The 54,223-nt window shown below is 67.7% G+C and carries 55 protein-coding genes, 1 tRNA gene and 1 pseudogene (1 of these 57 cut by a window edge); 27 read left to right on the forward strand and 30 right to left on the reverse strand.

The window, feature by feature from the left end:
* Nucleotides 1-165, forward strand: a pseudogene (locus tag FPZ61_RS09305) (transposase); the annotation flags it as partial.
* 377 nt (nucleotides 166-542) lie between these two features.
* On the opposite strand, the gene ychF reads toward FPZ61_RS09305, so the two are convergent.
* Nucleotides 543-1,634 (reverse strand): redox-regulated ATPase YchF, encoded by a 1,092-nt coding sequence (gene ychF, locus FPZ61_RS09310; RefSeq protein ID WP_185465866.1) that lies wholly within the window; start codon nucleotides 1,632-1,634, stop codon nucleotides 543-545.
* Between the two features lie 103 nt (nucleotides 1,635-1,737).
* Between ychF and FPZ61_RS09315 the strand changes: the two genes are divergently transcribed.
* The gene (locus FPZ61_RS09315; RefSeq protein WP_255441505.1) at nucleotides 1,738-2,934 is read left to right on the forward strand and encodes an efflux RND transporter periplasmic adaptor subunit; all 1,197 of its coding nucleotides are present in this window, start codon (nucleotides 1,738-1,740) and stop codon (nucleotides 2,932-2,934) included.
* Nucleotides 2,935-2,964: 30 nt separating this feature from the next.
* Here the strand turns inward: FPZ61_RS09315 and wecB are convergent, their stop codons facing one another.
* A complete protein-coding gene (wecB, locus tag FPZ61_RS09320) occupies nucleotides 2,965-4,077 on the reverse strand; it encodes a non-hydrolyzing UDP-N-acetylglucosamine 2-epimerase (protein ID WP_185465868.1) in 1,113 nt (370 codons plus the stop codon).
* Nucleotides 4,078-4,181: 104 nt separating this feature from the next.
* Here wecB and FPZ61_RS09325 point away from each other — a divergent pair, with 104 nt between their 5' ends.
* Nucleotides 4,182-5,384: a type IV pilus twitching motility protein PilT gene (locus FPZ61_RS09325; protein ID WP_370593405.1), complete on the forward strand. Its 1,203-nt coding sequence runs from the start codon at nucleotides 4,182-4,184 to the stop codon at nucleotides 5,382-5,384.
* 15 nt (nucleotides 5,385-5,399) lie between these two features.
* On the opposite strand, the gene FPZ61_RS09330 is transcribed toward FPZ61_RS09325, so the two are convergent.
* Both FPZ61_RS09330 and tsaD read right to left on the reverse strand, forming a co-directional pair.
* Nucleotides 5,400-5,582: a high light inducible protein gene (locus FPZ61_RS09330; RefSeq protein ID WP_185465870.1), complete on the reverse strand. Its 183-nt coding sequence runs from the start codon at nucleotides 5,580-5,582 to the stop codon at nucleotides 5,400-5,402.
* 50 nt (nucleotides 5,583-5,632) lie between these two features.
* Nucleotides 5,633-6,679: a tRNA (adenosine(37)-N6)-threonylcarbamoyltransferase complex transferase subunit TsaD gene (gene tsaD, locus FPZ61_RS09335; protein WP_185465872.1), complete on the reverse strand. Its 1,047-nt coding sequence runs from the start codon at nucleotides 6,677-6,679 to the stop codon at nucleotides 5,633-5,635.
* 77 nt (nucleotides 6,680-6,756) lie between these two features.
* Between tsaD and FPZ61_RS09340 the strand changes: the two genes are divergently transcribed.
* Together FPZ61_RS09340 and psaJ are read left to right on the forward strand one after the other, a co-directional pair.
* On the forward strand, nucleotides 6,757-7,236 hold the full coding sequence (locus FPZ61_RS09340) for a Photosystem I reaction center subunit III (RefSeq protein ID WP_185465874.1): 480 nt from the start codon (nucleotides 6,757-6,759) through the stop codon (nucleotides 7,234-7,236).
* 60 nt (nucleotides 7,237-7,296) lie between these two features.
* A complete protein-coding gene (gene psaJ / locus FPZ61_RS09345; protein WP_185465876.1) occupies nucleotides 7,297-7,413 on the forward strand; it encodes a photosystem I reaction center subunit IX in 117 nt (38 codons plus the stop codon).
* Between the two features lie 116 nt (nucleotides 7,414-7,529).
* On the opposite strand, the gene gmk is transcribed toward psaJ, so the two are convergent.
* Nucleotides 7,530-8,096, reverse strand: coding sequence for a guanylate kinase (gmk, locus tag FPZ61_RS09350; RefSeq protein WP_185465878.1), 567 nt, complete (start codon nucleotides 8,094-8,096; stop codon nucleotides 7,530-7,532).
* A gap of 66 nt (nucleotides 8,097-8,162) precedes the next feature.
* Here gmk and FPZ61_RS09355 point away from each other — a divergent pair, with 66 nt between their 5' ends.
* On the forward strand, nucleotides 8,163-9,962 hold the full coding sequence (locus FPZ61_RS09355) for an NFACT family protein (RefSeq protein WP_255441506.1): 1,800 nt from the start codon (nucleotides 8,163-8,165) through the stop codon (nucleotides 9,960-9,962).
* Nucleotides 9,959-10,774, forward strand: a complete 816-nt coding sequence (gene tatC / locus FPZ61_RS09360) for a twin-arginine translocase subunit TatC (RefSeq protein ID WP_185465880.1) — start codon at nucleotides 9,959-9,961, stop codon at nucleotides 10,772-10,774. Before FPZ61_RS09355 ends, tatC begins: the two co-directional genes overlap by 4 nt.
* Before the next feature lie 42 nt (nucleotides 10,775-10,816).
* Here the strand turns inward: tatC and FPZ61_RS09365 are convergent, their stop codons facing one another.
* Nucleotides 10,817-11,167 (reverse strand): DUF3067 family protein, encoded by a 351-nt coding sequence (locus FPZ61_RS09365; RefSeq protein ID WP_185474813.1) that lies wholly within the window; start codon nucleotides 11,165-11,167, stop codon nucleotides 10,817-10,819.
* Between the two features lie 168 nt (nucleotides 11,168-11,335).
* Between FPZ61_RS09365 and petC the strand changes: the two genes are divergently transcribed.
* From petC to FPZ61_RS09390, 5 genes are all read left to right on the forward strand, one after another.
* Complete coding sequence (gene petC, locus FPZ61_RS09370) at nucleotides 11,336-11,872, forward strand: cytochrome b6-f complex iron-sulfur subunit (protein WP_185465884.1); 537 nt, start codon at nucleotides 11,336-11,338, stop codon at nucleotides 11,870-11,872.
* A gap of 46 nt (nucleotides 11,873-11,918) precedes the next feature.
* On the forward strand, nucleotides 11,919-12,851 hold the full coding sequence (petA, locus tag FPZ61_RS09375) for a cytochrome f (protein ID WP_185465885.1): 933 nt from the start codon (nucleotides 11,919-11,921) through the stop codon (nucleotides 12,849-12,851).
* A 69-nt stretch (nucleotides 12,852-12,920) separates the two neighbouring features.
* Nucleotides 12,921-13,781: a prolipoprotein diacylglyceryl transferase gene (gene lgt / locus FPZ61_RS09380; protein WP_185466083.1), complete on the forward strand. Its 861-nt coding sequence runs from the start codon at nucleotides 12,921-12,923 to the stop codon at nucleotides 13,779-13,781.
* 62 nt (nucleotides 13,782-13,843) lie between these two features.
* The gene (cobM, locus tag FPZ61_RS09385; protein WP_185466085.1) at nucleotides 13,844-14,623 is read left to right on the forward strand and encodes a precorrin-4 C(11)-methyltransferase; all 780 of its coding nucleotides are present in this window, start codon (nucleotides 13,844-13,846) and stop codon (nucleotides 14,621-14,623) included.
* Between the two features lie 28 nt (nucleotides 14,624-14,651).
* Nucleotides 14,652-14,723: transfer RNA gene (locus FPZ61_RS09390), tRNA-Val, on the forward strand.
* A gap of 57 nt (nucleotides 14,724-14,780) precedes the next feature.
* On the opposite strand, the gene FPZ61_RS09395 is transcribed toward FPZ61_RS09390, so the two are convergent.
* On the reverse strand, nucleotides 14,781-15,200 hold the full coding sequence (locus FPZ61_RS09395; protein ID WP_185465888.1) for a tellurite resistance TerB family protein: 420 nt from the start codon (nucleotides 15,198-15,200) through the stop codon (nucleotides 14,781-14,783).
* Nucleotides 15,201-15,268: 68 nt separating this feature from the next.
* Entirely contained in the window at nucleotides 15,269-16,897 is a 1,629-nt protein-coding gene (locus FPZ61_RS09400) for a Ppx/GppA phosphatase family protein (RefSeq protein ID WP_185465890.1), read from the reverse strand.
* Between the two features lie 110 nt (nucleotides 16,898-17,007).
* Between FPZ61_RS09400 and FPZ61_RS09405 the strand changes: the two genes are divergently transcribed.
* Both FPZ61_RS09405 and FPZ61_RS09410 read left to right on the forward strand, forming a co-directional pair.
* Nucleotides 17,008-17,889, forward strand: coding sequence for a 4-hydroxybenzoate polyprenyltransferase (locus FPZ61_RS09405; protein WP_185465892.1), 882 nt, complete (start codon nucleotides 17,008-17,010; stop codon nucleotides 17,887-17,889).
* Nucleotides 17,886-18,797: an LD-carboxypeptidase gene (locus FPZ61_RS09410; protein WP_185465894.1), complete on the forward strand. Its 912-nt coding sequence runs from the start codon at nucleotides 17,886-17,888 to the stop codon at nucleotides 18,795-18,797. The genes FPZ61_RS09405 and FPZ61_RS09410 overlap by 4 nt, the downstream gene beginning before the upstream one ends.
* A gap of 13 nt (nucleotides 18,798-18,810) precedes the next feature.
* On the opposite strand, the gene ispD is transcribed toward FPZ61_RS09410, so the two are convergent.
* Nucleotides 18,811-19,503 (reverse strand): 2-C-methyl-D-erythritol 4-phosphate cytidylyltransferase, encoded by a 693-nt coding sequence (gene ispD, locus FPZ61_RS09415; protein ID WP_185466087.1) that lies wholly within the window; start codon nucleotides 19,501-19,503, stop codon nucleotides 18,811-18,813.
* A gap of 78 nt (nucleotides 19,504-19,581) precedes the next feature.
* On the opposite strand from ispD, the gene FPZ61_RS09420 reads away from it, so the two are divergent.
* The 3 genes from FPZ61_RS09420 to fabG are packed head-to-tail and all read left to right on the forward strand — an operon-like array spanning nucleotide 19,582 to nucleotide 22,397.
* On the forward strand, nucleotides 19,582-20,430 hold the full coding sequence (locus FPZ61_RS09420; protein ID WP_185465896.1) for a glycosyltransferase family 9 protein: 849 nt from the start codon (nucleotides 19,582-19,584) through the stop codon (nucleotides 20,428-20,430).
* Nucleotides 20,431-20,459: 29 nt separating this feature from the next.
* Entirely contained in the window at nucleotides 20,460-21,590 is a 1,131-nt protein-coding gene (locus tag FPZ61_RS09425) for a TrkA family potassium uptake protein (protein WP_185465898.1), read from the forward strand.
* A 48-nt stretch (nucleotides 21,591-21,638) separates the two neighbouring features.
* On the forward strand, nucleotides 21,639-22,397 hold the full coding sequence (fabG, locus tag FPZ61_RS09430) for a 3-oxoacyl-[acyl-carrier-protein] reductase (RefSeq protein WP_185465900.1): 759 nt from the start codon (nucleotides 21,639-21,641) through the stop codon (nucleotides 22,395-22,397).
* Nucleotides 22,398-22,404: 7 nt separating this feature from the next.
* On the opposite strand, the gene FPZ61_RS09435 is transcribed toward fabG, so the two are convergent.
* Complete coding sequence (locus tag FPZ61_RS09435; RefSeq protein WP_185466115.1) at nucleotides 22,405-22,653, reverse strand: hypothetical protein; 249 nt, start codon at nucleotides 22,651-22,653, stop codon at nucleotides 22,405-22,407.
* A 176-nt stretch (nucleotides 22,654-22,829) separates the two neighbouring features.
* On the opposite strand from FPZ61_RS09435, the gene groL reads away from it, so the two are divergent.
* Complete coding sequence (gene groL, locus FPZ61_RS09440; RefSeq protein ID WP_185465902.1) at nucleotides 22,830-24,497, forward strand: chaperonin GroEL; 1,668 nt, start codon at nucleotides 22,830-22,832, stop codon at nucleotides 24,495-24,497.
* Nucleotides 24,498-24,519: 22 nt separating this feature from the next.
* Here the strand turns inward: groL and FPZ61_RS09445 are convergent, their stop codons facing one another.
* Genes FPZ61_RS09445 through FPZ61_RS09465 form a run of 6 tightly spaced genes read right to left on the reverse strand, consistent with a single transcriptional unit; the run spans nucleotide 24,520 to nucleotide 30,445 of the window.
* Nucleotides 24,520-25,227, reverse strand: coding sequence for an N-acetylmannosamine-6-phosphate 2-epimerase (locus FPZ61_RS09445; RefSeq protein ID WP_370593406.1), 708 nt, complete (start codon nucleotides 25,225-25,227; stop codon nucleotides 24,520-24,522).
* A gap of 4 nt (nucleotides 25,228-25,231) precedes the next feature.
* Nucleotides 25,232-26,479 carry a hypothetical protein gene (locus tag FPZ61_RS15545; protein WP_255441509.1) on the reverse strand — a complete coding sequence of 416 codons (1,248 nt, stop codon included), beginning with the start codon at nucleotides 26,477-26,479 and terminating at the stop codon, nucleotides 25,232-25,234.
* 8 nt (nucleotides 26,480-26,487) lie between these two features.
* Complete coding sequence (locus FPZ61_RS09450) at nucleotides 26,488-27,360, reverse strand: ABC transporter permease (RefSeq protein WP_185465906.1); 873 nt, start codon at nucleotides 27,358-27,360, stop codon at nucleotides 26,488-26,490.
* Nucleotides 27,361-27,419: 59 nt separating this feature from the next.
* Nucleotides 27,420-28,427, reverse strand: coding sequence for an ABC transporter ATP-binding protein (locus FPZ61_RS09455; protein ID WP_185465908.1), 1,008 nt, complete (start codon nucleotides 28,425-28,427; stop codon nucleotides 27,420-27,422).
* A 52-nt stretch (nucleotides 28,428-28,479) separates the two neighbouring features.
* Entirely contained in the window at nucleotides 28,480-29,478 is a 999-nt protein-coding gene (locus FPZ61_RS09460; protein WP_185465910.1) for a heme o synthase, read from the reverse strand.
* The gene (locus tag FPZ61_RS09465) at nucleotides 29,471-30,445 is read right to left on the reverse strand and encodes a heme A synthase (protein ID WP_185465912.1); all 975 of its coding nucleotides are present in this window, start codon (nucleotides 30,443-30,445) and stop codon (nucleotides 29,471-29,473) included. The genes FPZ61_RS09460 and FPZ61_RS09465 overlap by 8 nt, the downstream gene beginning before the upstream one ends.
* Before the next feature lie 200 nt (nucleotides 30,446-30,645).
* On the opposite strand from FPZ61_RS09465, the gene FPZ61_RS09470 reads away from it, so the two are divergent.
* From FPZ61_RS09470 to FPZ61_RS09485, 4 genes are all read left to right on the forward strand, one after another.
* Nucleotides 30,646-31,551 (forward strand): cytochrome c oxidase subunit II, encoded by a 906-nt coding sequence (locus FPZ61_RS09470; protein WP_185465914.1) that lies wholly within the window; start codon nucleotides 30,646-30,648, stop codon nucleotides 31,549-31,551.
* Between the two features lie 49 nt (nucleotides 31,552-31,600).
* Nucleotides 31,601-33,271: a cytochrome c oxidase subunit I gene (gene ctaD, locus FPZ61_RS09475; protein ID WP_185465916.1), complete on the forward strand. Its 1,671-nt coding sequence runs from the start codon at nucleotides 31,601-31,603 to the stop codon at nucleotides 33,269-33,271.
* A gap of 224 nt (nucleotides 33,272-33,495) precedes the next feature.
* Nucleotides 33,496-34,020 carry a cytochrome c oxidase subunit 3 gene (locus FPZ61_RS09480; RefSeq protein ID WP_255441518.1) on the forward strand — a complete coding sequence of 175 codons (525 nt, stop codon included), beginning with the start codon at nucleotides 33,496-33,498 and terminating at the stop codon, nucleotides 34,018-34,020.
* Between the two features lie 124 nt (nucleotides 34,021-34,144).
* Nucleotides 34,145-34,549: an AbrB family transcriptional regulator gene (locus FPZ61_RS09485; RefSeq protein ID WP_185465918.1), complete on the forward strand. Its 405-nt coding sequence runs from the start codon at nucleotides 34,145-34,147 to the stop codon at nucleotides 34,547-34,549.
* A gap of 58 nt (nucleotides 34,550-34,607) precedes the next feature.
* Here the strand turns inward: FPZ61_RS09485 and FPZ61_RS09490 are convergent, their stop codons facing one another.
* A complete protein-coding gene (locus tag FPZ61_RS09490) occupies nucleotides 34,608-35,204 on the reverse strand; it encodes an HdeD family acid-resistance protein (protein WP_185465920.1) in 597 nt (198 codons plus the stop codon).
* Nucleotides 35,205-35,304: 100 nt separating this feature from the next.
* The gene (locus tag FPZ61_RS09495; protein WP_185465922.1) at nucleotides 35,305-35,955 is read right to left on the reverse strand and encodes a riboflavin synthase; all 651 of its coding nucleotides are present in this window, start codon (nucleotides 35,953-35,955) and stop codon (nucleotides 35,305-35,307) included.
* 55 nt (nucleotides 35,956-36,010) lie between these two features.
* Between FPZ61_RS09495 and FPZ61_RS09500 the strand changes: the two genes are divergently transcribed.
* On the forward strand, nucleotides 36,011-36,619 hold the full coding sequence (locus FPZ61_RS09500) for a bifunctional nuclease family protein (RefSeq protein ID WP_185465924.1): 609 nt from the start codon (nucleotides 36,011-36,013) through the stop codon (nucleotides 36,617-36,619).
* 7 nt (nucleotides 36,620-36,626) lie between these two features.
* The gene (locus FPZ61_RS09505) at nucleotides 36,627-37,763 is read left to right on the forward strand and encodes an aldo/keto reductase (RefSeq protein WP_370593407.1); all 1,137 of its coding nucleotides are present in this window, start codon (nucleotides 36,627-36,629) and stop codon (nucleotides 37,761-37,763) included.
* Here the strand turns inward: FPZ61_RS09505 and FPZ61_RS09510 are convergent.
* Genes FPZ61_RS09510 through topA form a run of 5 tightly spaced genes read right to left on the reverse strand, consistent with a single transcriptional unit; the run spans nucleotide 37,760 to nucleotide 43,963 of the window.
* Nucleotides 37,760-38,827 (reverse strand): hypothetical protein, encoded by a 1,068-nt coding sequence (locus FPZ61_RS09510; protein ID WP_185465928.1) that lies wholly within the window; start codon nucleotides 38,825-38,827, stop codon nucleotides 37,760-37,762. The genes FPZ61_RS09505 and FPZ61_RS09510 overlap by 4 nt on opposite strands.
* A gap of 20 nt (nucleotides 38,828-38,847) precedes the next feature.
* On the reverse strand, nucleotides 38,848-39,990 hold the full coding sequence (locus tag FPZ61_RS09515; RefSeq protein ID WP_185465930.1) for a nicotinate-nucleotide--dimethylbenzimidazole phosphoribosyltransferase: 1,143 nt from the start codon (nucleotides 39,988-39,990) through the stop codon (nucleotides 38,848-38,850).
* Between the two features lie 6 nt (nucleotides 39,991-39,996).
* On the reverse strand, nucleotides 39,997-40,656 hold the full coding sequence (locus tag FPZ61_RS09520) for a DUF2232 domain-containing protein (RefSeq protein ID WP_185465932.1): 660 nt from the start codon (nucleotides 40,654-40,656) through the stop codon (nucleotides 39,997-39,999).
* Between the two features lie 11 nt (nucleotides 40,657-40,667).
* Entirely contained in the window at nucleotides 40,668-41,219 is a 552-nt protein-coding gene (locus FPZ61_RS09525; RefSeq protein WP_185465934.1) for a hypothetical protein, read from the reverse strand.
* The gene (topA, locus tag FPZ61_RS09530; RefSeq protein ID WP_185465936.1) at nucleotides 41,219-43,963 is read right to left on the reverse strand and encodes a type I DNA topoisomerase; all 2,745 of its coding nucleotides are present in this window, start codon (nucleotides 43,961-43,963) and stop codon (nucleotides 41,219-41,221) included. The genes FPZ61_RS09525 and topA overlap by 1 nt, the downstream gene beginning before the upstream one ends.
* Before the next feature lie 111 nt (nucleotides 43,964-44,074).
* Here topA and FPZ61_RS09535 point away from each other — a divergent pair, with 111 nt between their 5' ends.
* Together FPZ61_RS09535 and FPZ61_RS09540 are read left to right on the forward strand one after the other, a co-directional pair.
* Entirely contained in the window at nucleotides 44,075-45,640 is a 1,566-nt protein-coding gene (locus FPZ61_RS09535) for an NAD(P)H-quinone oxidoreductase subunit N (protein WP_185474814.1), read from the forward strand.
* Entirely contained in the window at nucleotides 45,637-46,362 is a 726-nt protein-coding gene (locus tag FPZ61_RS09540) for an ABC transporter ATP-binding protein (RefSeq protein ID WP_185465939.1), read from the forward strand. Before FPZ61_RS09535 ends, FPZ61_RS09540 begins: the two co-directional genes overlap by 4 nt.
* A gap of 13 nt (nucleotides 46,363-46,375) precedes the next feature.
* Here FPZ61_RS09540 and FPZ61_RS09545 read toward each other — a convergent pair whose 3' ends face one another.
* The 5 genes from FPZ61_RS09545 to FPZ61_RS09565 form a co-directional block, all read right to left on the reverse strand.
* Nucleotides 46,376-47,554, reverse strand: a complete 1,179-nt coding sequence (locus tag FPZ61_RS09545) for a M23 family metallopeptidase (protein ID WP_255441510.1) — start codon at nucleotides 47,552-47,554, stop codon at nucleotides 46,376-46,378.
* An 83-nt stretch (nucleotides 47,555-47,637) separates the two neighbouring features.
* Nucleotides 47,638-48,399 carry a biotin--[acetyl-CoA-carboxylase] ligase gene (locus tag FPZ61_RS09550; protein ID WP_185465941.1) on the reverse strand — a complete coding sequence of 254 codons (762 nt, stop codon included), beginning with the start codon at nucleotides 48,397-48,399 and terminating at the stop codon, nucleotides 47,638-47,640.
* A gap of 21 nt (nucleotides 48,400-48,420) precedes the next feature.
* Entirely contained in the window at nucleotides 48,421-49,635 is a 1,215-nt protein-coding gene (locus FPZ61_RS09555) for an aminotransferase class I/II-fold pyridoxal phosphate-dependent enzyme (protein ID WP_185465943.1), read from the reverse strand.
* Entirely contained in the window at nucleotides 49,622-49,942 is a 321-nt protein-coding gene (locus FPZ61_RS09560; RefSeq protein WP_185465945.1) for a thioredoxin domain-containing protein, read from the reverse strand. The genes FPZ61_RS09555 and FPZ61_RS09560 overlap by 14 nt, the downstream gene beginning before the upstream one ends.
* Before the next feature lie 72 nt (nucleotides 49,943-50,014).
* Nucleotides 50,015-50,791 (reverse strand): PspA/IM30 family protein, encoded by a 777-nt coding sequence (locus tag FPZ61_RS09565; RefSeq protein ID WP_185465947.1) that lies wholly within the window; start codon nucleotides 50,789-50,791, stop codon nucleotides 50,015-50,017.
* 91 nt (nucleotides 50,792-50,882) lie between these two features.
* Here FPZ61_RS09565 and FPZ61_RS09570 point away from each other — a divergent pair, with 91 nt between their 5' ends.
* Nucleotides 50,883-51,416 carry a DUF721 domain-containing protein gene (locus FPZ61_RS09570; RefSeq protein ID WP_185465949.1) on the forward strand — a complete coding sequence of 178 codons (534 nt, stop codon included), beginning with the start codon at nucleotides 50,883-50,885 and terminating at the stop codon, nucleotides 51,414-51,416.
* Here the strand turns inward: FPZ61_RS09570 and FPZ61_RS09575 are convergent.
* Together FPZ61_RS09575 and FPZ61_RS09580 are read right to left on the reverse strand one after the other, a co-directional pair.
* Nucleotides 51,410-53,197 (reverse strand): glycosyltransferase family 39 protein, encoded by a 1,788-nt coding sequence (locus FPZ61_RS09575; protein ID WP_185466093.1) that lies wholly within the window; start codon nucleotides 53,195-53,197, stop codon nucleotides 51,410-51,412. The genes FPZ61_RS09570 and FPZ61_RS09575 overlap by 7 nt on opposite strands.
* Before the next feature lie 79 nt (nucleotides 53,198-53,276).
* Nucleotides 53,277-54,223, reverse strand: the 3' portion of a protein-coding gene (locus FPZ61_RS09580) for a glycosyltransferase family 4 protein (RefSeq protein WP_185465951.1). It continues 145 nt past the right edge of the window; 947 of the gene's 1,092 nt are visible here — the last part of the coding sequence; the start codon falls outside the window, past its right edge — the gene reads right to left on this strand; it ends in the stop codon at nucleotides 53,277-53,279.

A 54,223-nucleotide genomic window follows, 5' to 3' on the forward strand; every position in this document is an offset into this window, starting at 1 on the left:
GTCAACGGAATGCTGTCGAAGGCAAAATCGGACAGGGGAAGCGGCGGTTTGGATTGGGCCTGATTCGTGAGAAGCTGGCCGTCACCCAAGGATCTGCCATTGCATTGGCTGTACTCGTGATGAACCTCGAGAAGCTGCTGGAGCTTCTTTTTGTCCTTATTGGCTTCTTGCTACAGCTGCTGATCGGCAATGAAGCCATCCGAAGGGCCGAGGAGCGTCTCCCGAGCAATCAACCAGCTGCAGCCTGAGGAACACTCAGAGGTGAGACAGGTTTCCCCACTTTGTTGGCCTGAAGGCTGGTTTTTACTTTCTCAGGAGGCCCTAATCAGGACTGGATATGGCTGGTTTTGAGCCGACTGCCTGACACATCTCAGCCGAAACGGTCATACGACAGCCAGCAATTGGGACTGGCGTGGCCGTGGCGGCATCTCAATCGGCGTGAACTATGGCTTTGGATACAACAGCTCTATCAGCGCGAGAAATTAATACCAGGAACCATGGTTTTCGTTTCCTTGTGGAAGATCTCTAGCGACGCGTCAGGCTCAGACGTTGAAGAGAAACTCCATCACGTCGCCTTCCTGAACCACATACTCCTTGCCCTCGCTGCGCAGCCAGCCGCGGTTGCGGGCTTCCGGCAGGGAGCCGGCCTCCAGCAGCTGGGCATAGGCCACGGTCTGGGCGCGGATGAAGCCCCGCTCGAAGTCGGTGTGGATCACCCCGGCGGCCTGGGGGGCGGTCATACCGGCGGTGATTGTCCAGGCGCGGGTTTCCTTCTCACCGGTGGTGAAGTAAGTGCGCAGGCCCAGCAGGCCGTAGGTGGCGTGGATCAGGCTCTGAAGCCCGCCCTCGCTCACCCCGAGGCCCTCAAGGTAATCGGCACGCTCGGCCTCGCCCAGCTCGATCAGTTCCGCCTCCACCTGGGCCGAGATACGCACGGCGCCGGCGCCTTCCTTGCGGGCCAGTTCCTCCACGGCGCGGCTGAAGGCATTGCCCTCGGCCAGGTCGTCTTCCGAAACGTTGGTGGCATAGATGATCGGCTTGGCAGTGAGCAGCCCAAGGGGCTTGACCATCAGCTCCTCCTCCGTCCCCAGCGCCACGCTTCGGGCGGCACCGCCTTGCTCGAGCTCCGCCTGGATCCTCGCCAGAACCGCATCCTCGGCCTGGGCCTCCTTGCTGGTGCGGACCTGCTTCTTCAACCGCTCGCGACGCTTCTCGATCTGGCTTAGATCCGCCAGTCCCAGCTCCAGGTTGATCACCTCGGCATCTCGCACCGGATCCACCTCACCGGACACGTGGATCACGTCGTCGTCCTCGAAGCAACGAACCACGTGCACGATCGCGTCCACCTCGCGGATGTTGGCCAGGAACTTGTTGCCCAGGCCCTCCCCCTGGCTGGCCCCCTTGACCAGGCCGGCAATGTCGACGAACTCCACCCGGGTGGGGATGATCTCCCTGGAGCTGGAGAGATCCGAGAGTTTCTGCAGACGCCCGTCGGGCACGGCCACCACGCCCACATTGGGCTCGATCGTGCAGAAGGGGAAGTTGGCAGCCTGGGCCTGGGCGTTGGCCACCAGGGCGTTGAAGAGGGTCGATTTGCCCACATTGGGCAGACCCACGATTCCGGCTTTGAGCATGGCCGGAATCTAGACGGGACCCCCTCCAGGGCCTGAAGCCACAGTTGATGGCCCCACCAGGAAGACTGGTCGCAGCGAACGGAGCACGGCCATCGCCACGCGCATGCTCGAACAACCCCCCACCCCGAAGCCGGCCCAGGCTCCGCTGAACCCCAGCGTGACCATGGGTGCTCCGGGAGATGGCGGCCTCACGTCGCGCCGCCAGCGGCGGCGCCGACTCGCCGCAGGGGCCGTGGCCCTGCTGGTGATTGTTGGTGGAGGTCTCTTCTGGCAGCGGCAGCGGCAGGCCGCCAAGCGCAGCAACCTGGCCGATTTCACCGTGGTGGCCCAGCGGGGCACGCTCCCCGGGGTGGTCAGCGCCAGCGGCGAGCTGGAAGCGGGACGCAGCGTGAACGTCAGCCCGAAGCGGGGCGGAGTTCTCGAATCACTGTTCGTGAATGAAGGTGATCGGGTCCGCCAGGGCCAGCCCATCGCCCAGATGGACAGCGGTGACCTCCGAGAGCGGGAGCTGGAGCTGGAGGCCCAGGTGCGCCTGGCCGAGGCGGAGGAGCGTCGCGCCCGCTCGGATTACGAACGCCGCGTGAAACTGTTTGAGGAAGGGGCGATCAGCGAGGACGACATCGTCTCCTTCCGCACCCGCGCGCTCACGGCCCGGGCCACCCTGGATGTGGCCCGCAAGCGCTTCAACCAGCGAACGGTGGAGAGGGGTGAGCTCACAATCCGGGCCCCCTTCGACGGTCTGATCACCCAACGTTTCGCCGATCCCGGCGCCTTCGTGACTCCCACCACCTCAGCCTCGGCCAACGCCGGCGCCTCCAGCTCCTCCGTGGTGGAACTAGCCCAGGGGCTTGAAGTGGTGGCCAAGGTGCCCGAGAACGACATCGGCCGGATCAACATCGGACAGAGCGCCAGTGTGCGTGTGGATGCCTTCCCCGACCGTCGCTTCGCCGCACGGGTGATCCAGGTGGCGCCCCGGGCGGTCAAGAACAACAACGTCACCTCCTTCGAGGTGAAACTCGCCCTCACCGATCCCGACAATCTGCTGCGCATCGGCATGACCGCCGACATCGACTTTCAGACCGGCAGCCTGCCTCCCCAGACCCTGGTGCCCACGGTGGCGGTGGTCACCGAAGACGGACGGCCTGGGGTTCTGCTGGTGGGGAAGGACAACCAGCCCCGCTTCCAGCCCGTCACCCTGGGCTCCAGCAGCGGTCGCAACACCCAGATCCTCACGGGCCTCGAGCAAGGCACCCGGGTGTTCATCGACCTCCCCCCCTGGGCCAAGGAACCGCGCTCCTGAAGGCTGGCTGGCGCCGGAGCCGGGAACGACTCAACCCAGGAAGGCCCGAGTGGCCTCCAGGATCCGGCCGCTGGCGTGGCCGTCACCGAAGGGGTTATGGGCCTGGGCCATCGCCGCATAGGCCACCGGATCATCCAGCAGCAGGCTGGCTTCAGTCACGATCGCCTCGCTGTCGGTGCCGATCAGCCGGGCCGTTCCAGCGGTGACCGCCTCGGGCCGCTCCGTGGTGCGCCGCAGCACCAGCACCGGCTTCCCCAGGGCCGGGGCTTCTTCCTGCAGGCCACCGGAATCGGAGAGCAGCAGGGTGCAGCCCCGGATCGCACCCACCAGCCGGTCGTAATCGAGCGGCTCACAGAGCACAGCACGGGGATGGTCGCCCAGCAGTTCCTGCAGCGGCTCGCGCACGGTGGGGTTGCGGTGCAAGGGCAGCAGAAGGGCCGTATCGGGATGGCGATCCAGTAGCTGGCGGAACCCCTCTCCGATGCTGGTGAGGCGCTCTCCCCAGTTCTCACGGCGGTGGACGGTGGCCAGGATCACCCGCTGACGCTCCCAGTCGAGGCCTGGAAACTGGGGCAAGGGGGCCGTGGCGGCCATCAGCAGCAGCGCATCGATCACGGTGTTTCCCGTGACCAGAATCTCCCCCACCACACCGGAAGCCTTCAGGTTCGCCTCGGAGACGCCGGTGGGGGCGAAGTGCAGCTGGGCCACCTGGGAAATCAGGCGGCGGTTGGCCTCCTCCGGGAAGGGGTCAAGCAGATTGTCCGTGCGCAACCCGGCCTCCACATGGCCCACGGGGATCTGCTCGTAAAAGGCGGCCAGAGCCGAGGCGAAGGCGGTGGTGGTGTCGCCCTGCACCAGCACCAGCGCCGGGCGGTGCTCCAGGAACTCTTCCCGCAATCCCTGCAGAGCCGCGCAGGTGACATGGGTGAGGGTCTGCTTCGGGGCCATCAGGGCCAGATCGCGATCGGGGGTGAGCCCGAAGAGATCCATCACCTGGGCCACCATCTCCCGGTGCTGACCGGTGAGCACCACCCGTGTGCGGAAGCCCGGATCGCGCTGAAACGCCAGAATCACCGGCGCCAGTTTGATCGCTTCGGGCCGGGTGCCCAGCACGATGCTCACGAGCGGTGCGGTGGCGTTCAAGGAGCCGTGGCGGTGGCGGGGATCCTAGGGAAGCGACCTGGGGGCCTCCACATGACAGGGCAGCTGTTTCGGGCAATGCTGAGCTCACTGGCCGCACCTCAGCCGTGAACCCGATCGAGAGCCCAGGTACTCCCCTGGCCATGGCCGCCACCCGATCAAACCCAGTCCCTCCACCACCCCCACCGGCTCCCCCGGCACCTGCCCCCGCCGTTGCGGCTCCCCAAAGGCCTGACTTCGGCGATCTGCCGGCCAGCCTCGAGGAGATCGTGGCCATCGCTGAAGCCAGCGGCTACTCCGATGTGCACATCAGCGTGGGGGAATCACCCCGGTACCGCCACCTGGGGGTGATGCTGCAGACGGGATGGCCGATCACCGACCAGGAGCAGTTCTGGCGCTGGCTGAGTGAAATCCTGCCGCCCACCCAGCTCGATCGCTTCCGCCACGACCTTGACATCGACGCAGCGCATGCCTTCCCCTTCGCGCGGATCCGCATCAACCTGCTGGAGAGCCTGCGGGGACCGGCCATGGTGCTGCGGCTGATCCCCCTGATGGCGCCGACCCTGGATCAGCTCTCGATGCCGGCAGTGCTGAAGGAGCTGGCCACCTACCCCAAGGGACTGGTGCTGATGACCGGTCCCACCGGCTGCGGCAAGAGCACCACCTTGGCGGCGATGATCGACTGGATCAACCGGACTGCGGCCAAACACGTCATCACGATCGAAGACCCGGTCGAATTCGTGCACACCAGCAACACCTGCCTGATCCGCCAGCGCGAGGTGGGCCGTCACACCAAACAGTTCCACACCGCCCTGCGGGCGGCGCTCCGGGAAGATCCCGATGTGATCCTGATCGGCGAAATCCGTGACCGTGACACGCTCTCCACCGCCCTCGAAGCGGCCCAGACCGGTCACCTGGTTTTCGGCACGCTTCACACCAACTCAGCCGTGCGCTCGGTGGATCGGGTGATGGGCCTGTTTCCGCCTGAAAGCAAGGAGCAGATGCGCCGGGAGCTGGCGGAATCCCTGCTGGCGGTGATCTCCCAGGGGCTGATCCGGACCCGGGATGGTGGACGCCTGGCCTACCACGATCTACTCGTGAACACCGAAGCCTGCCGCGACTACATCCAGCGGGGCGACCTCGACGAAGTGGAGCAGATCATGGCGCGCAGCGCATTCGACGGGATGCAGACGATCAACCAATCGCTGGCTGCACTGGTGGAAGCGGGACAGGTGGAGCCCGAGGAAGCTCTCACCCACAGCCTGAAGCCGAACGAACTGGCCCAGACCCTGCGCGGACGCATCAGCTGATGGATGGTCGGCTGCTCAGGAGCCGGCGACCAGTCGGATCAGCAGCAGACTGGCCAATCCCAGGGACAGGCCGAGCATGGCCAGACGTCCGTTCCAGATCTCGGCCTGGGGGGTGAAACCTCGGCGCCAGGCGTTGAGTTCCTGGGGGTCAACGTCGACGGGCTCGAGCCGGTTCTCGCTGATCTCAGCAGGGGCCATCTGTTCTCGTCCCAAGACAGAGTTGAAACACTGTAAAGGCGTTAACAGCCTCACCGCGTTTCGTAAAGGCGAGAGGCCTCCTCAAGTGGAAGACGCGCCATCACCCCCAGATCGGTGCCACTGCGGGCCCCGCTGGCCAGCCGGGCGGCGGCAGCCACGCCGATCATGGCGGCGTTGTCGGTGCAGTAAGCCAGGGGAGCGACGCGCCACTGGAGGCCCAGGGCGCCGCAGCGCTCCTCCATTAACTGCCGCAGCCTGCGGTTCGCCGCCACACCACCCACCAGCACCACGGTTTCCAGCCCCTGATCCTGGGCGCAGCGGCAGCTGCGCTCAACCAGCACCTCCCCCACCACCCGCTCGAAACTGGCGGCGATGTCGGCCACGGGCAGGTCACGAGGGTCCTGCTCCAGGCGCTGGACCAGGCGCAGCACCGCGGTCTTGAGGCCACTGAAGCTGAAGTCGTAGGGATGAAAGCCGCCCTGAGACCGGGAGACCCTGCCCTTGGGCAAGGAGAAGCGTCCGGGATCACCGGAAGCCGCCGCGGCCTGAATCGCGGGGCCGCCGGGATAGCCGAGCCCCAGCAGCCTCGCCACCTTGTCGAAGGCTTCACCGGCGGCGTCGTCGTGGCTGCGGCCGAGCCGCTGGTAGACCCCGACCTCCTCCACCCGCACCAGCTCGGTATGACCACCGCTCACCAGCAGCACCAGGCAGGGACCGGCCGGCAGAGGCTCCCCGAGCTGCACCGAGCAGAGGTGTCCCTCCAGGTGATGCACCCCCAGGAACGGCAGATCGTGCAGCCGGGCGAGGGTACGGCCGGTGATCGAACCCACCAGCAGAGCCCCCACCAGCCCCGGCGCGACCGTGGCGGCGATGCCATCGAGTTCGGCGTAACTCAGGGACGACTCCGCCATCACCCGCTCCACCAGCTGAGGCAGAGCCTCCACGTGGCGCCGGGAGGCGATTTCCGGCACCACTCCCCCCCAGCGGGCATGCTCCTCGACCTGGGAGGCCACGGCGCTGGCCAGCACCGTGCAATCGCGCACAATCGCAGCCGCTGACTCGTCACAACTTGTTTCGAGGGCCAGAACGCTGGGCATCGGCTCCCGGGAAGTCCCCTACTGTCCGCCAGTGACATCCTGCCTTCCGGCAGGCCTTTTCCCCGGAACCGGACACGATGCGCCGTCTTTTCGCCGTTCTGATTTCCGCCTTGCTGCTGTTCGGGTTCGCCTCCGTGGCCAACGCCGACGTGGCCGGGCTCACCCCCTGCGCTGAGAGCCCACGCTTCCAGCAACGGGCCAGCGCCGCGGCAACGCCGCAGGCCCAGGCCCGCTTCGAGATGTACAGCCAGGCCGTTTGCGGCCCCGATGGTCTCCCCCACCTGATCGTGGACGGACGCTGGAGCCATGCGGGCGATTTCATGATCCCCGGCATCGCTTTCCTCTACATCGCCGGCTGCATCGGCTGGGCTGGTCGTTCCTATCTGCAGGCCATCCGTGGCAGCAAGGACGCCACCATGCGTGAGATCCAGATCGATCTGCCCCTCGCCCTCAAGAGCACCCTGGCTGCCGCCACCTGGCCCTTGGCCGCCTTCGGCGAGTTCACCAGCGGCAAGCTGCTGGAGTCGGACAACAAAGTCACTGTCTCTCCGCGCTGAGCCGCTCCCTCCCCAGCCGCACCACCCCACCTTCTCAAGACCCCGACCGGGGATGCCTCCATGAAGAAATTCCTGACCACCGCCCCGGTGTTCGCCGCCATCTGGTTCACGATCACCGCAGGGATCATGATCGAATTCAACCGCTTCTTCCCCGACCTGCTCTTTCATCCGCTCTGAATCAGGAGCACAACGAGCAACGAGCACTGCCAAGCCGGTTTCTCGGCTTGGCCGGAGCGATGAGCGGCCCGAGAGGGCCGTTTTTGTTGGCGAAAAGCCACCTGGATGGGTCTGAATCAGCCGAGGTTGAGCAACGCCTCCAGGCTGGAGATCGCCTGCTCCAGATCGCCGTTCACCAGCACCGCATCGAATTCCGTTTCAGCCTCGAGCTCCTGGTGGGCGCGAGCGAGCCGCCGCTGGATGGCCTCCTCCAGCTCGGTGCCGCGTCCCCGGATGCGCCGCTCCAGCTCCTCGAAGCTGGGGGGCTTGATGAAGACCTGAAACCCTGCCGGAAAACTGCGCCGCACCTGACGGGCCCCCTCCAGCTCGATCTCCAGCAACACCGGTTGTCCCTGGGCCAGATGCTCTTCCACCGGACCCCGCGGCGTGCCGTAGAGGTTGCCGGCGAACTCGGCCCACTCCAGGAAGCCACCGGCCTGAACCTGGGTCTCGAAGCGCTCGCGATCCAGAAACCGGTAGGTCACCCCATCGATCTCACCGGGCCTGGGCGTCCGGGTGGTCGCCGACACCGACAGCCAGAGGGAGGGATGCCGCTGCAACAGCGCGTCCACCAGCGTGCCCTTGCCCACGCCGCTGGGACCGCTGATCACAGTGAGCCGTCCTGGCGTTGAAGGCGAACCCATGGGGAGCTTCGGCTGGCCAGCAGAGTAGAGGCCCCAACCGCACGCTCCGGCGTGGAGCGGCAGCCCATGGCGCCCCAGACCCAGCCAGCCGTCGCCATCCAGGCCATGGACCTCACCACCCTGCGGGCGGTGCTGGCGGAGTTGCGTCCCGAGCTGGTGCCGGCCCGCTTCGAGAAGGCCCAGCAGAGCGATCCCCACACCCTGCAACTGGGACTGCGGACCCTTCGGGGGCTGCGCTGGCTGGAGATCAGCTGGCTGGCGCAGGCTCCACGCCTGGTGGCCATCGATCCACCGCCGAAGCAGGGGGACGGCAGCACCCTGGCCCGCGTGTTGCAGCACGGCCTGGCGGGGCTGGCCCTGGTGGCGATCGAGCAGGAGGGCTTCGAGCGGGTGGTGGATCTTCATTTCGCGCCCCGGCCAGGGGAGCCCAGTGGCCGCCGCCTGGTGGTGGAGCTGATGGGCCGCCACAGCAACGTGTTCCTGCTTGACGCCCAGGGACGGGTGGTGAGCCTGGCCCGCCAGGTGCGGGAGCAGCAGTCAAGGTTGCGGCCGATCACCAGTGGCTCCACCTATGTGCGCCCTCCGGCCCTGCAGTCGGATCCTCCAAGCCTTGAGGAGCCCAACGGGCGCTGGCAGCGGCGACTGCAGCTGGTGCCGGTATCCCTGCGCCAGGCCCTGCAGCAGACCTACCAGGGGATCAGTCCGGCCCTGGCACGGCAACTTGCCGGTGAGGAGCCCGAGGCGGCGGGGGCGCTGCTGGCCCAGCCGGTGTGCTCCCTCACTCAGGAGCAATGGGATCAGCTCTGGGGTCGCTGGCAGCGCTGGCTGCAGGACCTGGAGCAGGAGCGCTTCGGCTGGGGAGTGGATGACTCCAGCAGCAGCGCTGGCAGCTCAAGCCACTTCCGCTGCTGGGGAACGGCCAGCAGCGGCCCCGTGAACGCTCCCCTGGCGGCTTACTACCACCAGCGGCTGGGACAGGGGGAGCTGCAGCGGCGCCGCCAGAGCCTGCAGCTGAAGCTGCTCGCCGCCAGGGAGCGTGAAGAACGCCAGCTCCAGCAGCAGCAGACCCTGCTCGCTCAGGTGGAGAGCGGTGATGATCTGCGCCGGCGCGCCGATGCCCTGCTCTGCCTGGCTGCCCCCAGCCGTGACCAGGTGGCCGAGGCCCAGGCCCTCTACCGGCAAGCCCGGCGGCTGCGGCGCTCGGTGGCCTCGATCACTCCCCGGCTGGAGCTGCATCAGCGGCAGCTGGAGCGGATTGACGCCAGCCTGGCCTTCCTTTCCCTGCATGGCACTGAGATCGTCCCCGGCCGAAGCCACCAGGCCGGAGCACTCAAGGAGGCCCTGAGCCAGCTGGAGGCCCTCGAACAGGAAAGCGAGGAGCTGCTCACCAGGGGAGGCCGCGATGGTCGCCCCTCCCCCCGGCGCGGTCCCCCCCCAAATTCCGCAGCAGGAACACCATCACCCCTGGAGCTGCTCACTCCCGGCGGCCTGCGGGTGCAGGTGGGCCGCAATCACCGCCAGAACGAGTGGATCAGCCTGCGCCAGGCCCGCCGCGGTGACCTCTGGTTCCATGCCCAGGAGTGCCCGGGCAGTCATGTGATGCTCAAGTCCTCGGTGGCTGCGGCGGCAGAGGAGGACCTTCAGCTGGCTGCTGATCTGGCTGCCCACTTCAGCCGTGCCCGTCACAATGGGCGGGTGCCGGTTCTGAAGGTGCCCTGCGATCAGCTGCAACGAATCGCCGGTGCCGCTGCAGGCACTGTGACCCACAGGGGAGGGGAGGTGGTCTGGGCTTCGCCGGAGCGGGCTGCCCACTGGCTCGCCGCGGCGGAATCCCTGCCTAAGGTCCCAGCGGAGCCAGGGCCATGAGCGAACCAACCCCATCCAAATCCGGCGGCGCTGCCACAGAAACCGCCCTGCCTGCGCCGGCTCCCATCCATGTCAGCCGCCCGGATGAGTTCCCCGGGGAGGTGGAGATGAGCCTGCTGGAACACCTGGAGGAGCTGAGGCGGCGTGTGCTGCGCAGCCTGCTGGCCCTGGTGGTCTCGGCGGTCCTCTGCCTGGTGCTGGTGCGGCCCCTGGTTCAGCTGTTGCAGGTGCCGGCCGCGGGCATGCGCTTCCTGCAGCTGGCCCCGGGTGAATTCCTGTTCGTCTCCATCAAGGTGGCCGGTTATGCCGGCCTCACCCTGGTGCTTCCCTACATCCTCTACGAGCTGCTCTGTTTCGTGCTGCCCGGCCTGACCCGTCGGGAGCGACGGCTGGTGGCGCCCGCGGTGGCGGCCTCAGCGGTGCTGTTCATGGCCGGTCTGGCCTTCGCCTGGTGGGCGCTCGTGCCCGCGGCCCTGCGCTTCCTGGTGAGCTACGGCGCCGATGTGGTCGAGCCGATCTGGTCGATCGAGCGCTACCTCGACTTCGTGCTGCTGTTGATGGTGGCCACCGGTCTGGCCTTTGAGCTGCCTGTGCTCCAACTGCTGCTCGGAGCTTTCGGGTTGGTGAGGTCCCGCACGATGCTGGGGGCCTGGCGCTGGGTGGTGCTGGGCTCCGCCCTCGCTGGCGCCGTGCTCACCCCGTCCACCGACCCTGTCACGATGCTGCTGCTCACCGGTGCGATCACGGCGCTGTTTCTGATCGGGGTGGCACTGGTGGCGCTGGTGGAGCAGGTGCGAGCCCAACCCGCCTGATCCCTGGCACTGGCGGCCCTGGCCCCTCCGATGCCGCCGCCATCAGAGCAGGAACTCGCTGCTGCGGCCATCAGCGGCGGGTTCCAGAGCCAGGCTCATCGCCTTGCCCAGCCTCGGACGGTCCCGAGTGGTGCTCAGCCACGCCCGCACCTGCTCCCCCACCCGGAGGTTGTTGAGCACCTCCACCAGCTCCCGCAGACGGGCTTCATAGGCATCGGCCTCGAGGGGGAAGGACTGCTGCTCGAGGTAGGCCCACATCACCTGCAGGTACAGGCGGCCCCGACGCTGGACCAGCTGCAGGTCATAGGAGGCCTGCCAGCGGGAGCGCAACAACGCGATCACTTCCTCGTACTGAAGTGGCGTGGACGCGAAGGGAGCGGCGGAATCGGTCAACAGGGATGACGGAGGGTGAGGGCGGGGTGACGGCGGGGGCAGCGCACCGATGGGAGTGACAACAGCATGTTGCGGCAACCGGGCAGACCCCTGGAATGGACCTCGGTGGCAGGAGGGGCAACGGTCATAATGAGCGGCACGTTGCTTCGGCACCAAGGAACGCCTCGTATGACCCAGATCCCTGTGAGCGATGTGCCCGGAATGGGTCGTCGGCAGTTCATGAATCTGCTCACCTTCGGCACGGTCACCGGGGTGGCACTGGGGGCTCTGTACCCGGTGGTCAACTACTTCATTCCCCCCAGGGCGGCCGGCAGCGGCGGCGGCACCGCCGCCAAGGATGAACTGGGCAACACCGTCACCGCCAGCGGCTGGCTCTCCACCCACAAGGAAGGCGACCGCAGTCTGGTGCAGGGTCTCAAGGGTGATCCCACCTACCTGCTGGTGGAGGGTCCAGAGGCGATCGGCAGCTACGGCATCAACGCCATTTGCACCCACCTGGGCTGCGTCGTGCCCTGGAACAGCGGTGCCAACAAGTTCGTCTGCCCCTGCCACGGCAGCCAGTACGACGCCACCGGCAAGGTGGTTCGCGGTCCTGCACCCCTCTCCCTGGCCCTGGCGAACGTCACGGTCGAGAACGACACCGTGTTCCTGAGCCAGTGGAGCGACACCGACTTCCGCACCGGCGACAAGCCCTGGTGGGCCTGATCCACCGCGTTCTCCCTCTCCTTCGTCGCCCGTTTGCCCACCCCCCATGCGCCGCTCCCTCTCCCTGCTGCTGAGCTCCCTGCTCGTCACCGCTGCCCTGCTGCTGGCTCCCCAGGCCAGCTGGGCCTATCCGTTCTGGGCCCAGCAGAACTACGCCAGTCCCCGTGAAGCCACGGGCAAGATCGTCTGCGCCAACTGCCACCTGGCCAAGAAGGCCACCCAGGTGGAGGTCCCTCAGGCCGTGATGCCCGACACCGTCTTCAAGGCGGTGGTCAAAATCCCCTACGACACCTCCCTGCAGCAGGTGGGTGCCGATGGCAGTCGCTCAGGGCTCAACGTCGGTGCAGTGGTGATGCTCCCTGACGGCTTCAAGATGGCCCCGCAGGAGCGAATGAGCGAAGAGCTGAAGGAGGAGACTGCGGGGGTTTACTTCACCCAGTACAGCGACGACGATCCCAACATCCTGCTGGTGGGCCCCCTTCCCGGTGACCAGCACCAGGAGATCGTCTTCCCGATCCTTTCCCCTGATCCCGGCAGCGACAGCTCGATTCACTTCGGCAAGTACTCGATCCACGTGGGCGGCAACCGTGGCCGCGGCCAGGTTTATCCCACCGGTGAGAAGAGCAACAACGGCATCTTCAATGCTTCCGTGGACGGCACCGTCGCCGCCATCACCCCCGGAGAGAACGGAGGCTCGGTGGTGGAGATCAGCACGGCCGATGGCCAGAGCGTCAGCGAAACGGTTCCTGCTGGACCCATGCTCACCGTGGCGGTGGGCGACAGCGTCACCGCCGGCTCCGCCCTCTCCGATGACCCCAACGTGGGTGGATTCGGTCAGCTGGACGCAGAAATCGTCCTTCAGAACCCCGTTCGCCTCTACGGCATGCTGGCCTTCTTCGCCGCTGTGGCCCTGGCCCAGATCATGCTGGTCCTGAAAAAGAAGCAGGTCGAGAAAGTCCAGGCTGCCGAAGGCATCTGAGCCTTGGCTGCCTTGCCGTTCGCCTGAGTGGATTCGTTGGTGTTTCTCTCCCCGGCCACGGCCCTGGCCGTGTTCACCTCACCGGGGCCCCTGATCTTTCAGCTCGGCCCCTTTTCCCTGCGCTGGTATGGCCTGCTGATTGCCCTGGCGGTGCTGATCGGTCTGCTGCTGGCCACCCGGCTCGGTCAGGCCCGGGGCATCGACCCCGTGCTGATCGCCGATCTGCTTCCCCTGCTGGTGCTGGCGGCCGTGCTGGGCGCCCGTCTCTACTACGTGCTCCTTGAATGGCGGCAATACCAGCTCAACTGGCTGGAGGCCCTGGCCATCTGGCGCGGCGGCATCGCCATCCATGGGGCCCTGATCGGGGGCACTGTGGCGGTGATCGCCTATTGCCGCTGGCGCAAGCTGGCCTTCTGGAACCTTCTCGACGTGCTTGTCCCCTCCGTGGCCCTGGGGCAGGCGATCGGACGCTGGGGGAACTTCTTCAATTCCGAAGCCTTCGGTCTGCCCACCGATCTGCCCTGGAAGCTCTACATCCCCACCCTCAACAGGCCTGCCCCTTTCCTCGATCAACAGTATTTCCACCCCACGTTTCTCTATGAATCCCTCTGGAATCTGGGGGTGGTGGCACTGCTGCTGATCCTGTTCCGAGCAGGAGCCAAGGGCAGGATCAAGCTGCCCGCCGGAGCTCTGAGCTGCGTGTATCTGGTGAGCTACAGCCTCGGCAGGCTATGGATCGAAGGGCTGCGCACCGACCCCCTCTGCCTGTTCTCCAGCCCACCCTTCTGCGAGGGGGGGCTGCGCATGGCCCAGCTGATGAGCCTGTTGCTGATCGTCCTCGGGAGCGTGGGTCTCTGGCTGATCTACGGCCAGCACCGTCCCCTGCCTGATCCAGGTGGAGCTCCCCCCCAGCCGCGGAACCCCTCTTGAGCGGATCATCCAACCTGCCACCGCCTCTGCCGGCTTCTTCAGGCAGAGAGCCCCCGGGGCCTGTGTTGATCGTGGGGGCAGGCCCCGGAGCCGTCGACCTGATGACCGTGCGCGCCACCCGCGCCGTTCAGACCGCCGATGTGCTGGTGTGGACCGATTCCCTGGTGTCCCCTCAGATCGCCGCCCTGGCGCCCTCCCACTGCGAAAGCATCCGCACCAGCACTCTCACCCTTGAAGAGGTGATGGCGCTGGTGGTGCAGCGAGCACGTGCCGGCCTGCGGGTGGTGCGCCTCCACGACGGTGATCCCTGCCTCTACGGAGCCCTGGCGGAGCAGATCTGCCGCCTGGCCGATGCTGAGCTGGCCGTGGAGGTGGTGCCGGGCCTGAGCGCCTACCAGGCCACGGCCGCAGCCCTGAAGGCCGAGCTCACCATCCCCGGACTCGTCCAGACGATCGTGCTCAGCCGGGCCGGTGGCCGCACCGGCGTGCCGGAGCGGGAATCGCTGGCGCAGCTGGCTTCCCTGCGGGCCTCGCTCTGTCTCTACCTCAGCGCCCGCCACGTGGAATCGGTCCAGCAGGAGCTGCTGGAGCACTACCCCGCCGACACGCCCGTGGCGATCGGCTACCGCGTGAGCTGGCCGGATCAGTGGCTGCAGGTGGTGCCCCTGGAGCAGATGGCGGCCGTCAGCCGGGAGCGGCAGTTGATCCGCACCACGCTCTACGTGGTCAGCCCTGCCCTGGCGGCCCCAGAGCTGGCACGATCCAGGCTCTACTCCGCCAGCCATGACCACCTGTTCCGCCCTGCCAAGGCTGTGGCCAAGGCAGGCGGATCAGGGGGGTGAACCACGGTGTTTTAGGATCAGAAGGTGCGGGCGATTAGCACAGCGGTAGCGCACTTCCTTCACACGGAAGGGGTCACTGGTTCGAATCCAGTATCGCCCATTCTCAGATTCAGACCTGTTCACTGCACCCATCTTCCCTGAGGGGGAGGGATCGCGCTCAGGCCAGCACAGGGCTGGTGATCAGCTCGGCGTGGAGGATGTCCATCACCTCAAGAATGCGGGCCGAATCGCTGGGATCGAGGTCCAGTTGAGCAGCAAGATCGGAGAGGATCTGTTGTTCCTGAGCCACCAATTCCCCATCGGAGCGCATGATTTCGGCGGCCACCGCAAAGGCGGTCCGTCGCTCGTGGGCATCCAGTTGAAGCGCTGCTCGGGCCATCAGGATGGGGGCTCCATCACGACGCAGCTCAGCCAGCAGGCTGTCGAACAACTGAATCATGGCGGCATCCCCCATCTGGTTGAAGGGGACCCGATAGTCGAGGGAGTGGCGCAGGGCTCGCGAACCGGCACGCGTGAGAACCCCATCCCAGGAGACGGCGGCAAGGGCCACGGCCACAAAGGCGGTCGGTGAATCCATGGTGCTGGAATCAGGAATGTACTGGCTCCGTCATGGCGGGGCGGGAGCAGCCGGCGCTGTGGTCCTCGCTACCGCCCATCGGATTCCACCACCAGACGCACCCCCGTGGCCTCCGCCAGGGGTTCGGCACATCCCTGCAGGCTCCAGCGCTCGAGGCTGAGGTCCAGGGGCGAGGCAGGCTCGAGGACGATGCTCAGTTCACTGGTGCTGCAGGCGATGCGCAGGCCGGCCACTGCCGGTGTGGGGCGGCGATCGAGAGCCGCAGCCAGCCGCAGGAGCATGGCCATCCCGCTGACGGTGCGTCTCTGCTCGCGGCCCGGCAGCAGCAACCAGGACTCATGGCGCTTCTTGGGAAGGCTGCGACGGTGGTAGCGGGCGATCGCCGCCACCATCAGCTGCTCCGTCTCGGAGTAGCCGAGCAGGTCGCCGTGGCGGATCAGATACCAGCTGTGCTTGTGGTAAGCGCCGATGTTGATGTGCTGACCACAGGCGTGCAGCATCGCCGCGGCCCAGAGCAGTTGCCGTCCTTCGCCCTCGTCCTGGTGCAGCACTCCGCGGCAACGGTCGTAGAGGCTGAGGGCATGCTGCGCCACCCGCTCAGCCCGCTTCTGGTCAACGCCATAGCGCTGGGCCAGCTGCAGGACCGTGCGCCGGCGGATGCTGCTCTGGTAGGCGAAGCGATCGACGATCAGGTCGTGGCGCAGCATCCAGTCGACGATCAACCCTTCGCGCAGGGCCCGCTCGCTGATCACCATCTCCCCGGCCTGGAGCATCGCCATGGCCTGCTGCAGCACCAGGGCACCCGGCACGATGATTTCGGCCCGGCGTTCATTGATCGCCGCCAGGGAGCGCCGTTGCTCCGGTGTCATCGTCGCCAGCCGGTTCACCTGCTGATCGATCTGATCCCGGCTCATCCTGAATCCCTGCAGGCGCAGGGGGGTGCGCTCCTGCCCAGAGGCCACCAGTGACGCCAGGGCCGTGGCCGTGCCGCTGGTCCCCACCATCACCGGCACCTGGCCAGGCCTCAGATGGCGCTTGACCCGCTCCACAGCCGGCTCCAGGGATCCCTGGATGAAGGCCCTCAGGAACGTGAGCCTGGCCGGCGGCAAGGGGTCTTCCCGGATGAAGTCCCGTTGCAACCGCACGGCGCCGATGCGGGTGCTGGTGAGTTCACGGGCATCCCCGCCGTCGGCAAGGATCAGCTCAGTGGAGCCGCCGCCGATGTCGAGGATCAGGTGGGGGGTCTCGCCGAAGGCCATGCCTGAGAGCACCCCGAGGTAGATCAGACGCGCCTCTTCCTGGCCGCTGACCAGATCCACCTCCAGGCCCAGTTGTTCCTGGACCGCCTGCACGAACAAACGACCATTGGGCGCCTCCCGCACCGCGCTGGTGGCAGCGGTGAGGATCTGCTCCACCCCATGGCTCTCCGCCAGTTGGCGGCAATGGCGCAGGGCGATGAACGCCCGCTCGATCGCCTCCGGGGTCAGGTCGCCTGTCTCCGGGTCCCGCTCCCCGAGGCGGGTGGTCGACTTTTCCGCCAGCACCAGCTGAAAGCTGCGCAACTCCGGATTCACTGCAGCAATCAGCAGGTGAATGGAGTTGGTGCCGATGTCGATGGCCGCCACATGCCTGATCCCGACGCCGGGGACCTGGCGGACAGGAGCCACCTCCGTGGTGGCGAGGTCGGGAGGGGCCATCGGGCGACCAGCCGTCACGGACCGCGCCACTTTGCCACCGAAGACCCCAACCGGCTGCCCCTGCCTCAGCCATGGCCTTGCCCTGAGCGGAAGGGCCGTAACCTGCGCCAATGAACATCCGCGCCTCCCTGCGGGGCTGGTTCGAGCTGCTGCGCTGGCACAAGCCCAGCGGACGTCTGATCCTGCTGATCCCGGCCGGCTGGGCCCTCTGGCTCACCCCCCTGGCACCGCCAGAGCTCTCCCTGGTGGCCCTGATCGTGGCCGGTGGCCTGGCGGTGAGCGGCGCCGGTTGCGTGGCCAACGACCTCTGGGACCGCCGCATCGATCCGCTGGTGGAGCGGACGCGGCGGCGCCCCCTGGCCAGTGGCCGGGTGGGGGTGGCCGAGGCGATGGTGCTGCTGCTGGCCTGCCTTCTGGTGGCCCTGGCTGTGGTGCTGCTGCTGCCGGCGGCCAGCCGTGGTCTCTGCCTGGCCCTGGCGACAGCCGCCCTGCCACCGGTGCTGATCTACCCCTCCGCCAAACGCTGGTTCGCCTTTCCCCAGATGGTGCTCGCCCTCTGCTGGGGGTTCGCGGTGCTGATCCCCTGGGCGGCCGCCACGGCCAGCCTGGGAGGGGGCTGGCCCCTGCCGCTGACCTGGCTGGCCACGCTGCTGTGGACCTTCGGCTTCGACACCGTCTATGCCATGGCCGACCGGACCGATGACGCTGCCCTGGGCATCCGCAGCAGCGCCCTCAGCCTGGGAGAGGCGGCGGCTGGCGTGGTGGGGCTTTGCTATGCGGCGGCCGCTCTGCTGCTGGCGGGCGCCGCCAGCGCGGCCGGGGTGCACTGGATCTTCTGGCCGCTCTGGACGCTGGCCGCCGCCGGGATGCTGCGGGAATCCCTGCGGCTGCGAGGGCAACCTCCCCGCTCCCGCTTCGGGGAGCATTTCAGCCGCCAGGTGCAGCTTGGCGCCCTTCTCCTGCTGGCCCTGGTGCTGGGACGCGGGACATGAGCGACTGGTTGCCACCACCGCTGCGACCGGGAGACCGGGTGAGGCTGGTGGCCGCCAGCTCAGCCCTGGCGGAGCGTCAGCGTCTGGAGGCGGGCATGGCCATGCTTGAGGGGTGGGGGCTTGAGGTGGATCTTCCCTTCGCCCAGGAGCGGCGTTGGGGGTACCTGGCCGGCCGCGATCAGGAACGCCTGGCCGACCTGCTGCCCTCGGCGCAGGCAGCCACCGGTGACCCGCCCGCTCTGCTGGCCTGTGTTCGTGGTGGCTGGGGTGCAGCGCGGCTGCTGGAGGGGCCCCTGCCCCTCCCGGAGGGGTGGCTGCTGGGCTTCTCGGATGTGACCTCCCTGCTGCTGGCCCAGCAGGCCAGGGGCCTGCGTGGCGCGGTCCACGGCCCGATGGTCACCACTCTGGCGGCCGAGCCGCCCTGGAGCCAGGAGCGGCTGCGTCAATTGCTGTTCGGAGAGGTGCCGGGCCCGTTGCAGGGGACACCGTGGCAGGACGGGCAAGCCGAGGGGCCCCTGTTGGTGGCCAACCTCACCGTCGCCACCCATCTGCTGGGCACGGAGCACCTCCCAGACCTGGAGGGAGCGGTGCTGATCCTGGAAGACGTGGGCGAGGCCCCGTACCGGATCGAGCGCATGCTCACCCACTGGCGCCTCTGCGGCGCCCTGCATCAGCTGGCCGGGATCGGCTTCGGCAGCTTCCAGGATTGTGAGGAGCCCGACGGGGAGGGGGTCAGCGCCGGGGAGCGCTTCAGCCTGGAGCAGGTGCTGCGGGAGCGCACCGCCGATCTGGGCATCCCCGTGGTCGCCGGGCTGCCCGTGGGCCATGAGCCCGGCAACGCAGCCCTTCCCCTGGGGGTGCCCTGCCGCCTGGATGGCGGGAGCGCAGAGCTGAGTCTGCTGCTCTGAATCAGCCGGGGAATCAGACGCTCGCGCCGCTGCGCTCGCCCAGCACCGCCTCGGCGATGGTGAGATCGAAGGGAGTGGTGAGTTTGATGTTCGAGGCCGCGGCCTCGATCACCCGCACCGGCCAGCCGAGTCGCTCGAACAGGGAGGCGTCGTCGGTCACACTCCAGCCTTCGGCTGCAGCTCTGGCATGGCCGCGGCGCAGCTGGTCCACGGGAAAACCCTGGGGCGTCTGTGCCGCCCAGAGGGCCTGACGATCGGGAGTGTCCACGATCAGGCCATCGGCGGCCACCCGTTTGATCGTGTCCGACACCGGCACCGCCGCGATCACCGCCTCACCCCGAGCGGCGGCGGCAGCGCAGCGGCTGATCAGATCCGGCTCCACGAGGCAACGGGCGCCGTCATGGATCAACACAGCCTCGGCTTCCGGCGGCAAGGCCCCCAGGCCCAGGCGTACTGAATCCTGCCGGGTCTCGCCCCCCTCGATCCAGCACACGGGCCGATCCGGCGCCGCTGCAGTCACAAGGGCCTCCACATCCACCTGGTCCCGGCTCTGGCCCACCAGGCCGATCCAGCTGATTTCCGCAGTGGCCAAGGCCGCCTCCAGGGTCCAGGCCAGCACGGGGCGCCCCGCCACGGGCAGGAGCAGCTTGTTGCGCTCCCCCCCCATCCGGCGGCCGCTGCCGGCAGCGGCGATCAGCAAATGCACAAGGGACTCCAGCGCTGCGGACAAACCAGACCAGATTCATACAATCAGGCCGCCCGCCGCCTTCCAGCCGCCGCTCCGATGCGTGTTCTTGTACTGATTCCGGGCGGCATGGCAACCCAGCTCCAGGCCCTTCCGGCCGTGGCCGCCGTCGCCAGCCATCTCAACGCCCAGGTGCAGGTGGCCTGTCCCGCCGAGGTGTCCGCGGCCTGGAAGCTGCTGCCGGCGGTGGAGAAAGTGCTCTCCTACGGCTTCAATCAGGGGGTCAGCCTGGCCGACTGGGCCAACCTGCTCGGCGGTGTTCGTGAGCCCGATTTCCAGGTCTGCCTGAATCTGGGCAGCGGCTGGCCGATCGATCTGATGCTCTCCCTCGGCCACATCCCCACCCGGATCGCGACAGGGGGCTTCTCGGCCACCACCACGGTGAACCGCCAGCCCGGCTGGCCGAACCAGACCCTGGAGGCCTGGCTGCGGCCGATCGGCGTGCCTCTCGATGCCGCCGGGTTCCGCCTCGGCCTGCCCAAAACGGCCCTCGAGAAGGCCGTGGCCGCCGCACCGGCAGGGGATGGTCCCCTGCTGCTGCTGGCTCCGACCCCCCAGCCCACCCCAACGGAACCCGACTGGCCGGCTGCGCGCTGGCAGGAACTGCCGCAGGCGATCCGGGCCCGGGTGCCGTCGCTGCGGGTTGAGCAGGCCCGCAGCGACGGCAGCCCCCTCGAGCGGGCCGCCCAGGTGGCCGCCGCCGATGTGGTGCTCAGCCATGAGCCGGTCACCACCGAGCTGGCCCTGCTCTGCGGCACGCCTCTGGTGGCCCTGGGTCGCAGCGGCGACAGCCTGCCCTCGAGGGCTGGGGTACAAGGGCTGGGTCAGGCAACCACGCTTCACGAGCTCGATGTTCCTGAGGTGTTGCAGGCCCTCGGCCTGGGCTGAGCGTCCTTTCTCGAACCCCGGCGCCATCGATGCCTCCACCCACCAGGCGTCGACGCCCCAGACCTCCCACAACCCGGATCCGGCAACCCTGGCGATCCCCTCTGATCGCCCTGGTCGCCCTGGTGAATCTCTCGGCGGCGGGATACCGCTTCACCGAGGGCTGGGACTGGGGTGACTGCTACTGGATGGTGCTGGTGATCCTCACCACCCTGGGCTGGAGCGACGGCACCTCCGAACCACTCTCGGGTGCCGGTCGGGTGGTCACCACACTCTCGATCGCCGGGGGGTTGGTGGTGGTCCAGATGACCATTCAGGGCCTGCTTGGGCTCACCGAATCCGGCTACTTCCGCCGGATGCGCGAACTCCGATTCCGCCGCTGGCTTCTGACCATGCATGACCATGTGATTCTTTGCGGCTATGGCCGCATCGGCCGCGAGATCGCCGATCAGATCACCGCCGAGGGCGTGCCGCTGCTGGTGGTGGAGATGGATCAGGGCCGCAAGGGGGCCGCGGAGGAACGGGGCCTTCCCGTGCTTCAGGCCGATGCCACCCTTGATGAAACCCTGATGGAAGCCGGCATTCACAACTGCCGCAGCCTGGTGGCCGCCCTGCCCAGCAACGCCGCCAATCTCTATGTGGTGCTCAGTGCCCGGGGCATCGCCCCCCGTTGCCGGCTGATTGCCAGATCCGACAGCGATGAGGCCGCCCGCAAACTGCGGCTGGCCGGTGCCGATCAGGTGGTGAGCCCCTATGTGGCCGGAGGCCGCAGCATGGCCGCCACCGCTCTGCGCCCGCTGGCCGTGCAGTTCATGGACCTGCTGGCGGGATCGGATTGCGAGGTGGAGGAGTTTCAGATCAGCAGCAACGGCCAGCTGCTTGGGGATCTCAATGGCCGCACCCTGGCCGAGCTGGAACTGCGCCGCCGCACCGGTGCCCTGGTGCTGGCCGTGCGCATGCCCGTCCCGAAGGCGACCAACCCCTCGATCTACCGCGGGATCACCAGCGCTCCCCTACCCCCGCAACTGATCACCAACCCCAATGGCGATGTGAGGCTGATGCCAGGCCAGTTGCTGGTGGTGATGGGCAGCAAGGAGGAACTGCAACGCTTCGCGGAGCTGCTGGGCGCTGCCGTGGAGGGGATGGAGCTGATGACCAACTGAGGGCGGGTGGGAGCCGCATACGATCGCCCTCTCCCTGCTTCTTGGCCAATGACCGGATCCGCTGTTGCCCCACTCACGGGCCAGGTGGCTCTGGTCACTGGAGCCAGCCGAGGCATCGGCCGGGCCATCGCCCTGGAGCTCGCCTCCAGCGGAGCCGAGGTGGTTGTGAACTACGCCGCTTCCGCCGAGGCCGCCGAGGGGGTGGTGGCAGCCATCACTGCGGCCGGTGGCCGGGCCTGGAGTCACCGGGCCGACGTCTCCCGGGAGGAGGAGGTGGAGGGGATGGTGAAGCAGGTGCTCGAGCGCAGTGGTCGCCTGGACGTGCTGGTCAACAACGCGGGCATCACCCGCGACGGGCTGCTGATGCGCATGAAGACCGCCGACTGGCAGAGCGTGATCGATCTCAACCTCACCGGGGTCTTCCTCTGCAGCCGTGCCGTCTGTCGCTCGATGCTGAAGGCCCGCAGTGGACGGATCATCAACATCACCTCCGTGGTGGGGCTGATGGGCAACCCAGGCCAGGCCAACTACAGCGCCGCCAAGGCCGGTGTGATCGGCCTCACCCGCAGCACCGCGGCGGAGCTCGCCAGCCGCGGGGTCACCGTCAACGCCGTGGCCCCGGGCTTCATCGCCTCCGACATGACCAGGGATCTGGACGTGGAGCGCATCCAGGCGGCCATTCCCCTCGGCCGTCTCGGTCAGCCCGAGGACGTGGCCGGGGTGGTGCGTTTTCTGGCCGCCGATCCTGCCGCCGCCTACATGACCGGCCAGGTGCTGCAGGTGGATGGTGGCCTTGTGATGCGCTGAGGCCCGATCAGGACTGGATCGGTTGCCCCAGCTCCTCGCGCAGGCGCCGGATCCGTTGCAGCAGCCTCAACCGCCGGCTGCGGGCCGTGATCGTGAGGAAGAGCCTCAGGGGCACATAGATCAGCGCCATGGCCAGCCCGAGTCCGGCAATGACCAGAAACACCATCAGGCTGGCACCCGAGACCGTGTCGATCGCCGGATCGGTGAGCGCATCGGCCACCGACGCCGAGAGGCTGGCGCGCAGGTTGTCCTCCATCCCCGGACCTTATCGGCAGATGGCCCCGGGCGCAGGTGCCCTGGGGGGACCGATTCGGCTTTCCCCACCGTCCTGGCCATGACTGCGCCCCAGCCGCTGTGGGACGCTGAAAACCATTGGGTGCAGCGACCCGTGCCCACCCAGGTGCCACACCTTCTCCACACCTTCGACAACCGATGGCCAAACTGATCAGTTTTTCCGACGCCTCCCGGGGCTCGCTTGAGCGGGGGGTGAATGCCCTGGCGGATGCCGTGCGGGTCACGATCGGGCCGAAGGGCCGCAATGTCGTGCTGGAGAAGTCCTTTGGGGCCCCCGACATCGTCAATGACGGGGTGACGATCGCCAAGGAGATCTCCCTGGAGGATCCATTCGAGAACGTGGGCGCCAGGCTGATCCAGCAGGTGGCCTCCAAGACCAAGGACCAGGCCGGAGACGGCACCACCACGGCCACCGTGCTGGCCCAGGCCCTGGTGCACGAGGGACTGCGCAACGTGGCGGCCGGCGCCAATCCGGTGGGACTGCGCCGGGGCATGGAGCGGGCGGCGGCCCGGGTGGTTGAGGGGATAGCCGCCCGCGCCCAGAGCGTGGCCGGGGATGCCATCCGTCAGGTGGCCACCGTGAGCTCCGGGGGTGATGAGGAAGTGGGCCGGATGGTGGCTGAAGCGATGGCCACGGTGAGCACCGACGGGGTGATCACCGTTGAGGAATCCCGCTCCCTCTCCACCGAGCTCGAAGTCACCGAAGGCATGGCCTTCGACCGGGGTTACTCCTCCCCCTATTTCGTCACCGATGGCGACCGCCAGGTGTGTGAGTACGACAACGCCCTGCTGCTCGTCACCGACCGCAAGATCAGCAGCATCAATGATCTGGTGCCTGTGCTGGAGGCCGTGTCGCGGGCTGGTTCTCCCCTGGTGATTCTCGCCGAGGAAGTTGACGGTGAAGCCCTGGCGACCCTGGTGGTGAACAAGAACCGGGGGGTGCTGCAGGTGGCGGCCGTGCGCGCCCCTGGCTTCGGCGACCGCCGCAAAGCCATGCTGCAGGACATCGCCATCCTCACCGGCGCCACAGTGATCAGTGAAGACCGGGCCATGACCCTGGAGAAGGTGAGCCTGAGCGATCTCGGTCGCATGCGCAAGATCACGATCAGCAAGGATTCCACCACGATTGTGGGAACCGAAGACCACAGCGACGCCGTGGCCGACCGGGTGGCGTCGATCCGGCGCGAACTGGAGTCCACCGAGTCTGAATACGACCGCGAAAAGCTGAATGAGCGGCTGGCCAAGCTGGCCGGGGGTGTGGCCGTGATCAAGGTGGGAGCCCCCACCGAAACCGAACTGCGCAACCGCAAGCTGCGCATCGAGGATGCCCTCAATGCCACCCGGGCCGCCGTGGAAGAGGGAATCGTTGCCGGAGGTGGTTCCACGCTGTTGCAGCTGGCCGCTGAACTCGACACGCTGATCGCGGATCTCACCCAGGATGAGCGCACCGGCGCCGAGATCGTGCAGCGGGCCCTGGCAGCTCCAGCCCGTCAGATCGCCGAGAATGCCGGAGCCAACGGTTCGGTGGTGGTGGCCGAGGCCCAGCACCAGGGCAAGGGGTTCAACGCCATCACCGGCACCTACGACGACATGGTGGCCGTCGGGATCCTGGACGCTGCCAAGGTGGTGCGCCTGGCCCTCCAGGACGCGGTGTCGATCGCCGCGATGCTGATCACCACTGAAGTGGTGATCACCGACAAACCTGAACCGCCCGCACCCGCTGGACCCGGTGGCGGCATGGACGGAATGGGTGGCATGGGAGGTATGGGCGGCATGGGCGGCATGGGCATGCCCGGAATGATGTGAGAAGGGCCTGCGGGCCGCTCCATCAGCGGCCCGCGGCCATCCGGTTCACATAGGAGGCCACCTGCAGATCCACCCCCGTGATCGCGGTACCGACAACCACCGCGTCGGCTCCCGCGGCCAGTGCTCGGGCCGCCTGACCCGCTGAAGCGATTCCTCCCTCACAGATCAGGGAGGTTTCTTCCGGCAGCCGCTGGCGAAGCTGCGGCAGGATATCCCAGGCCGGAGGCCGTAGCTCAGCGGTGGCTTCGGTGTAACCGAACAGGGTGGTGCCGACCCACCGGCAGCCGAGAGAGGCTGCTTGAAGTCCATTGTCGACACTGTCGACATCAGCCATCAGCGGGGCACCGAGATCCAGCTGGGCACGGCCGATGAGTCCGGCGAGATCTTCTCCGCCCGGGCGGACCCTGGAGGTGGCATCCATGGCCACGATGTCAGCACCTGCGGCCCACACCGCTCTGAGCTCTTCCCATCCGGGGGTGATGTAGACAGAACTGTCGGCGTGGACCCGCTTCCAGAGGCCCACGATCAGGGCCTCTGGGCAGCGCCGCCGCACCGCACCGATGTGCTCGGGACTCTCCAGCCGAACCCCGATGGCACCATTGGCCAGGCTGGCCTCCGCCATGGCGGCGATCACGGAAGGATCACGCAGCGGGGATCCCTGGGGCGCCTGGACCGACACGATCAGGTGACCCTCCAAGGCCACACGGTCGAGGCGTGGATTGGAACGCACCGGTTCAGGACGCCTGGCGATGGTCGTCGCCCTCGAGGCTGTCGGGCAGCCAGGAGCGCAGGGAGTCGAGGGCTGGATGGCTGGGAGCCGGCGCGGGGGGGGCTCCAGCCGCTCGCCGGTTCGCCGACGGACTGCCCTGACCATCAGGGCTGCCCGTTTCGCCCCGCCGACGTCGCTGCTGGGCCGCTCGGGCGGGCTGCAGAGGTTGCTGCAGCGCAAAGGGCGGCGGAGCGATCGAGCTTGAGCTGCCAGAGGCAGGCGACTGGACCGGGAAAGGAGCCACCTGAGGCGGAGACTGCAGGACCGGGGTGGACACAGGATCCTGGGCCCGGCCGAGGGGAGAGTCCGCTGCTGGAGGCACTGCAGGCTCCGGAGCTTCGAAGCTGTCCTCCTCGTGTTCGTCGTAGCTGAAGCTGCTGGCCACCTCCTCGACGCAATCCTTGACCAGACTGCGCAGACGGGAGAAGGGATTGCGCTTGGATCCGATGGCTTTGACGGGAGCCTCCTCAGCAGGAGCGACCGCTTCAGGCAGGGCCGCGGTCTGATCTCCAGATCCCTCGACCGGGGAGAAAGCCTCCAGTTCAAGCTGCTTCGGAGGGGACATCACCGGGGGAACAACCGGCGGAGCCAGGGGCGTTTCGGCCAACTCCGACTGCATCGCAAAGATGGCCTGAACATTGAAACTGGGCAGGGGCTCCAGGTCTGAAATGGGCCCGAAGGCCTCTGCCAGCGGCGGAAGTGACTCGGTGGCCTCAGGCAGAGACTCCGTCACAGGGGTGATGGGCTCTTGGGGCGCTGAGGACACCTCTGCTTCAACGGCGGGCTCAGAGGCGGCGATGAGTTCAGCATTCTCCTGCTGCTGGAGATCGCCAGGAACCAGCCACTCGGCGGGGAGAGGAACGGCATCCTGCTGGGTCGGCAACTCGAGCACGGGCTCGGGCGCCGGGAGTGGATCGGAGGCTGGAACAGCGGCCGTGGGGGGCGGCGGGGGTGCCGAGCTGACCACCGGGAAGGAGAAGGACCGCTGCAATTGCTCTCGCCACCAGAGGCGTGCGGTTTCATCAAGAGCCTGGTCCCCGATCTGCCTCTCCAGAGCTTCCACCCCATGGCGGTGGGCCCAGCGCAGGGATTGGGCCACCAACAGGGGCCCGTCCCTGCGCTCCAGGGCCTGGTGCAGGTCCTGGAGCGACAACCGGGAACTGCCTACGGGCATGGCATCGACGAAAGCAGGGAGTGGTTGGGTGGTGGACACGGGGTGACTCAACTGAGTTTGCGATCCAAAACAGGCCGGATCAGGAGAAAGAGGCCGAGGGCGAGGGCGGCGAGTACCCCCAGACAGGTCAGAGCGGTGAGATCTCCGTAGGGAGCTTCCAGCACGACGGCCTGAAGGGAAAAGCTGCCGGCGTAGGCGGCGCGGATGGGTTCTATGGCGAAGGTAAGAGGATTCAGGGCCGCAAGCCAGCCCAGCCAGGAGGGCATGAAGGAAATCGGTGCCAGGGCGGTGCTGGCAAACAGCAGGGGCAGGTTGGCCACGAAGATCACCGCGATCAGCTCGATGTGCCCAGGCAGGGCGAAGGCCAGCCCCAGGCTGAGGGCGGTCACGGCGAACACCAGCAGCAGCAGGGTCACCAGCACCAGCAGCAGTCCTGCGCCTCCAGGCCAGCCGTAACCCAGCAGCGCCGCGGTGGCCATGATCGCCAGGCTCTGGATCAGGCTGAGGCTGGTGATGTAGAGCACCGAAGCCAGCACGATGGAGCTGCGGGAGCGCAGGGGGGCCACCAGCAGCCGGTTGAGGAAGCCGAATTCACGGTCGAACATCACCGGCAGGCCAGCATTGAGAGCAGCGCTGAACGCGGTGAACACGATCACCCCCGCCCCCAGGAAGCGTCCGTAGCTCATGCCGTCGGGCAGCAGGCCCTCCGGAGCCTTGGCGAAGAGTGCCCCGAACAGCACCAGCCAGATCAGTGGCTGCAGCACGCCCGCCACCAGGGTGGACGGACGACGGGCCAACTGGAGGAACAGGCGGCGGGTGAGCGCCAGGGTCTCCTGGCTGAGGTCGGCGAAAGCAGAACGCTGGGCTGGCCCCTGGTCGGGCGTTGCGGCAGAGAGTGTCAGGGGCGAGGCGCTGGTCATGGCCGGGGACAGGAGGAGCGGAAGAGCAGGAGATCGATCGGAGAGGAGCGACAGGAGGCTCAGCGCATGGCCTGCTTGCGCTCGGCCTTGGGATCACGGATGCCCGCCACCTCCAGTTCGGCATCTCTCAACGTACGGCCTGTGGCCTGGAGATAGACGTCATCAAGGCTGGGGCGGCTCTGGGAGAGGGAGAACACCGGCAGCTGGGCTTCACTGAGCTGACGGCGCAACTGCTCGATCACCGCCTCTCCATCGACCACCAGGTTGAGGGAATGGCCCTGGGCACGGTTCACCACCACCTGGCGCACCCCCGGGCAGGCCTGCAAGACCTGCTGGACCCGCTCCGACTCCGGCGCATCACTGAATTCGCGCACCCGCAGGGTGACGCGGTCGCCGCCGAGGGCGCGCTTGAGATCCTCAGGGTTGCCCTCGGCGATCACCCGGCCCCCATCGATGATGGCCAGCCGGTCGGCGAGGGCATCGATCTCCTCGAGGTAATGGCTGCTGAGCAGCACCGTGGTGCCGGAGTCGCGCAGTTGGCGCAGCACCTGCCAGATCACAGCCCGGCTTTCGATGTCAAGCCCCACGGTGGGTTCATCCAGCACCAGGACCGAAGGCTGATGCAGCAGGCCGCTGGCCAGATCAAGACGACGGCGCATGCCACCGGAGTAGGTGCCGCAACGGCGGTCGATCCAGTCGTCCATCCCCAAGAGCTGGATCAGGTCGTCGATCCGCTGGCGCAGGTGGAGGGCACCCAGGTGGTACAGGGCTCCCTGAAGACGCAACATCTCCCGGCCGGTGAGGATCTTGTCGATGGCCACCTCCTGGGCCACATAGCCCAGGTGCTCCCGCACCTGGCGGGGGTGCTGGAGGGCATCGAGGCCAGCCACCCGGACGGACCCGGCATCCGGGGCCAGCAGGGTGCAGAGAATGCGCAGGGCGGTGGTCTTGCCGGCCCCGTTTGGTCCCAGCAGGCCATAGAGACTGCCTGCCGGGACATGCAGGCTGAAGCCGTCAAGGGCCGTGACCGGCCCGAACGACTTGCTGAGCTGATCCAGCTGGATCATCCCTTCTGGCAGCGCTTCTGACACTTCGGCCCGGCCGATGGAAGCTTGCAATCTAGAAAGCTGACGAAGGGAGCTTGAGCGTCGCCAGCAATTCGCTGGCCTGAAAGCTGAAGGTCTCGGCCCCGGGCAGGCGGGCCATCAGCAGCAGCAGACAGATGCCGAAGAGATAGAGGATGGACCAGCGGAACAGACCCCTGGCCGGGGCCACCTCATCGGGATTGAGTCCGAGGGTGTGGGCCATCTGCAGCAACCGGCCATTGAAGGGGATCACCAGCAGTCCATAGAGCCATCCACCGCTGGGGAGCGCCAGCACGCCCAGCAGGCTCACCAGCACGGTGGCACGCGCGTAGTGGCCGATTGCCGCGGCGGTCACTTCGGTGCCTTTCACCACCGGCAGCATCGGGATGCCGACGGAACGGTAATCCTCCTTGAGCAGCAGGGCGAGGGCCCAGAAGTGGGCGGGGGTCCAGAGCATCACCAGACCGAACAGCCACCAGCCACCAAGGCCCACATGCCCGGTGGCCGCGGCGGCGCCCACCAGGGGCGGAATCGCACCGGCCACGCCACCGATGACGATGTTCTGCGTGGTGCGTGGCTTGAGCAGGGCGGTGTACAGCAGCACGTAGCTGCACAGGCCCAGCAGGGAGAGCCCCGCAGCGAGGCAGTTCACCCCGCTCACCAGCAGCAGGGCGGCGGCACAGGTGAGCGATACGGCGACGGTGAAGGCCGTCCCCGCCGAAAGACGGCCGGAGGGGAGTGCACGGCCACTGGTGCGCACCATGCGCCCATCGAGCTCCTGCTCCCAGAGGCAGTTGAGCACCCCGGCAGCCGCTGAGGCCAGGGCACCGCCGCCGAGGGTGCAGGCCAGGCGAGGTGCTGTCATCGGCCAGCCTTCGGAGAGAGCCATGCCCCCCAGGGTGGTGGCCAGGAGCAGGGGAATCAGTCGGGGCTTGGCGATCTCGAGCCAGGGGGGGAGCCGCACCTTGGAGCGCGAAGGAACCACCTGGTCGCGACTGCTGAGCTGAGGGCTGAGGCTGGTGGCACTAACCATGGCAGGACTCGAGGCAGGAGGGCTGGGGCTGGACGGTGTCGATCGGAGCGGGAGCAGGACGAGGTCGGTTGCGCATGGCCAGGGCGCTGAGCACAGCCACCAGCAGGGCCGCGGTGAGCTGGTGAGACACGGTGACGAGAGGAACCTCCAGAGCGAGGCGCAGGGTGAGCACCCCGAGAACGATCTGCAGGATCACCAAGAGAAGAGCGGCGAGGGCGTAAGAGCCCTGCAGCACCCGTTGCTCACGCACCAGCAGATGGGCGGCCGCCACAACAAGAACGGTGATGGCCACCGGGGTGGCCATCTGACGGTGAAGAGCCAGCCAGCCGCAGGCCACCCCTGCCGTCAGGCAGCTGCCTGAAGCCCACTGGGTGGCCATCAGGGCGCCACTGACCGCCTGGACGAAGACCCCCACACCAGCGGCGGCGGCGGCCAGCCACCAGCCCTGCTGTCGCAGCCAGGCCAGTCTTGAAACATGAGGTTGAGCCAGGGTCGGTGAGCGGAGGGTCCGTGACTGCAGGTCCTGAGGGGCCAGTCCCTGGTGGATGGCGCTCACCAGGGCCACCAGCAGCAGAGCGGTGGACAGGTGGGCGGTGACCACATCGAAGCGGAGCAACTGGGTGACGGTGAGGGCACCCAGACCGCCCTGCACAGCCACCAGACCAAGGGCTGCAGCGCTGGCCCCGATCAGCCAGGGGGGACGCAGGGCTGCAGGCCGCCTGAGAACCACCACCTGCAGGGCCACCAGAGCCAGGCCGACGAGAAAGGCATCCAGCCGGTGAAACCACTCCAGAAACACCTGAAGGTTCATCTGGCGGCCAGGCAGCAGGGTGCCGTAGCAGAGGGGCCAGTCGGGACAGGCCAGTCCTGCTTCCATGACCCGGGTCGCGCCACCGATGCCCACAAGGGCGATGAGAGCGACCACCAGATGAGACGTCAGCAGTGAGGTGAGGCGTCCGGATTGCATGGGCGACAAATTAGCGATCACAGTTGGTGTCGCCGCCATGTTGTGGGGAAGCACGCACGTGTGCGAGCGGGAGAACGCCGAAATGAGCCCCCTCCATGTCCTGAGTTCCGCACAGGATTTCGGAACACCCGTAAGGCCCGGCGCGGCCGCGAGCACTCAGCCGGTGATCCCCATAAGGTGGAGAGAGCTTTGACCCAGTCGTGCCGATCCCATCTGCCGTCCTCACCCTCGTCGTGGGGATGGCCCTTGTGCTCAGCGGGCTATGGATTGGCCAGAACGTCAATGTTCTGCCAGCCGCAGCCAGCTTGAATGCCCCGATCTACGACCAACTCTTCAAGGTTCTCTTCAGCATCGGCACGATCCTCTTCATCGGGATTTTCGGCCTGCTGCTGTTCAGTCTGATCCGTTTTCGCCGGCGCGATGGCGAGACCGGCGACGGGGTGGCAGTGGAGGGCAATCTTCAGCTGGAGATCTTCTGGACCGCCATACCGGCCGTGGTGGTGCTGTTTGTGGGCATCTACAGCTACGACATTTATGACCGCATGGGTGGGATGGTTCCCCTCAGCGATCCCCACGCCATGCACGGTGGGATGGTTGCAAGCTCAGACAGCGGCACCGCTGAAGGCGACAGCGCCGTGATCCAGGCTTCCGTGCTTGGAACGCCCTCTCCAACATCCGAGCGGATCTGGGGAGGAATCGGTTCTCCCATGGCCGGAGGAGCGACAGCCTTACCTGTGGAGGTCACCGCTCTTCAGTTTGCCTTCCTGTTCCACTACCCACAGGGCGACATCACCAGTGGCGAACTGCACGTGCAGAAAGGACAACCTGTGGAGTTGCGCATGGAGGCACGAGATGTGATCCATGCCTTCTGGGTTCCAGAGTTTCGCCTCAAGCAGGACGTGATTCCCGGACAACCCACCGTGCTGACCTTCACACCGATCAAAGCTGGCAGCTACCCAATCATCTGCGCCGAGCTCTGCGGTCCTTACCACGGGGGCATGCGCTCCACAGTCGTGGTGCACGAACCCGATGAATTTTCTGCCTGGTTCGAGAAGAACACCACCACCACCGTCGCCAGCGCCCTGAGCAGCTCCTCCACCGGTTGAGCAAGCGCCCCTCGCCTCGTCTTGTCCCGCGGTTCATCGTCCCTCCTCCATGACCATCGCCCTGACACCCCAGACCAGCTCGCCCCCACCCGGGCTCCAGCCAGAAGGTTGGCTGCGTTATCTCAGCTTCAGCCTCGATCACAAGGTGATTGGCCTGCAATACATGGTGGCCGGCTTCTTTTTCTATCTGGTCGGGGGAGCACTTGCCGGGATGATCCGCGCCGAACTTGTTAGCCCGATCTCTGATTTCATCAGCCGGGAAACCTACAACGAGGTGCTCACCCTCCACGGCACGGTGATGATTTTCCTTTGGATCGTGCCTGTTGTGAACGGTGCCTTCGGGAACTACCTGATTCCTTTTTATGTCGGCGCTCGCGACATGGCTTTCCCGCGGCTGAATGCCGTGGCCTTCTGGCTGATACCTCCAGCAGGATTCCTGCTGATCGCCAGTTACTTCATCGCAGGGGCGGCCCAATCAGGCTGGACCGCCTATCCGCCCCTCAGCCTGACCACGCCCGCGGCCGGACAGGTGGTCTGGATTCTGAGCGTGCTGCTGCTGGGGGGCAGCTCCATCTTCGGAGGCATCAACTTCATCGCAACGATTCTGAAGATGCGCCGGCCTGGCCTGAAGATGATGCAGTTGCCGATGTACTGCTGGGCGATGCTCGGCACCAGCATCCTGGTGGTGCTCTCCACCCCGGTGCTGGCAGGCACCCTGGTTCTGCTCAGCTTTGACATCATTGCGCACACCGGATTCTTCAACCCTTCCCTGGGTGGCAACGCGGTGGTGTATCAGCACCTGTTCTGGTTCTACTCCCACCCAGCGGTCTACATCATGGTGCTGCCGGCTTTCGGGCTGGTGAGTGAGATCCTGCCGGTGCATGCTCGCAAGCCCCTCTTCGGTTACACCACCATGGTGTATTCGATTCTGGGCATCGTGTTCCTGGGTCTGATCGTGTGGGCGCACCACATGTTCACCAGCGCCACACCCCCCTGGATGCGTCTGTTCTTCACCATCGCCACGGCCTTCATCGCCGTGCCCACAGGCATCAAGTTCTTCAACTGGTTGGCAACCCTCTGGGGTGGGAAAATCGCCCTGAACAGCGCCATGCTCTTTTCCTGCGCCTTCATCGTTCACTTCGTTTTCGGTGGCATCACAGGGGTGGCGCTGGCCCAGGTTCCCTTCGACATCCACGTGCACGACACTTATTTCGTCGTGGGGCACTTTCACTACGTCGTTTATGGGGGCACGGTGTTTGTGATCTTCGGCTCGATCTATCACTGGTTCCCCAAATTCACAGGCAGAATGCTCAATGAGGACCTCGGGCGTTTCCACTTCCTGATCACCTTCATCGGCTTCAACCTCTGCTTTGCTCCCCAGCACTGGCTGGGCCTCAATGGCATGCCCCGCCGGGTCGCCGAATACGATCCCCAGTTCACCCTGGTCAACCAGATCAGCAGTGTAGGAGCCCTGCTGATGGCGCTGAGCACTCTTCCATTCCTGATCAATGTGCTCTGGAGTGCTTTTTCCGGCCGCGTGGCCGGCGACAACCCCTGGAAGGCCCTCACACCGGAATGGCTCACCAGTTCACCCCCGCCGGTGGAGAACTGGAAGGGGGAGGCCCCCCTGGTGCAGCACCCCTACGGCTACGGGATTCCTCCGGGTCAGATCGACCTCGGGGCGGCCACCGGTCGCGAGCTCTGGTCCAGCGGTCAATGACCAGGCCAACGGCAGGTTGGCCCGATGACACAACGCTCAGCCCCGGCCGCCACCTGCTCCACCACCGTCTCTGATTTCCTCCGCCATCGCCAGGAGTCGCCATGACAGCCTTCTCCCCCAGCTCGGATCCATCCCCACCCTCCGACGTCCTTGCCCCCCCGCTCCCCCAGGGATCAGAGCCCCTGGTCCACGATGCGGGCCAGGAGGCCCATCCCGACCACCGCATGTTCGGCCTGGCCACTTTTCTGGTGGCCGATGGCATGACGTTTGCGGGCTTCTTCGCCGCCTACCTCACCTTCCGGGCGGTGAACCCCCTGCCGGCCGATGCGATCTATGAGCTGGAACTGATCCTGCCCACGATCAACACGGTGCTGCTGGTGCTGAGCAGCTTCACCTTTCATCGCGCCGCCAAGGAGCTTCGCCACGACCAGCTCGGCCCATGTCGGCTCTGGTTGCTGATCACCGCAGGGCTTGGCCTGGCTTTCCTCGCCGGCCAAATGGTTGAGTATTTCTCTCTGCCCTTCGGCCTGACCGACAACCTCTACGCCAGCACCTTCTACGCTCTGACCGGATTCCATGGGCTGCACGTTTCTCTGGGCGCCCTGATGATCCTGATCGTCTGGTGGCAGGCACGCACACCAGGGCGCTTCACGGCCGACCACCACTTCGGGGTGGAAGCCGCTGAGCTCTACTGGCACTTCGTCGACGGAATCTGGTTGGTTCTCTACGGCATTCTCTACCTGCTCTGAGAGACCCTTGCCGAAACTGCATCGTCCTGGCCACAATCGGGGACAGGAGACCGATGCGTGGTCAACCCTTCCGTCGATCACATCCGCAACCATGTCGAATGCCGCGCCGTCAGTCGGCAGAACCATGCTCCAGGGCAAGGAGTTGCTGGACAAGGCCCGTTCCCTGAGCAACTGCTCGGAAGATGACATTGCCCGGGGATGCGGCTACGTGAGCCCTGGAGGGCGGCTGCTCAAGAAAAGCTTCTACAAGGCCCTGGTGGAAGCCAAGGGGTACCGGCTGGGGGGAGCCGCGGCCAGCTCCGGTGCCGGTAAAGGCCGACAGGCGGAGTTCCGCACTCGCGTGCATGGCAACGGCAACCTGCTGGTCGGTCATGCCTACACCCGTCGCATGGGGCTGGAGCCCGGCCAGGAGTTCCACATTCAGATCCACCACGAAACGGGCTCAATCTGGCTTCTGCCCGTCGAGGGCGATCAGGACAGCGACCCCGCTGGCACTGGCGGCAGCATCGGCAGTCCTGACGAGGCCTAGGCCTGCCCAGAGCTGGCGTCTGAGGGCCGAGCCCCAGCAGACTGAACGGGCCCGGGACTCAGTTCTCCTCGGCGTGGAAGCCGGCACCGAAGGCCAGCAGATCGACTCCGCTGAACAGGAAACTCACCCCCACAAGAATCCCCAGCACCGAGAGCTGACCACCCAGTTTCATCGACAGGATCAGGCCTCCCAGCACCAGCGTGACCAGGCCGTTGAGCAGGCCCCAGACCCAGCCCGGCGCACCCCGGTGGCTGATCGCCACCAGCATCGCCACCAGCCCTTCCACCAGAAAAACAACCCCCACGGCGAGCGAGAGGGCCGCCACCTGGTCGGCCGCCTGCAGCGGCCCACCCCGGAACTGGGCGATCATCCAGCCGCCGGTCACCAGAAACAGCGTCGAGACCACCAGGCGCCAGAAGGTGTGGCGGCGGCTGAGCTGACGGGAGCGGATCAGGTTGTCGATCCAGCCCACCAGCCCCCCCACGAGGAACGCGAGGGCCACCACCGCGGTGATCCAGAAGGAGGCCACCACAGGGAACACCAGCGCGAGCACCCCCAGCACCAGCATCAACACCCCCTCGGCGATGGTGAAGGTGCGCAGGGCGGCCACCTGCTGCCGCTCAAGCGGACGCAGGGGCGGGAATGGTGAGGTCATGGCGGCCCTGTGAGCGGAGACAACGGTCAGGCTACGGCGCATCTTCAGGCTGACCAGTTCCAGAAATCGCCAGAGCCGAGCCCGTTCCTGGCTCGACCCCTCAGCCCCAGCCATGCTCGGTCAGCCAGGCCTGATCCAGCGGCTGCTCAGAAGCCCGGGGGGGCGCGTCCCGGCGCAGCAACCGCTCGGTGTATTTCGCCAGCAGATCAGCTTCCAGGTTGACCCGGTCGCCCACCCGTCGCTCGAGCAAGGTGGTGCTCTGCCAGGTGTGGGGGATCACGGCGATCCAGAAGTGCTCCCCGGCCGCGCTGCTGCCCGCCACCGTGAGGCTGATGCCGTCGACCGCCACGCTGGCCTTGTCGCACACATAGCGGCCATAGGCGGCGTCCTGCCAGGCCAGCTCCAGCCGCCAGGATCCGGCTTCCCGCGTCACCGCCAGCACCTCACCGAGCCCATCGACATGGCCGCTGACCAGGTGCCCCCCCAGGCGGTCCGAGAGCCGCAGGGCCGGCTCCAGATTCACGGCCGCACCGGCCTCCGCCTTGGCGGCCAGGGTGCTGCGCCGCAACGTCTCCTCGCTGACATCGGCGCGAAAGGCATCCGTCATCAGCCCACTGACCGTGAGACAGACCCCATCCACCGCCACGCTGTCGCCGAGGGCCAGGGGATCCAGGCCGCTCAGCCCGCTGATCGTCACGCCATGAGCATGGCGCCGCAGGCGACCCACCGCCTGAACCAGACCGGTAAACATGGGGGAGGGCGGCGTTGCTGGCCATAATCGGATAAAGGGCCAGCGCTGCAGGACCATGGTGGAGATGCGCGTCGCCGGGATCGCCCTGGATGCGGCCAACCGCAGCCCGATCGTGCTGCTGAGGGATCCCTCCGGCCGACGGCAGGTGCCGATCTGGATCGACCAGGCCCAGGCCCAGAACATCTTGGCGGGCCTGGGGGGAACAACACCCCCGCGGCCACTCAGCCACGACCTGATGGCCGGGCTGATGGCCGTGGGCGGCGTCAGTCTGGAGCGGGTGATCATTCACACGATCGAGGACGCCACGTTCCGGGCCGTGCTCAAGCTGAGTGATTCCGAGGGCGAGACCAGTGAGCTCGACTGCCGCCCCAGCGATGCGATCGCCCTGGCCCTGCGCACCGGCAGCGGGATCTGGATGCTGGAGGAGGTGGTGGCCGACGCCTCGATCCCGGTGGATTCCGAGGCCGATGCCGAGGAGAAGGCCGATTTCCGGCGCTTCATCGACCAGGTGAGCCCCGCTGAGCTGATCCGCAACCTGAGACGTGCCCAGCGCCAGGACAATCCTGAGGGCGGTGAAGACGACTCCGGCCCCGGTCCGGCAGATTCCGGTCCCGCCACGGGGCCGATGGATGAACCGCCGGCCCCATCCTCCAGCAACTCCTGAAAGCGGCGTGAGATCATCCCGGCGCCCATTCGGCACCGGCCCGGCCGTCTCCCTGTTCACCCTCGGCACGATGCGGGCCCTCGGCAGCCCCGACCAGATGCTGGAGGTGCTGGAAGCCGCGATCGACGCTGGCATCAACCACCTCGAGACAGCCCCGTCCTACGGGCCGGCCGAGGCCTACCTGGGCCAGGCCATGAGCAGGATCAGCGGGAGCCGCCCAGGTGCACGCGGCGATCTTGTCCTCACCAGCAAGATCCTGCCTGGGGGATCCCTGCAGAGCGGCCAGGAGCAGCTGCGCGCCAGCCTGGAGCGACTGGGGGTGTCCCGCCTCGACAACCTGGCCGTCCATGGCCTCAACCGTCCTGAGCACCTGGAGTGGGCCCTTCGGGGCGAAGGTGCCCGCCTGCTGGAGTGGGCCCTGGCAAAGGGGCTGGTGGGTCAGCTGGGCTTCAGCAGCCACGGTTCAAGGCCCCTGATCACGCAGACCCTGGCCAGCGGGCGGTTCAGCTTCTGCAGCCTGCATCTGCACCTGTTCGATCCGGAGCGGCTGCCGCTGGCGCAGCTGGCTCTCGCCGGGGGCCTGGGCGTTCTGGCCATCTCCCCAGCCGACAAGGGCGGGCGCCTCTACGACCCATCCCCCGAGCTGATCGCCGACTGCGCGCCCCTGGAGCCCCTGCGCCTGGCCTACCGCTTCCTGCTGGCCCAGGGCATCAGCACCCTGACCCTCGGGGCCGAGCGCAGGAAAGATCTGGAGCTGGCCGAGGAGCTCAGGGCCAGCGACAGCCCCCTGGATGCGCAGGAACTGAGTGCCCTCAGCCACCTGGAGGCCAACGGCCGCGCCCGCCTCGGCCCTGAGCGCTGCGGCCAATGCCGGGCCTGCCTGCCCTGCCCGAGCGGGGTGCCGATCCCGGAGCTTCTGCGCCTGCGCAATCTGGCCCTGGGCCACGGCATGGAGGTCTTTGCCGCCGAGCGCTACAACCTGATCGGCCGGGCCGGGCACTGGTGGGAAGCCCTTGATGCCAGCGCCTGCCGCGGCTGCGCTGCCTGCCTGCCCCGCTGTCCCCACGGGTTGGAGATCCCCGCCCTGCTGGACGACACCCACCAGCGCCTGGCGGCCGCGCCCCGCCGCCGGCTCTGGGGTTAGGACCCACTGCGGTCCCAGAGTGACTGAAGCCAATCACGCTGCTCTGGCTGCAGTGGCGGCAGGGAGGTGCAGCGTGCAAGAACCGCCGGCTCTGGATACAGCAGGGAGGCCACAGCGGACGGCCAGCGGGCCAGCGCTGCGGCCAGGAGCTCCCGGCGCAGCGGCGGCACCCAGCCCGCCGCCAGCAGACGGTTGAGCAGGGGGGCTTCCCTGGCCTGCAGCAGCCAACGGAGCGGCGGCACCTCCCGGGTCCGGGCCGGACGCAACAGCAGGTTCCACCAGAGGGCAGAGCCGCTGGCAGGGAGCAGGGCCGTCAGGCGAGTGTCACTGCGCAACAGCGGCAGGACCCGTTGGCTGGGCAACACGGCGGACTCCACTGTGCCGGAGAGCAGGAGATTCAGGCCATCACGATCATCGAGGGCAGCCGCCTGAGCGCGCAGCCCCACGAGCTGATCGCCCAGGCGGGGATCCCTGAGGCTGGCGGGATCACCGGGGGGAAGCCCCAGCTGACGCAGGGCCAGATCGATCACCAGCCGTGGGGAGGCGGGCAGCACCAGCTGGCCGCGCAGGCTGGGGTCCATCAGCAGCATCCAGCCCTCTGCCGAGCGGGACACCAGATCGCGGCGGTTGCGCAACACCAGCATCCAGGTGCCGAAGGCCCAGGGGTAAGCCAGGGGCAGGGCCGGTTCAGGCCGAAACAGGCGGGTGAGCAGCTGGGCCTCGGGCGCCAGCCCCTCCCAGAGTTCAGAGGCGGCAGGGGTTCCAGGCGGAACGAACGACTGCCAGTCCATGGCCTCCGCCGACCCCAGCCAACCATCCCCCAGCTGCATCAGGGCCGCACCCCGCGCGGAGAGCACCGCCTCTGGGCCCTCCAAGGGCTGGGCCCGCCAGGGATCGGGCAGGCGCTTCGCCCAGGCGGAGGGGAACTCGCCGCGGCCATAGACCAGCTGCACGGTGGAGCCGCGGCCGCAGCCCCCCAGTAGCCCCATCCCCCCCAGGGCGGAGAGCTGCAGGAGCCTGCGGCGGCTCAGGGAGAGGCTGAGCTGGTGGGGATCGGCCTGCATCGCTGGACCCTAGGAGGTGATCAGGTGCCGTCCTGCAGCCGCTCCATGGCGCGATCACAGGCGGTGGCCAGGGTGCCGCAGGAGCGGCCGGTCAACTCCCAGAGCAGGGCCAGACCGCCGGCCCCCACGCCTTCCTTGACATACCCCCGCTCGTAGTCCCGCAGGGCGGGGTTGCGGCAGTCGCCGAAGCGCAGGGAGCTGGCGAAGGCGATCGGGATGACCCCCCAGCGCTCTCCGAGGCGCTCGAGCAACAGTGCGAGGTTGCTGCCGGGCTCCTGGGCCACCCAGGCGGTGGTGCCGAGAGCTGCGTGCTCCGCAAGGCAGGGGCGCTGGTGGGGCGGGGCCAGGGCCAGGGCCAGGGCCAGCACCGCCGCCATCTGGCTGCCACCGGCCAGCAGCACCGGTACCCGCCGGCCAGCGGTCCCCAGCAGCACCCCCGCCGCCAGGGCCTGCATGGGATCGCCCACGGCGGCCAGCACCGCCAGAGGATCGACCACCCCCGCCAGCCCCAGTCCCGCCTGAGCCAGCCCACGGCCGGTGAGCTCGCTCTTGAGAGCATGAACCGGCTGGCGCAGGCTGCCGCTCACCAGTCCCGCCACCTCCACCCCCAGGCCGGTGAGCACCGCCTGGGCTGTGCTGGTGCCTCCGGGCACGCATTCGGCGATCAGCACCGGGGCCGGCTCGCCCGTGGTGGTGTGATGCCGGGCCGCCCCCCAGCGCTCGCCCCAGCGCAGGCCGAGACGCACCAACCGCTCCACCCGTTGCCGCGGCATGGCGGCCCCGCTGCTGAGGCAACGGGCTGGGGTGCCTCCCAGGCGCAGATGGGGCACCGCGGGGGCCAAGGGACAACCCAGGTCCGTCACCAGCGGCACCAGGGCCAGCTCCCGGCAGACCACATGGGAGATCAGGGCCGGGCTGACCCCGGCAGGGAGGGGGGGCAGGGCATGGGGCCGTGTCCCCCCAGGACCGAGCAGCAGCAGTTCAGCGTCGGCAGCCGCCGTACGCCGACGCACCTCAGGGGTGGCTCCTGCGGCGGAGATGCCCGGCACCGCGGCGGTGTCGGTGCCGGCGAGCAACAGCAGAACCTGAGTGGCTGACCACTCGCGGGCCAGGCGCTCGCACCAGCGGCGGGCCTGACCTGGGTCACCGCAGAGGGTGATCAAGGGAGATCAGAGGGGATCAAGCGCCACCAGGGAGCGCAACTGGGGGGGCGGCTCGCCGATCGGAGCCTGCAGCCGCGGAAAGATCCAGTAAGCCACCGCATGCAGGGCCAGCACGTAGACCAGGTTCTGGACCAGCACAAGGCCCAGGGCCATCAGCTGGACCTGGAGCAGGTCAGGCCCGACCCCCAGGTTGAGGAGGGAACTGAGGCGCTCGAGCACGCCGGAGGCAGCAGCGGTGATCAACACCCAGAGGTTCTCCCCCACCAACAAGGAGAGCACCGCCACCCGCACCAGAAAGCCACCACTGCCGATCAGCAGGCCCACGCCCCAGGTGAGCCACCAGCTGCGGCGCGCCGCCCATCCCCAGCCCAGCCACAGAGCCAGCAGTCCATAGGGGAACAACACCAGGGGACCTCGGATCGGTCCCATCAACGCCACCAGCAGCAGAGAGGCCACCACCGCCCCCTCCCAACCGGGCCGCCAACCCTGCCGCACCTGCAGCAGGGCCAGGGGCAGAGGCAGGGCCAGGCGAAACAGAGCTCCCCCCACGGGCAGGTAATAGAGCCCCGCCCAGAGGAGGGCCGTGGCGGAGGCCAGGTAGGCGGTTTCCACCAGCTGGCGGGCCTGACGGCGGCTGAGGCTGGTGGGAGGAGACGACGGAGGCATCGCAGCGGGGCTCAGCGGGGGGCCGGGGCAGGGCTGGAAGCCGGAGCGGCGGGTGTGCCGGAAGCAGCAGCGGCAGAGGGAGTGCTTCCGGATGGCATGCGCTCGATCGTCTCCACTTCGAAACTCACTCCGGCGGACCGCAGGGCTTCGGTGACCACCTCGGCTGGAGCGGAGGGATCAGCGGTGGGCAGTTTGATGGTGATCCGGTAGGAGGCAGAGCCGACAGGTGCCTTGGCGGGCTTGACGGATTTGGCAGGGTTGGCGGCCGTGCTGGCCTCAGTCTTGGCCGGTGGGGCAGAGGGCGAAGCGGAAGAGGAAGCGGAGGGGGAGGTCGCCCCGGGCTTCGCTGCCGGAGTCCCGGAGGATGCTGCCCCTGGAGAAGCCGTGGACGGGGTGCCTGCTGCGGAAGCACCTGGGGTGGTGGTGGTGCTCGGCGTGGCCGGTGCACTGAAGCTGCCGGAGAGGCGCTCACCCAGGGGTGTGCCGCTGCAGGCGGCCAGGGAAACGGCCAGAGAGGTGGCCAAACCCGCCAGGCTAAGGCCACGGGCCAGGGGGCGGATCATCAGCCCTGGCCAGCCTGGATGATCCTGACCGCGCTGGCCCTGGGACGTCCGGTCTTGGTGGTGGAGGGGATCTTGGGCTTGCCGGCGCCCTCGACCTTGGGCTTGGCTTTGGGCTTGGCCTTTGCCTTGGCCTTGGTCGTGGTCGCGCTGGCCTTGGTGGTGCCGGTCTTGGCTGTCTTGCCCTTGCCCTTGCCGCTGGCGGCCTTGGCGGCCAGCAACTCCTGAGCCTGCTCCAGGGTGATGGCCTCCGCACCGGTCCCTTCGGGCAGGGAGGCGTTGACCTTGCCCTGTTTCACATAGAGGCCGTAAGGACCATCGAACACCCCGATGGACTCGCTTTCCCCATCCGGGATGCCCAGATCCCGAAGCGCCGTGCGCCCTCCCCGCCCGCGCTTGGGCATGGCCAGCAGCTCAAGGGCCCGGGTGAGGCCCACCAGCAGCACATCATCCTCAGCCTTGAGTGAACGGTAATCCTTCTCACCCTTGCCCTTGTCGTGCACCACATAGGGGCCGAAGCGGCCAAGGCCGGCCTGCACCTTGCCGCCATCGGGATGCTCACCCAGCAGCCTCGGCAGCCGCAGGAGCCCCAGAGCGTCCTCGAGGCTGAGCTCATCCGGCTTGACGCCTTTGGGCAGGGATGCCCGCTTCGGTTTGGGAGTCTCATCGCTCACCTGGCCCCGCTGCAGGTAAGGCCCGTACTGGCCGAACAGCAGATAGATGGCATCGCCGGTTTCGGGGTCGACGCCGATGGATTCAGGGCCTTCGCTCTTCTGGCGCAGGATCAGCTCGGCCTGTTCGCCGTCGAGCTCGGCGGGGGTGATCTCCTGGGGCAGGGTGGCCTTGATCAACTCCTCGTTGCCGTCGTCCCCCACCCGCTTGGCCTCCAGGTAGGCACCGAAGCGACCAATCCGGACCACGCAGGGGAGGCCCTCCAGCTCGATCGTGCGCGAGGCAGTGGGGTCGATGTCGTCCTCCCGCTGCTGCACCTGGGTTTCCAGGCCCTTCTCCCCCTTGTAGAACTGGGTGAGGTAGGGAAGCCACTGCAGCTTGCCGGTGGAGATCTCATCCAGGCTCGACTCCATCCGAGCGGTGAAGCTCGTGTCCACCAGGTCGGGGAAATGGCCCTCCAGCAGGGCAGTCACGGCGAAGGCCGTGAAGCTGGGGGTGAGGGCGTTGCCGGCGAGGGTGGCGTAACCCCTGTCGACGATCGTGCCGATGATGCTGGCGTAGGTGGACGGGCGGCCGATCCCTTCCTTCTCCAGCATCTTCACCAGGGCGGCCTCGCTGTAGCGAGCGGGTGGCTGGGTCTGGTGGCCGAGGGCTTCCACCCCGGCGCAGCTGGGCCGGTCATCGACCGCCAGAGAGGGCAGGAGCACCTCCTGTCCTTCGAGGGCGGCATCGGGATCATCGCTGCCCTCGACATAGGCCCGGAAGAACCCGGGGAAATCGATTCGCTTGCCGCTGGCACGGAAGGTGGCCTGCGCCACCTGCAGCTCCACGCTCAGCATCGTCAGCCGTGCATCGGCCATCTGCGAGGCCACGGTGCGCTTCCAGATCAGCTCGTAGAGAGCCAGATCCTTGCCATCAAGGCCGGTGTCCTTCGGGGTGCGAAAGGCCTCGCCTGAGGGGCGAATCGCTTCGTGGGCTTCCTGGGCGTTGCGCGATTTGGTGCTGAATTGCCGCGGTGCGGGGCTGAGATAGTCGGGTCCGTATTTCTCCTTGACGCAGGAGCGGGCGGCGTTGATCGCCTGATCGGAGAGATGCACCGAGTCGGTGCGCATGTAGGTGATGAAGCCGCGCTCGTAGAGGCCCTGCGCGGTGCGCATGGTGTCGCGGGCGGACAGGCGCAGCTTGCGATTGGCCTCCTGCTGCAGGGTGCTGGTGGTGAAGGGCGGCACCGGCCGGCGGGTGGTGGGCTTGGCCTCCACCTCGGCCACCCGCCAGGGTTGGCTGAGCACCGTTTCGCGCAGGCTGCGAGCTTCGGATTCCTCCAGCAGGCGCACCTTGCTTCCGGCCTTGAGCGCCCCGGTGGTCTCGTCGAAATCAGAGCCGCCCGCGATTTTCTCGCCACCGACATGGGTGAGCCTGGCCTCAAAGACACTGCTGTCGTGCTCCAGACGGGCCTTGAGATCCCAGTAGGAGCCACTGCGGAAGGCCCGGCGGGCCCGCTCCCGCTGCACCAGCAGCCGCACCGCCACCGACTGAACCCGGCCGGCTGAAAGCCCCCAGGCCACCTTCTTCCAGAGCAGAGGCGAAAGGGTGTACCCCACCAGCCGATCCAGGATGCGGCGGGTTTCCTGGGCATGGACCAGCTCCATGTCCAGATCACGGGTCTGGTCGAGGGCTCGGCCGATGGCGTCCTTGGTGATCTCGTGGAACACCATCCGCTTGACCGGCACCTTGGGGTTGAGCAGCTGCTGCAGGTGCCAGCTGATGCTCTCCCCCTCCCGGTCCTCGTCGGTGGCCAGCAGCAGCTGATCAGCTCCCTTGAGGGCCTCCTTCAGCTCCTTGACAATCTTTTTCTTGTCCTTGGGAACCACATAGAGCGGTTCGAACTGCTCGGCCGTGTTGACGCCGAGATTGGCCCACTTCTCCCCTTTGTGGGCGGCAGGAATCTCGCTGGCGTTGTTGGGCAGGTCACGCACATGGCCCATCGACGCCTCGACACGGAAATCCTTCGGCAGGTAGCCGCGGATGGTGCGGGCCTTGGTGGGGCTCTCGACGATGACCAGCGTGTGCGCCACAGGCAGGCGTAAAACCGGTTCCCTCTTTATCGCACCGAGGGGCCATGCTGCCAAACATGGCCTGGCAACGCGGCTACAGTCCGCAGCATCACGCCCTGCCGTAGACCAGTGATGACGGTGTTTTGCACCCTTGCCGGTGGAGGAGCGCCGGCGATCACGGCCCTGCAGCTCAACGCCGGCGCCATCGCCCCTGAAAGCGCCGTGCTGGTGGCTCTGCTGGCCTGCCTGCTGGTGGATCTGGCCGGGGAGGAGGCGGCGAGCCGCTGGGTGCCACCGATCTGTTACGGCGGCCTGGGCACCGCCCTGGTGCTGCTGGCCCTGCAGTGGAACGCCCCTCTGGAGCCCTCCTTCCTCGGCTCCTTCCTGGCCGACAACCTGGCCATCGCCTTCCGCGGCGTCGTGGCCGCCTCCACCCTGCTCTCGCTGCTGATCAGCTGGCGCTATGTGGAGCGCAGCGGCACGCCCGTGGGCGAATACGCCGCCATCCTGCTGGCGGCAACCCTCGGAGCGATGTTCCTCTGCGGTGCAACCGATCTGGTGAGCATCTTCATCTCACTGGAAACCCTCTCCGTCTCCAGCTACCTGCTTTCCGGCTACATGAAGCGGGATGCCCGCTCGGGTGAGGCGGCGCTCAAATACCTGCTGGTGGGTTCGGCGGCGGCGGCGGTGTTCCTCTACGGCGCCTCCCTCCTCTACGGCCTCACCGGCGGTGAAACCAGCCTTGAGGCGGTGGGGGTGGCCCTGCAGACCAGCGCCACCCCCGTCACGGCCCTGGCCCTGGTGTTCGTGCTGGCCACGGTGGCCTTCAAGATCGCGGCGGTGCCTTTCCACCAGTGGACGCCGGATGTCTACGAGGGCTCCCCGACGCCGGTGGTGGCCTTCCTCTCGGTGGGTTCCAAGGCGGCGGGTTTCGCCCTGGCCCTGCGCCTGCTGGTGGGTTGTTTCGAGAGTTTCGATGCCCAGTGGAAAGTGCTCTTCACCGTGCTGGCGGTGCTGAGCATGACCCTGGGCAATGTGGTGGCCCTGGCCCAGACCTCAATGAAGCGGATGCTGGCCTACAGCTCCATCGGCCAGGCGGGCTTCGTGATGATCGGTCTGGTCTGCGGCACCGAGGACGGCTACGCGGCGATGGTGCTTTACATGGCCGCCTACCTGTTCATGAACCTGGGAGCCTTCGCCTGCATCATTCTCTTCTCGCTGCGCACAGGAAGCGACCGGATCTCCGACTACGCCGGTCTGTACCAGAAAGATCCCCTGATCACCCTTGGCCTCAGCCTCTGCCTGCTCTCCCTGGGTGGTATCCCCCCCATGCTGGGATTCTTCGGCAAGATCTACCTCTTCTTCGCAGGCTGGGCCGATCAGCAATACCTGCTGGTGGTGGTCGGTCTGATCACCTCGGTGGTCTCCATCTATTACTACATCTCAGTGATCAAGATGATGGTGGTCAAAGAACCTCAGGAGGCTTCCGACGTGGTCAAGGCCTACCCCGAGATCAGCTGGAGCCTGACGGGAATGCAACCCCTGCGGGCCGCCCTGGTGGGTTGCGTGCTTGTCACCGCCATCGGAGGCATCCTCTCGAATCCGCTGTTCACCTGGGCCAATTCCGCCGTGGCGGGCACACCGATGCTTCAGCACGCCATCGCAGCCAGTGAGTCCGCCGTGGCCGCCCTGGGATGAGCAACCTGAGCGCGCTCCAGGAGACGCCCAACCGTCCGTCAGAGGCCTACCCAGGTCCGGTGGCCCGCCTCGATCACATCAGCAAGATCTACGGCGCCGGCGACACGGAGGTGCGCGCCCTCGACGACCTCTGCCTCACCGTGCAGCCGGGTGACTACCTGGCGGTGATGGGCACCTCGGGCTCCGGCAAGAGCACGGCGATGAACATCCTTGGCTGCCTGGATCGTCCCACCTCCGGCAGCTACCTGCTCCGAGGAATCCCTGTGGAACACCTCGACGATGATGCCCTGGCGGACCTGCGCAACCGCAGCCTCGGCTTCGTGTTCCAGCAGTTCCACCTGCTGCCGCACCTGAGCGCCCTCGACAACGTGATCCTGCCGATGGTCTATGCGGGGGTACCAGCGAAGGAACGCCGGGAGCGGGCCGCCGCGGCCCTGGGGAGGGTCGGCCTAGCCAAGCGCCTGCGCAACAAACCCAACGAACTCTCTGGAGGCCAGCAACAACGGGTTGCCGTGGCCAGGGCGATCATCAACCAGCCAGCACTGCTGCTGGCCGATGAGCCCACCGGAGCCCTCGATTCCCATACCACCCAGGAGGTGCTGGAGATCTTCGACGACCTCCATCGTCAGGGGATGACGGTGGTGCTGGTGACCCACGAAGACGACGTGGCCGCACGGGCCGAGCGGGTCGTTCACTTCCGCGACGGCCACATCGCCGACTGAGGCAGCCCAGGATTCAGCCGGCAGCCGGGGCCGCGGGCCGCTCCAGGCTCTGCAACAGCTGGCCCATCAGCAGGGCAATGGCATCAGGGCCACCCAGCGCCGTTCCGCCGGGATCGAGCATGCCGGGGTCGATCGCCACCCAGCCGCCGCTGTCGGGCAGGCGCAGCTCGAAATGGAGGTGCGGGCCCGTGCTCAGGCCCGTGCTGCCCACGCGTCCGACCACGGTCCCCTGCTTCACCAGTTCACCCTCTTTGACATAGAGCTCCGAAAGATGGCCGTAGAGGGTGCGACGCAGGGGATTCCTATGCTCGATCTCCACCGCCAGCCCATAGCCCCCCGCCACGCCGCTGCTCACCACCCGCCCGGAAAGCGCTGCCACCACGGGGGTGCCCTCCGGAGCGGCCAGGTCCTTGCCGGCATGCATCAGCCAGCTGCCCAGAACAGGATGGAGCCGCCAACCGAAGCTGCTGGTGGTGACGGCAGAGCCGATCAGGGGAAAAAGCAGGCGGCGGTTGCCATTGCCGGCCAGGGGCGCCGGCCTGGGGGTCACTCTGAAGACATCACTGAGACGGAAGCTGCCGCCGGCGCCGGAGAGCAGGGCCGACACGGGCACGGTGATCGGAGGAAGGGGCAGGCCATTGCTGCCGAGGCGGCCCATGCCCGCCATCAGTGCGCCGGAGGGCTGGCCGTTGTCGAGACGCTCCGCAGCCAGAGGATTGCGGCCGCGCCAGCGTACGGACACACCGGTGCGGCACTCCTGCTCAGAGAGGGCTCCACTGCTGCAGGCCTGCCGGTGGGCAGGCAGTTCGCCGGGTTGCAGAGCACCTGCGGATTCAACCCGGTTGCGCTCCGCGGGGGTGACGACCCCCTGACGCACCAGATCATCGAGGGACTGGTCGAAGCGACGGGGACGGGCCTGGGGCACCTGATCGAAACTTGGCTTCAGTGGCGCGGGGGTGTCATTCGCCAGGCGGGGTGAAGCCAGGGCGCGAGGAGGCGGCGACTGGGGTGGCGCGGCCGGTACGGCAGGAGCCTGGGCGGCGGCGGGGCCCGGGCGGGGCGCGGCAGGCACAGGCGGTTCAGCAGGGACCCCCAGCTCGGACGGGGGCTGCAGCTGGGCCAGGCCCAGGGGCGTTGATGCCATCACCAGGGAGCCCAGCAACAGGCGGGTGTGCCAGGAGTAGCGACGCAAACCGAGAACCGTGCGAAACAGATGAAGCTTAGAAAAGCCTGGCGGTGGGCAGCCACGGAACTGTCTGGCGCTCCAGCGGCCGGTCAGAAGCTGCGCCAGAGCAGGGTCCGCTCGCCCGGTCGGCTCAGCAGCAGGCCGCCGTCCACGCTCAAGCCCTCCACATGCCAGCGCGCCTGGCGGTGCACCACCCCGTCGGCGGGCACGAGCAAGCGGTGCTCCGCCATGGCGCGCACCAAGTCGGGACTGGTGCTCCGGAACACGGCCCATTCCAACGCGGCCAGCACCCGGGCCGTCAGGGCAGGCACCCCGCTGGCCAGGGTGCGACGCCCCAGGACCTCGCGCAGGCTGATGGCCCCGAGCGGCACCCGGTTGCGGCCATTGAGGCCGATGCCCACCCTGGCCAGGCGAATCGTGGTTCCGCGCAGGCTGAGTCGCGGCAGCAGGCCCGCCAGCTTGCGACCGTCCACCAGCAGGTCGTTGGGCCACTTGAGTTGAACGCTCAGTCCGAGCGCTTCGAGCTGCAGGGCCAGGCCCACCGCCGCCGCCAGTCCCAGTGCAGCAGCGTTGGCAGAATCCGGCGGCCAGGGCAGCGCCGCGCTGATCCAGACGCCACCCGGCGGGGAGACCCAGGGCCTGCCCCTCTGGCCATGGCCGAAGCGCTGGCGACCGGCCAGCACCGCCAGAGGTGGCCGCTCGCCCACTGCCAACCGCTGCTCGAGCCGTTGTTCGGTGCTGCCGCAACAGGGCAGCCAGATCAACCGCCAGGGCAGCGCCGGTGGCCGTGAGGGCTGGGGAGCTTCCCGGGAGCTCAGCTGCAGCCGGGCCGCCTGAATCCGGCCGATCATGCCCCCTTCAACGGTTGGTGCTCAGTCAGCATCGATGGAGTGCAGCCAGGTGCCGACCCTGCCGGCGCCCGCCTCCAGCTGCTCCACCGGGTGCACCAGCGCCAACCGCATCCAGCCCTCCCCGCTGGGGCCGAAGCCGTTGCCGGGGGTCAGGGCCACGCCGGTGCCCTCGAGCAGGGCTGCGCAGAACGACTCTGAATCCAGCCCCCGGGCCCGGGCCGGCTCAGGCAGGCTCAGCCAGAGGTAGAGCGCCATCGAGGGCCGCTGCACCGCCCACCCCTGGGCCTCGAGGGCCGCGGCCATCCGGTCGCGGCGGACCCGGTACACCTCCCGCAGCTGCGCCGGCCACTGGGGGGCCTGCTCCAGGGAAGCGATCGCCCCGGCCTGCAGCGCCAGCGACTGGTTGAAATCCACCACCCCCTTGAGCTGACGCAGGGCGGTGATCAGGGGCTCGGCGCCGATGGCGAAAGCCAGGCGAAAGCCACCGAGGCACCAGCTCTTCGAGAAGGAGAAGAACTCGATGCCGCAGCTGCGCCAGTGGGAATTGCGCAGCAACGCCGGGGCCTCACCTTCAAGGGCAAGGTCCACGTAGGGGTTGTCGTGCGCCAGCACGAAGCCATGGCGCTGGGCCCGCTCGACGGCCTGATCCAACCACTCCTGCTCCCCCACGGTGGCGGTGGGGTTGTGGGGAAAGCCCAGCACCATCAGTCGCAGCTGATCCCAGGTGGCCAGGGGGATCGTCTCGAAGCGGGGCCGCCAGCCCTGATCGGCGTGCAGGGGCAGCAACGTGGTCTGGGCCGAGGCCAGGTGAAGCCCACCCCGGTGGGAGGGGTAGTAGGGATCCAGCAGCAGTGCCGACTCGCCGGGGTTGAGGACCGCCAGGGGCAGGTGGGCCGTTCCCTCCTGGGAGCCCACCAGCAGCAGCACCTCACGTTCGGGATCCACGGCCACGCCGAAGCGACGCTGAGCCCAGGCCGCCACCGCCTCGCGGAACGGCAGGGTGGCGCCATGGAGGCAGTACGAGGCGCTGCTCGGCCGGCTCAGGGCCGCGGCCATGGCCTCAAGCGCCACGGGCGGTGGAGCCAGATCGGTGGAGCCGAGAGAAAGATCGAGCAGCGGGGCCAGCCCCCGGGCCAGTTCCGGGTTCAGCAGACCCTGGGCGTAGGCGATCTTGCGGCGGTCGTTGCGAGCGAAGACCCCCTGCCCAAGCCGGGCGACCCGCTCAGAGATGGGCATCCAGGAAGGCCTTGAGCTGGGGTTTGGCCATGGCGCCTTCATGGCGAGCCAGTTCCTTGCCGTCCCGGAAGAGAATCAGGGTGGGTAGACCCTGGATCTTCTGGCTGTCGCGAACGACGGGATTGGGATCGGCCTCGAGCTTGCCCACCGCCAGACGCACGCCGTACTCGGCGGCGGCCCAGTCCATCAGGGGAGCCATCAGACGGCAGGGGCCGCACCAGGAGGCCCACACGTCGACCAGAACCGCGCCGGAGGCAGAAAGCACGTCGGCCTCGAAGTTGGCATCGGTGAAAACGGCAACGGCCACGGACCCGGATCAGCTGCAGGAATTGTATGGAGGTGAGCAGCGAGCACCGGGGGGAGAATCCGCCCCCAGGGCTCAGAGCTTGTCGATCGAGCGCTTGAGCTCCTCGAGTTCCGCGTCCACCTGGGCCGCCTGGACAGGCTCCAGCTTGGGCGTTTCCGCGTTGACCGGAAGAAGCTGTTCGGAGGCGGCACCCCCCTCCAGGCGGTTGCGGAGCGCGGCGAGTTCATCATCCACATCGCTGCCTCCCTCAAGAGCAGCGAACTGGCTCTCGAGATCGGCGCCAGCCAGTTCGGCTGCAGCCTGGCTGCGGGCCTCGAGAGCCTGGACCTTCTCCTCCATCTGCTCGAAGGCCGCCATCGAGGAGTTGGTGCCGAGGTTGCCGACGGCGCTCTGGAGCTGCTCCTGGGCCTGGGCCGCCTGGGCGCGGGCCTTGAGCATGTCTTTTTTGGTCTTGGCTTCGGCGATCTTGCCCTCGAGCGCCGTGAGGCTGCGCTTGAGGGTGTCAACCTGGCCGACCTGACTGCTGAGCTGGTTGTTGAGAGCGGTGGCCGTCTCCTGGTAGGTCTTGCGGCGGCTGAGGGCCTCGCGGGCGAGATCTTCCTCACCTTTCTTCAGGGCCAGCTCGGCCCGCTCATACCAGGTCCTGCTCTGGGATTCGGCCTGGTCGGCCTGATTCTGGATCCGCTTCTGGCTGGCGATGGCGGTGGCCACGGCCTGGCGAAGCTTCACCAGGTCGGACTGCATGTCCGCCACGGACTGATCGAGAATCTTGGCGGGATCCTCGGCCTTGCTGACCAGATCGTTGAGATTGGCCCGCAGCAGGCGGCTGAGCCGGTCGAAGAAGCCCATGGGTCGAGGCGGGAGCAATTCGGAGGGTAGCCGCTGTGGACCGTGGGACCACGGACGGTTGCCCGCACCCCTGGCTGCCTAACCTCGTTGGATGGGCAGGGCTCCACGGGATCAGGTGCGCCTGATCGGCAACGTTCAGGTGCTGAGGCCAGCGCCGCCGGCGCCGATCGTCCCCGTGGCGTCCTGCCTGGAGGAGCTGCAGCACGAGTGGCAGCGGGCGGGCAGCCTGGCGGCCCTCTGGCAGGCCTGGCCTCGGATTGCCGGAAACCAGCTTGCCCCCCACTGCCGCCCTCTCAGCCTCCATGGCGGCGTGCTCACCGTGGGCGCCCAGCATCCCCAGTGGTTGCAAGCCCTGCGATACAACCGCCACCAACTGCTCGGAGCCCTGAGGGGATCCGGGTTTCCGGTCCGTGATCTGCGCTTCCGCCAGCATCAGGCCAGCACAACCGGGCTGCCGGGCAGTGAAGACACCGCCAGAGTCTGGGCCAGCCATCCCAGTCGCGTGGACGTGCATGGGCTGGGGGTCTGTCCGGCCTGCCACAGCCCCGCCCCAGCTGGCGAACTGGCTCGCTGGGGACATTGCGGCCTCTGTCGCCGCAACCCCGGTGACGCTGGAATTCAGTAGCGCTCAGGCACCGGACGCTGCCAGATCGGCGCCAGTCCCCGGGCCCGCAGCTCAGCCGCCCGCCGCTCCAGCCTGGTCCGATCGAGCCGCCAGAGCCGATAGAGACCGGAGCGGCCCAGCTCGATGGGGGCCAGGCCCTGCCAATGGGCCCGCCGGGCCGTGCCCTCGTCGATCACCACGAGCACCGTGGGCTGAACCTCCGCAGAGCTGGGGCTGAATCCCTGGCGGTGTTCCCGCTTCAGTCGATCGGCCAGGTTCACCAGTGCCGTCGGGGAAATGCCCTCGTAGAGCACCACCTGGCGCGTGTAGTAATGCAGGGAGGGCTTGAGGATGCCCACCATCGCCAGGGGTTCGGAGCCCCGCCGCTGGAGCCGCACCTGCTCGGCCACCGTCCGGACAGGCAGGCCCCGAACCCCGTCACCGAGGCTCCACATCGGCAGGACCGCCACCAGCTGGAACAGCACGATGGCCAGCTGGGCGGGGACCAGCCCCCAGGGCCGGGGCTTCCAGCAGAGCCAGAAGCCGGCCAGGGTGGCCAGGCCGAAACAGAGCGCCGCCCGCAGCACCAGGCCGCTGGCCAGCAACTCCGCCGGCAGGGTGGGCATCTCCGGATCGTTGATCAGGGGAATCCATCGGGGAGAGAGCGCCAGCACCAGGGTGAGCAGCCCCATCAGTGCCACCGAGGCCCCCAGCGCCCAGCGGCTGGCCCGCCCGCCTTCGGCGGCGGCCAGGGTGATCAACAGGCCTGCGGCAGGCGTAGCGGGCAGCCAGTAACTGGGCAGTTTCGTGGCGGCCAGCGTGAAAAAGATCAGCACCGCCAGCAGCCAGCAGGCGGCATAGCTGGCCAGGGAGCCCGCCCCCGGGAGCCGGGAGGCCCCTGGCGCGTCGGGCTCGCTCCAGCATCGGCGCCAGCGACCCGGGGTCCTCAGCAATCCCAGCAGCAACAGGGGGGTGAACGGAAGGCTGGCCACCAGCAGCACCGGCACGAAGTACCACCAGGGCTGCAGGTGCTGGTTCACCACCGAGGTGAAGCGCTGCAGGTTGTGGTACCCGAAGAAACTGTTCCAGAACGCCTCGCCCTCCACCGCCAGCGCCGCCACGTACCAGGGCAGAGCCACCAGGGCGGTGAGCGCAAGCCCCGGGAACGGCCGCAGGCGCCGCCAGAGCGCCCCGAGGCGACGCTGGCTCAGGCCGAACAGCAGCAGGGTCAGACCCGCCAGAGCCAGGGCCACCGGTCCCTTGGCCAGGACCCCCAGACCGAGCACGATCCAACCCGCCCAGACCGGGCGGCGGGGTTCCGCCCAGCACTGCCAGAACAGCAGCAGGGCCACAGCCAGGCAGCCTGTGAGCAGGGCATCGCTCACCGCGATCCGTCCCCAGAGCAGGATCAGAGGTGAGAGGGCAAAGGCCAGGGCCGCCCCCAGGGCGGTGCAGGCCGAGCGCAGCCCGTTGCCGGTCTGGGGCCAGCGCAGCAGGGTGTGCCCAAGGCTGAGCATCACCGCGATCATCGCCAGGGCCGACGGCAGGCGGGCGGCCCAGGTCCCCAGCGGATTCCATTGATCCTGGAGCGGAATCCCGTAGCCCAGCCCCATCAGCCAGTAGATCAGCGGCGGCTTGTCGTAGCGGGGAAGCCCGTTGACATGGGGAATCAGCCACTGACCGCTTTCGGCCATGGCACGGGCGGAGGCGGCGAAGAGCGGAGGCGTTTCATCCACCAGCCCTGTGGCGCCGAGCTGCCAGAGGAACAGGGCGATGCCCAGCACCAGGATGAGACCCAGCACGAACCAGTGGCCAGGGGCAGGTCGGCCCCCATCCGGGGAACGGGAAGGGGACACGGATGGCGCGTGAGTGGCTGCGAACTTAGGCCGGGCGCAGACCTTCCCGGAGCCAGTCCTCGATCCGGCGGGCGAAGGCCTCCCGGGAGGCGTGGCGCTCCACCCAGCGGCGGCAGGCGGAGCGGTCCAGCCCGGCGGCGCCCCGGGCCGCCGATGTCAGCGCGGCCACGTCGTCGGGGGGGACCAGCAGCCCGGTGACCCCCGGCACGATCAACTCGCCGGGGCCACCCCGGGCGTAGGCGACCACCGGCACACCGCAGGCCATGGCCTCGACCACCACATTGCCGTAGGCCTCGTTCCACTTGGGCGTGTTCAGCAACAGCCGACAGCCGCCGAGCTCCCGCTGCAGCGCAGCAGTGGGCAGGAAGCCACGCCAATCGAGCGTTCCGGGGGGTACCGAGGCCTCCACGGCGGCGGCATAGGCCGGGTCCTCACGCACTCCCCAGACCAGCAACCGCTCTCCCAGGTTGGCGGCCACCGCAGCTGCATCCTCCAGCCCCTTCTCCGGCGCAATCCGGCCCGCCCAGCCCAGCAGGGGCTGGGGATCGGAGCGCTCGCGGAAGCTGTAGGCCTCCAGGTCGAAGCCATTGCCCACCACCAGCGGCGGGGTGGGCAGATCGAAATCGCAGGCCTGGGCCCTGGTGTGGAAAGCCAGCCGGCGTTGATCCTCTCGGGCGACCGCCTTGATCACCTCATCCATCACCGTGGCGACCGACCCCATGCTCACCAGGTGAAAGAGCGGGGTGCCCAGCAGGGGCGTGAGCCAGAACGGCAGCCAGTCGTAGGCCAGGTTCAGCACCGCATCGAACTCCCCCTGATGGGCCTGGACCTGGCGCCAGAAGGCGGGCAACAGCCCGGCAGCTGGAATCTGGACGGGGGCATCACGCCGCTGGTGCTGCCAGCTGGGCTGATCGACTCCGGCAACTGTCCAGAGCCGGGCAGCCCGGCAGGCGCTGGAGAGCCGCGATCCTT

Origin of the sequence: Synechococcus sp. BSA11S, assembly GCF_014224355.1 — a bacterium.
In the GTDB taxonomy this organism is placed as follows: Bacteria; Cyanobacteriota; Cyanobacteriia; order PCC-6307; family Cyanobiaceae; genus Regnicoccus_A.

Excerpts from the sequence above, each read along its gene's own strand:
- ychF (WP_185465866.1), bottom strand. The coding sequence starts at position 1,634 with ATGCTCAAAGCCGGAATCGTGGGTCTGCCCAATGTGGGCAAATCGACC.
- FPZ61_RS09315 (WP_255441505.1), top strand. The coding sequence starts at position 1,738 with ATGCTCGAACAACCCCCCACCCCGAAGCCGGCCCAGGCTCCGCTGAAC.
- FPZ61_RS09330 (WP_185465870.1), bottom strand. The coding sequence starts at position 5,582 with ATGGCCCCTGCTGAGATCAGCGAGAACCGGCTCGAGCCCGTCGACGTT.
- tsaD (WP_185465872.1), bottom strand. The coding sequence starts at position 6,679 with ATGCCCAGCGTTCTGGCCCTCGAAACAAGTTGTGACGAGTCAGCGGCT.
- FPZ61_RS09340 (WP_185465874.1), top strand. The coding sequence starts at position 6,757 with ATGCGCCGTCTTTTCGCCGTTCTGATTTCCGCCTTGCTGCTGTTCGGG.
- psaJ (WP_185465876.1), top strand. The coding sequence starts at position 7,297 with ATGAAGAAATTCCTGACCACCGCCCCGGTGTTCGCCGCCATCTGGTTC.
- gmk (WP_185465878.1), bottom strand. The coding sequence starts at position 8,096 with ATGGGTTCGCCTTCAACGCCAGGACGGCTCACTGTGATCAGCGGTCCC.
- FPZ61_RS09355 (WP_255441506.1), top strand. The coding sequence starts at position 8,163 with ATGGCGCCCCAGACCCAGCCAGCCGTCGCCATCCAGGCCATGGACCTC.
- tatC (WP_185465880.1), top strand. The coding sequence starts at position 9,959 with ATGAGCGAACCAACCCCATCCAAATCCGGCGGCGCTGCCACAGAAACC.
- petC (WP_185465884.1), top strand. The coding sequence starts at position 11,336 with ATGACCCAGATCCCTGTGAGCGATGTGCCCGGAATGGGTCGTCGGCAG.
- petA (WP_185465885.1), top strand. The coding sequence starts at position 11,919 with ATGCGCCGCTCCCTCTCCCTGCTGCTGAGCTCCCTGCTCGTCACCGCT.
- FPZ61_RS09395 (WP_185465888.1), bottom strand. The coding sequence starts at position 15,200 with ATGGATTCACCGACCGCCTTTGTGGCCGTGGCCCTTGCCGCCGTCTCC.
- FPZ61_RS09400 (WP_185465890.1), bottom strand. The coding sequence starts at position 16,897 with ATGGCCCCTCCCGACCTCGCCACCACGGAGGTGGCTCCTGTCCGCCAG.
- FPZ61_RS09405 (WP_185465892.1), top strand. The coding sequence starts at position 17,008 with ATGAACATCCGCGCCTCCCTGCGGGGCTGGTTCGAGCTGCTGCGCTGG.
- FPZ61_RS09410 (WP_185465894.1), top strand. The coding sequence starts at position 17,886 with ATGAGCGACTGGTTGCCACCACCGCTGCGACCGGGAGACCGGGTGAGG.
- FPZ61_RS09420 (WP_185465896.1), top strand. The coding sequence starts at position 19,582 with ATGCGTGTTCTTGTACTGATTCCGGGCGGCATGGCAACCCAGCTCCAG.
- FPZ61_RS09425 (WP_185465898.1), top strand. The coding sequence starts at position 20,460 with ATGCCTCCACCCACCAGGCGTCGACGCCCCAGACCTCCCACAACCCGG.
- fabG (WP_185465900.1), top strand. The coding sequence starts at position 21,639 with ATGACCGGATCCGCTGTTGCCCCACTCACGGGCCAGGTGGCTCTGGTC.
- FPZ61_RS09435 (WP_185466115.1), bottom strand. The coding sequence starts at position 22,653 with ATGGAGGACAACCTGCGCGCCAGCCTCTCGGCGTCGGTGGCCGATGCG.
- groL (WP_185465902.1), top strand. The coding sequence starts at position 22,830 with ATGGCCAAACTGATCAGTTTTTCCGACGCCTCCCGGGGCTCGCTTGAG.
- FPZ61_RS09450 (WP_185465906.1), bottom strand. The coding sequence starts at position 27,360 with ATGACCAGCGCCTCGCCCCTGACACTCTCTGCCGCAACGCCCGACCAG.
- FPZ61_RS09455 (WP_185465908.1), bottom strand. The coding sequence starts at position 28,427 with ATGATCCAGCTGGATCAGCTCAGCAAGTCGTTCGGGCCGGTCACGGCC.
- FPZ61_RS09460 (WP_185465910.1), bottom strand. The coding sequence starts at position 29,478 with ATGGTTAGTGCCACCAGCCTCAGCCCTCAGCTCAGCAGTCGCGACCAG.
- FPZ61_RS09465 (WP_185465912.1), bottom strand. The coding sequence starts at position 30,445 with ATGCAATCCGGACGCCTCACCTCACTGCTGACGTCTCATCTGGTGGTC.
- ctaD (WP_185465916.1), top strand. The coding sequence starts at position 31,601 with ATGACCATCGCCCTGACACCCCAGACCAGCTCGCCCCCACCCGGGCTC.
- FPZ61_RS09480 (WP_255441518.1), top strand. The coding sequence starts at position 33,496 with ATGTTCGGCCTGGCCACTTTTCTGGTGGCCGATGGCATGACGTTTGCG.
- FPZ61_RS09485 (WP_185465918.1), top strand. The coding sequence starts at position 34,145 with ATGCTCCAGGGCAAGGAGTTGCTGGACAAGGCCCGTTCCCTGAGCAAC.
- FPZ61_RS09490 (WP_185465920.1), bottom strand. The coding sequence starts at position 35,204 with ATGACCTCACCATTCCCGCCCCTGCGTCCGCTTGAGCGGCAGCAGGTG.
- FPZ61_RS09495 (WP_185465922.1), bottom strand. The coding sequence starts at position 35,955 with ATGTTTACCGGTCTGGTTCAGGCGGTGGGTCGCCTGCGGCGCCATGCT.
- FPZ61_RS09500 (WP_185465924.1), top strand. The coding sequence starts at position 36,011 with ATGGTGGAGATGCGCGTCGCCGGGATCGCCCTGGATGCGGCCAACCGC.
- FPZ61_RS09510 (WP_185465928.1), bottom strand. The coding sequence starts at position 38,827 with ATGCAGGCCGATCCCCACCAGCTCAGCCTCTCCCTGAGCCGCCGCAGG.
- FPZ61_RS09520 (WP_185465932.1), bottom strand. The coding sequence starts at position 40,656 with ATGCCTCCGTCGTCTCCTCCCACCAGCCTCAGCCGCCGTCAGGCCCGC.
- FPZ61_RS09525 (WP_185465934.1), bottom strand. The coding sequence starts at position 41,219 with ATGATCCGCCCCCTGGCCCGTGGCCTTAGCCTGGCGGGTTTGGCCACC.
- FPZ61_RS09535 (WP_185474814.1), top strand. The coding sequence starts at position 44,075 with ATGACGGTGTTTTGCACCCTTGCCGGTGGAGGAGCGCCGGCGATCACG.
- FPZ61_RS09540 (WP_185465939.1), top strand. The coding sequence starts at position 45,637 with ATGAGCAACCTGAGCGCGCTCCAGGAGACGCCCAACCGTCCGTCAGAG.
- FPZ61_RS09550 (WP_185465941.1), bottom strand. The coding sequence starts at position 48,399 with ATGATCGGCCGGATTCAGGCGGCCCGGCTGCAGCTGAGCTCCCGGGAA.
- FPZ61_RS09555 (WP_185465943.1), bottom strand. The coding sequence starts at position 49,635 with ATGCCCATCTCTGAGCGGGTCGCCCGGCTTGGGCAGGGGGTCTTCGCT.
- FPZ61_RS09565 (WP_185465947.1), bottom strand. The coding sequence starts at position 50,791 with ATGGGCTTCTTCGACCGGCTCAGCCGCCTGCTGCGGGCCAATCTCAAC.
- FPZ61_RS09570 (WP_185465949.1), top strand. The coding sequence starts at position 50,883 with ATGGGCAGGGCTCCACGGGATCAGGTGCGCCTGATCGGCAACGTTCAG.